Origin of the sequence: Acinetobacter bereziniae LMG 1003 = CIP 70.12 (assembly GCF_000368925.1) — a bacterium.
Taxonomy (GTDB): domain Bacteria; phylum Pseudomonadota; class Gammaproteobacteria; order Pseudomonadales; family Moraxellaceae; genus Acinetobacter; species Acinetobacter bereziniae.
The window spans coordinates 1,339,305-1,396,975 of sequence record NZ_KB849755.1; the positions used below are offsets into that span (position 1 = coordinate 1,339,305).

41 protein-coding genes (1 of these 41 only partly in view) are annotated in these 57,671 nt (G+C 40.1%); 11 read left to right on the plus strand and 30 right to left on the minus strand.

From position 1 onward, the window contains the following. Positions 1–76: 76 nt before the first annotated feature. The 4 genes from F938_RS08210 to F938_RS08225 form a co-directional block, all read right to left on the minus strand. On the minus strand, positions 77–1,534 hold the full coding sequence (locus F938_RS08210) for a capsule assembly Wzi family protein (RefSeq protein WP_005030865.1): 1,458 nt from the start codon (positions 1,532–1,534) through the stop codon (positions 77–79). Positions 1,535–1,729: 195 nt separating this feature from the next. Further along, positions 1,730–3,355 (minus strand): inorganic phosphate transporter, encoded by a 1,626-nt coding sequence (locus tag F938_RS08215; RefSeq protein ID WP_005030866.1) that lies wholly within the window; start codon positions 3,353–3,355, stop codon positions 1,730–1,732. 500 nt (positions 3,356–3,855) lie between these two features. Beyond that, on the minus strand, positions 3,856–9,054 hold the full coding sequence (locus tag F938_RS08220) for a YadA-like family protein (RefSeq protein WP_005030867.1): 5,199 nt from the start codon (positions 9,052–9,054) through the stop codon (positions 3,856–3,858). Next, positions 9,011–12,298 carry an ESPR-type extended signal peptide-containing protein gene (locus F938_RS08225; RefSeq protein ID WP_005030868.1) on the minus strand — a complete coding sequence of 1,096 codons (3,288 nt, stop codon included), beginning with the start codon at positions 12,296–12,298 and terminating at the stop codon, positions 9,011–9,013. Before F938_RS08225 ends, F938_RS08220 begins: the two co-directional genes overlap by 44 nt. 559 nt (positions 12,299–12,857) lie before the next feature. Here F938_RS08225 and metH point away from each other — a divergent pair. The 3 genes from metH to F938_RS08240 all read left to right on the plus strand — a co-directional run bounded on the left by metH (position 12,858) and on the right by F938_RS08240 (position 18,403). After that, positions 12,858–16,547 (plus strand): methionine synthase, encoded by a 3,690-nt coding sequence (gene metH / locus F938_RS08230; RefSeq protein WP_005030869.1) that lies wholly within the window; start codon positions 12,858–12,860, stop codon positions 16,545–16,547. Positions 16,548–16,834: 287 nt separating this feature from the next. Further along, positions 16,835–17,566 (plus strand): Fic family protein, encoded by a 732-nt coding sequence (locus F938_RS08235; RefSeq protein ID WP_005030871.1) that lies wholly within the window; start codon positions 16,835–16,837, stop codon positions 17,564–17,566. A gap of 249 nt (positions 17,567–17,815) precedes the next feature. Beyond that, positions 17,816–18,403 (plus strand): hypothetical protein, encoded by a 588-nt coding sequence (locus tag F938_RS08240; protein WP_005030872.1) that lies wholly within the window; start codon positions 17,816–17,818, stop codon positions 18,401–18,403. A 66-nt stretch (positions 18,404–18,469) separates the two neighbouring features. Here the strand turns inward: F938_RS08240 and F938_RS08245 are convergent, their stop codons facing one another. From F938_RS08245 to F938_RS08260, 4 genes are all read right to left on the minus strand, one after another. Continuing rightward, positions 18,470–18,763 carry a cold-shock protein gene (locus F938_RS08245; protein ID WP_005030874.1) on the minus strand — a complete coding sequence of 98 codons (294 nt, stop codon included), beginning with the start codon at positions 18,761–18,763 and terminating at the stop codon, positions 18,470–18,472. A gap of 144 nt (positions 18,764–18,907) precedes the next feature. Then, positions 18,908–20,434 (minus strand): DHA2 family efflux MFS transporter permease subunit, encoded by a 1,527-nt coding sequence (locus F938_RS08250; protein ID WP_005030875.1) that lies wholly within the window; start codon positions 20,432–20,434, stop codon positions 18,908–18,910. A 6-nt stretch (positions 20,435–20,440) separates the two neighbouring features. After that, positions 20,441–21,598, minus strand: coding sequence for an HlyD family secretion protein (locus F938_RS08255; protein ID WP_004827975.1), 1,158 nt, complete (start codon positions 21,596–21,598; stop codon positions 20,441–20,443). A gap of 594 nt (positions 21,599–22,192) precedes the next feature. Beyond that, positions 22,193–22,726 (minus strand): thioesterase family protein, encoded by a 534-nt coding sequence (locus F938_RS08260; protein WP_004827972.1) that lies wholly within the window; start codon positions 22,724–22,726, stop codon positions 22,193–22,195. A 99-nt stretch (positions 22,727–22,825) separates the two neighbouring features. On the opposite strand from F938_RS08260, the gene hemB reads away from it, so the two are divergent. Then, positions 22,826–23,839: a porphobilinogen synthase gene (gene hemB / locus F938_RS08265; RefSeq protein ID WP_004827970.1), complete on the plus strand. Its 1,014-nt coding sequence runs from the start codon at positions 22,826–22,828 to the stop codon at positions 23,837–23,839. Positions 23,840–24,133: 294 nt separating this feature from the next. After that, the gene (gene thiO / locus F938_RS08270) at positions 24,134–25,261 is read left to right on the plus strand and encodes a glycine oxidase ThiO (RefSeq protein WP_005030876.1); all 1,128 of its coding nucleotides are present in this window, start codon (positions 24,134–24,136) and stop codon (positions 25,259–25,261) included. 71 nt (positions 25,262–25,332) lie between these two features. Here thiO and F938_RS08275 read toward each other — a convergent pair whose 3' ends face one another. Further along, positions 25,333–26,094: a ferredoxin--NADP reductase gene (locus F938_RS08275; RefSeq protein ID WP_005030878.1), complete on the minus strand. Its 762-nt coding sequence runs from the start codon at positions 26,092–26,094 to the stop codon at positions 25,333–25,335. Positions 26,095–26,176: 82 nt separating this feature from the next. Here F938_RS08275 and gigC point away from each other — a divergent pair, with 82 nt between their 5' ends. Then, positions 26,177–27,058 (plus strand): LysR family transcriptional regulator GigC, encoded by an 882-nt coding sequence (gene gigC / locus F938_RS08280; RefSeq protein WP_004827965.1) that lies wholly within the window; start codon positions 26,177–26,179, stop codon positions 27,056–27,058. Between the two features lie 45 nt (positions 27,059–27,103). On the opposite strand, the gene F938_RS08285 is transcribed toward gigC, so the two are convergent. The 16 genes from F938_RS08285 to F938_RS08360 form a co-directional block, all read right to left on the minus strand. Continuing rightward, a complete protein-coding gene (locus tag F938_RS08285; protein WP_005030879.1) occupies positions 27,104–27,841 on the minus strand; it encodes an excalibur calcium-binding domain-containing protein in 738 nt (245 codons plus the stop codon). Between the two features lie 56 nt (positions 27,842–27,897). Beyond that, positions 27,898–29,013 (minus strand): hypothetical protein, encoded by a 1,116-nt coding sequence (locus tag F938_RS08290; protein WP_005030880.1) that lies wholly within the window; start codon positions 29,011–29,013, stop codon positions 27,898–27,900. 64 nt (positions 29,014–29,077) lie between these two features. Beyond that, positions 29,078–29,713: a uracil phosphoribosyltransferase gene (gene upp, locus F938_RS08295; protein ID WP_004827961.1), complete on the minus strand. Its 636-nt coding sequence runs from the start codon at positions 29,711–29,713 to the stop codon at positions 29,078–29,080. A 120-nt stretch (positions 29,714–29,833) separates the two neighbouring features. Then, a complete protein-coding gene (gene nuoN, locus F938_RS08300) occupies positions 29,834–31,390 on the minus strand; it encodes an NADH-quinone oxidoreductase subunit NuoN (RefSeq protein ID WP_005030881.1) in 1,557 nt (518 codons plus the stop codon). Positions 31,391–31,392: 2 nt separating this feature from the next. Next, positions 31,393–33,003: an NADH-quinone oxidoreductase subunit M gene (gene nuoM / locus F938_RS08305; RefSeq protein ID WP_171066810.1), complete on the minus strand. Its 1,611-nt coding sequence runs from the start codon at positions 33,001–33,003 to the stop codon at positions 31,393–31,395. 7 nt (positions 33,004–33,010) lie between these two features. Further along, positions 33,011–34,900: an NADH-quinone oxidoreductase subunit L gene (gene nuoL / locus F938_RS08310; RefSeq protein WP_004827954.1), complete on the minus strand. Its 1,890-nt coding sequence runs from the start codon at positions 34,898–34,900 to the stop codon at positions 33,011–33,013. Next, a complete protein-coding gene (gene nuoK / locus F938_RS08315; RefSeq protein ID WP_004827952.1) occupies positions 34,897–35,205 on the minus strand; it encodes an NADH-quinone oxidoreductase subunit NuoK in 309 nt (102 codons plus the stop codon). The genes nuoL and nuoK overlap by 4 nt, the downstream gene beginning before the upstream one ends. Continuing rightward, positions 35,205–35,723 carry an NADH-quinone oxidoreductase subunit J gene (gene nuoJ / locus F938_RS08320; RefSeq protein WP_171066809.1) on the minus strand — a complete coding sequence of 173 codons (519 nt, stop codon included), beginning with the start codon at positions 35,721–35,723 and terminating at the stop codon, positions 35,205–35,207. Before nuoJ ends, nuoK begins: the two co-directional genes overlap by 1 nt. Continuing rightward, entirely contained in the window at positions 35,723–36,265 is a 543-nt protein-coding gene (gene nuoI / locus F938_RS08325) for an NADH-quinone oxidoreductase subunit NuoI (protein ID WP_005030883.1), read from the minus strand. The genes nuoJ and nuoI overlap by 1 nt, the downstream gene beginning before the upstream one ends. 18 nt (positions 36,266–36,283) lie before the next feature. After that, the gene (gene nuoH, locus F938_RS08330; protein WP_004827946.1) at positions 36,284–37,297 is read right to left on the minus strand and encodes an NADH-quinone oxidoreductase subunit NuoH; all 1,014 of its coding nucleotides are present in this window, start codon (positions 37,295–37,297) and stop codon (positions 36,284–36,286) included. A 2-nt stretch (positions 37,298–37,299) separates the two neighbouring features. Beyond that, positions 37,300–39,984: an NADH-quinone oxidoreductase subunit NuoG gene (gene nuoG, locus F938_RS08335; protein ID WP_005030884.1), complete on the minus strand. Its 2,685-nt coding sequence runs from the start codon at positions 39,982–39,984 to the stop codon at positions 37,300–37,302. A gap of 11 nt (positions 39,985–39,995) precedes the next feature. Continuing rightward, on the minus strand, positions 39,996–41,327 hold the full coding sequence (gene nuoF / locus F938_RS08340) for an NADH-quinone oxidoreductase subunit NuoF (protein ID WP_004827942.1): 1,332 nt from the start codon (positions 41,325–41,327) through the stop codon (positions 39,996–39,998). Next, entirely contained in the window at positions 41,324–41,833 is a 510-nt protein-coding gene (gene nuoE / locus F938_RS08345; protein ID WP_004827939.1) for an NADH-quinone oxidoreductase subunit NuoE, read from the minus strand. The genes nuoF and nuoE overlap by 4 nt, the downstream gene beginning before the upstream one ends. Positions 41,834–41,847: 14 nt before the next feature. After that, positions 41,848–43,635, minus strand: a complete 1,788-nt coding sequence (gene nuoC, locus F938_RS08350) for an NADH-quinone oxidoreductase subunit C/D (protein WP_004827938.1) — start codon at positions 43,633–43,635, stop codon at positions 41,848–41,850. Between the two features lie 86 nt (positions 43,636–43,721). Further along, entirely contained in the window at positions 43,722–44,399 is a 678-nt protein-coding gene (locus F938_RS08355; protein WP_004827935.1) for a NuoB/complex I 20 kDa subunit family protein, read from the minus strand. Between the two features lie 7 nt (positions 44,400–44,406). Further along, a complete protein-coding gene (locus tag F938_RS08360; protein ID WP_004827934.1) occupies positions 44,407–44,955 on the minus strand; it encodes an NADH-quinone oxidoreductase subunit A in 549 nt (182 codons plus the stop codon). Positions 44,956–45,979: 1,024 nt separating this feature from the next. Here F938_RS08360 and F938_RS08365 point away from each other — a divergent pair. Then, on the plus strand, positions 45,980–46,330 hold the full coding sequence (locus F938_RS08365; RefSeq protein ID WP_004827932.1) for a hypothetical protein: 351 nt from the start codon (positions 45,980–45,982) through the stop codon (positions 46,328–46,330). A 116-nt stretch (positions 46,331–46,446) separates the two neighbouring features. Here F938_RS08365 and bfmS read toward each other — a convergent pair whose 3' ends face one another. Both bfmS and bfmR read right to left on the minus strand, forming a co-directional pair. Then, positions 46,447–48,075 carry a sensor histidine kinase BfmS gene (gene bfmS, locus F938_RS08370; protein WP_005030885.1) on the minus strand — a complete coding sequence of 543 codons (1,629 nt, stop codon included), beginning with the start codon at positions 48,073–48,075 and terminating at the stop codon, positions 46,447–46,449. 64 nt (positions 48,076–48,139) lie between these two features. Further along, on the minus strand, positions 48,140–48,853 hold the full coding sequence (bfmR, locus tag F938_RS08375; RefSeq protein WP_004722855.1) for a response regulator transcription factor BfmR: 714 nt from the start codon (positions 48,851–48,853) through the stop codon (positions 48,140–48,142). Positions 48,854–49,407: 554 nt separating this feature from the next. Here bfmR and F938_RS08380 point away from each other — a divergent pair. The 4 genes from F938_RS08380 (at position 49,408) to F938_RS08390 (ending at position 54,185) form a co-directional block, all read left to right on the plus strand. Beyond that, positions 49,408–52,281, plus strand: coding sequence for a ribonucleoside-diphosphate reductase subunit alpha (locus tag F938_RS08380; RefSeq protein WP_080740829.1), 2,874 nt, complete (start codon positions 49,408–49,410; stop codon positions 52,279–52,281). Positions 52,282–52,382: 101 nt separating this feature from the next. After that, positions 52,383–52,583, plus strand: a complete 201-nt coding sequence (locus F938_RS08385; protein ID WP_010590745.1) for a hypothetical protein — start codon at positions 52,383–52,385, stop codon at positions 52,581–52,583. A gap of 46 nt (positions 52,584–52,629) precedes the next feature. Continuing rightward, positions 52,630–52,761 (plus strand): preprotein translocase subunit YajC, encoded by a 132-nt coding sequence (locus F938_RS23735; protein WP_004827925.1) that lies wholly within the window; start codon positions 52,630–52,632, stop codon positions 52,759–52,761. Positions 52,762–52,901: 140 nt separating this feature from the next. Continuing rightward, positions 52,902–54,185 (plus strand): ribonucleotide-diphosphate reductase subunit beta, encoded by a 1,284-nt coding sequence (locus F938_RS08390; protein WP_004827922.1) that lies wholly within the window; start codon positions 52,902–52,904, stop codon positions 54,183–54,185. A gap of 191 nt (positions 54,186–54,376) precedes the next feature. On the opposite strand, the gene hxsA is transcribed toward F938_RS08390, so the two are convergent. The 3 genes in view from hxsA to hxsB are tightly spaced (at most 50 nt apart) and all read right to left on the minus strand, a layout consistent with a single transcriptional unit that may run on beyond the window. Then, positions 54,377–55,015, minus strand: coding sequence for a His-Xaa-Ser repeat protein HxsA (gene hxsA / locus F938_RS08395; protein WP_005030887.1), 639 nt, complete (start codon positions 55,013–55,015; stop codon positions 54,377–54,379). Positions 55,016–55,065: 50 nt separating this feature from the next. Further along, the gene (gene hxsC, locus F938_RS08400) at positions 55,066–56,250 is read right to left on the minus strand and encodes a His-Xaa-Ser system radical SAM maturase HxsC (RefSeq protein WP_005030888.1); all 1,185 of its coding nucleotides are present in this window, start codon (positions 56,248–56,250) and stop codon (positions 55,066–55,068) included. 5 nt (positions 56,251–56,255) lie between these two features. Then, positions 56,256–57,671 carry the 3' portion of a His-Xaa-Ser system radical SAM maturase HxsB gene (gene hxsB, locus F938_RS08405; RefSeq protein ID WP_005030889.1) on the minus strand. 6 nt of this gene lie beyond the right edge of the window, so the window shows 1,416 of its 1,422 coding nt (coding positions 7–1,422); its start codon lies beyond the right edge, outside the window — the gene reads right to left on this strand; its stop codon occupies positions 56,256–56,258.

Here is a 57,671-nt window from a genome sequence, read left to right on the forward strand (position 1 = left end):
TCAGATTATGGGTTTATTCAACTTATTGAACTGTATACCTCAAGAACCAATGGTATACAGTTCAAATCAAGATAAATTAATGCCCCAATATCGATTTGTCTAAAGGAATTTCAATTCCTACAGAAGCACCAGCATCGTTGCCGTGTACATCCGAATCGCTGACCCAACCATTGATTTTTAAAGGTATGGTAGGTTTAATATAATGCGTCCATGTTAAATCTAGAGCTTTGATCTTATCCTGTTCAGGAAAGGCTAAATTAATTTGCTTAGCACCAAAATAATCAGCAGATTGATTTACTTTGGCATAGATCACACGTCCAGATAAACGGTTCATCACATCAAAGCGAATATTACCACCTACGGAAATCATTTCTCCATCACCACCCATCGCATGTCCAAGTGGGAAACCTTGCTGATAATAACCATCTGTATAAATATAATGATTATAAGAAATTGCTTTAACATCACCATTTGTTGTTGTATCTGCCCATTCAGCATAAAACTGAACAGGCATATTTTTAAAGCTTGTAGAGTAGTCCGCACCTGCTAAATACATTTTCTTAGAAGGCAATAATCCTGCTTCATCTTCACCCACATATTGCCCATAAAAACTGACTGGAACATTTAATAAGGATTGAAGATTTAAACGAGCATCAAAGCCCGCGATTTGATTGGATTTATCATCATCACCGTTTTCAAAGTTATCATTCCCTTTGATTGCATTCCAAAGTGAACTCCAACTTTCAGGACGTCCATCACCGCCCCATTGCAAAATACGCGAAGCCCCTAATTCTAAATAAGGTAAAGGCTGAGCTGTCAAACGGAAACCTAAAAGTTTAGCATCAGGCACGGCTTTATAATCTTCTAACTGTCCAGCAAAAGCTTGATATTGCCAAGGTCCAATCCAAGACAACCATTTAGATTCAAAAGCTTTTTGTTCAGCGCGTTGCGCGGTAAAACCGTAGACTGGACGGCTGGCATCACCACGAATCAGGCTTCCATCATGCCCAGGTCCCCAATAAGTTGGAATTTGACCTGCAATCACCCATTGATTCCACAATTTTCCAGCAATGTATGAGCCTTCAACATTGACATCACGGCGATTGTCAATCTGAGGATCTTTTTCGCCATTCACACGCAGCTTGGCATCCCAGTTTTCACCACCACCATTAAACTCAAGTGACCCAACATATTGTGCTTTTTCACGATCGCCAAAAGCTTGCGGAATATTTTTCTGATCTGTTTCTGCAAATAAACCCAGTTTTGCTGTTTGATTATCAGCTTTTAATGCATTTTGAATTGAATCAATAACTTTTTGTTGTGTGTTGTTCGAAATCTTCGCTTGAGATAATGCACGTTGAATTTCATCACCACTCATTGGCCAAGTTGAAGTGCTGATTTGAATCACACCTTGTTGATTTAACCAGTTTAAATCTGTACGGATATCTTGATTATTTAATACAATTCCCTGAGCCAAAACAGGTAAAGACATTCCAAATAACACAGCAGCATACAGTGCTTTTCTTAAATACATGCTCATTTTTCTCAAGTGTGATTTACTGCCACACCATAGTTATTTTAAAAGTTTTTTTCAATGGTGAAATTGTGTTATTCGCATTGCAAAAACGCATACATCATTCGAAAAAAAAGTGTACCGAAGTACACTTTTAAATATTTTAAATGCCATGACAGCCAACATTCTTTTTCAGAAAAATCAATACGACTGCTTTTAATTAAATACTTTTAACAATAACCAGAACAATCCACCTGATAAACAAATGGTTGCAGGTAAAGTAAAGATCCAAGCAGAAAGAATGGTTTTGACAGTCGCAAAATTTAAGCCAGATTTGTTGGCAACCATCGTTCCGGCAACCGCACTATTCAGGACATGGGTTGTTGATACAGGCAAACCAAAACCATCAGCAGCAGCAATCGTTGACATTGCTACCAGTTCAGCAGACATGCCCTGACCATATGTCATATGATGCTTACCGATACGTTCACCCACAGTCACCACAATACGCTTCCAACCCACCATCGTACCTAGACCTAAAGCCAAGGCAACAGCAACTTTTACCCAGTTTGGAATATATTGTAAGAATGAATCGAGATTCTTACGGTAATCTTTTACAACTTTAGCTTGAGCTTCATCCATTTTTGGAAGTTGATCGGCTTTATCTAAACGTTTAAATGCCGTTGTACTTAAGTACATATCATTACGTAAAGATGATACTTCAGCTTCTGGAATATCCTGAAGATTTCCAAACTGACCTACACGCTCACCCAAATGATCGGTCAAACTTGCTAGAGCAGGAACAACCGCAGGGTTTAACTCTTTGGTTTGAATAAACTTCGTGATCGTTGCACGTGCTTGCTCATCTGGAATATCAGCGTGTTCTGCATAAATTGCTGTCGCGGTTTGACTAGACAATTGTGAAAATGACTGCAAATGTTGTTGATCCAAACCACGGTTTAAAGAATAAGCCAAAGGCACAATACCAATCAAAATCAACATGATCAGTCCCATACCTTTTTGACCATCATTTGAACCATGCGCAAAACTTACCCCTGTACAGGTAAAAATAAGAATCGCACGGATCAAAGGTGGTGGCGGTTTATTGCCTTCTGGTGGTTGGAACAATTCAAGTTGCTTTTTAAACAGCTTTTTAACAATCAGGAAGACCACTGCTGCAAAAGCAAAACCAATTAAAGGAGAAAACAACAATGCTTTGCCGACTTTAATGACCTGATCCATGTCTACACCGCTTGCACCACTGGATGCGTGCAAAATGTAGTTCATGATTCCCACACCTAAAATTGAACCAATCAAAGTATGGGAACTCGATGCAGGAATCCCTAAAAACCAAGTTCCTAGATTCCAGAGAATTGCAGCAATCAGCATTGCAAAAACCATTGCAAAGCCAGCACCACTCCCCACATTCATGATTAATTCAACAGGAAGTAATGCAATAATCCCGTATGCAACAGCACCACTTGCAACCATGACCCCAAGAAAATTACAGAAACCTGCCCACATCACTGCAACTGGTGCAGGTAAGGCGTTGGTATAAATCACGGTAGCCACAGCATTGGCAGTATCGTGAAAACCATTTACAAACTCAAAGCCTAAAGCAATGAATAAAGCAGTCGCTAAAAGAATGACTGAATAAAGACTTAAAGGTGGAACATGTGCTAAATCTGCACTAACTTGCACCCCGATATAAATCAAGGTTGCAATAATAATCGTCAGAAACACCGGCATAAAAAACTTCGGTGTAGGTACATGCACATTCGTCGATTTAGCAGCTTGAGACGATGATGCAGAATCTGAGACGGGAGGTAAATTCGAATTCATGCAGAAGGTAAGCGAATATTAGAATGCGCTTATTGTTCAATTAAATTGTGACAATTATATGACAAATAGCTCCCCAATGAAGTGAATTTTTTACTTTTTTCACTTCAGTATTTCGCAATACTTGCGACTCAATCTATATTTTTATTTATTTTATTCAATGATTTAAAATAATTAAATAAAATTAATTTGATTAAATTTTTACATTTCACTCTGAAATAATATTTGTAATATTTCCGTCAAATATGACAGGTGACCAATATTTCCACTCAGTATCTGCGATATTTGTGACAATTTGATGAAAAAACAAACACTATTTTTGAATAAGCTTTGCTTAAATTTCGACAATACAATTTAGCGTTATACAAAATACAAAGGTGCAAATTTAAAGCCAACTTTCGCTTAGACTCGAAAAATATAACTATAAAAAACTCAGTCCCCGAAGGGACTAAGTTTTAAGAGCGTCACATGAAAAATGCTGAAATCAAAACTTCCTGTTTAGATTATTTCCATTGGTAGCCTACCGATACAGCACCGCCGATATTGCTACGACTGTCTGCAGACGCCCCCATTTTCCAAATGATCTTGTTGCTGTCGCTAATCGCACTAATACCCACTGCAACGGCTGTTTCACCGCGATAACCTGAAAGCCCTGCACTCATCATGCTCATACCCGCTTCAGTCGGTTGCGGTAAATTACCCACAGCCATTGCACCTGCAATCCCTGCATAGGTATCGTTGCGTAAATCATCTACATTTTTGTTGGTGTTGTAGAATGCTTGTTCAAGGTTGCTAACACGTGTATCGACTGCACCCAATGCATCCCCTACATTATTATAGCTTCCACCCGCTACATTATAGGTTGGCGCTTTGATTGAGCCATCTTGGTTCAATGTTGAGCCACCGCCGAGGTACTGTGCAACATTGCTATTGGTTTGGTGCAGTTGTGAACCATTAATCGCATCTGTAGAGTCTTTGCTAATCGTACCATTGGCTAAACCACTGACTTTATTACTGGTCCCATCAATAGTCACTTTACCGACATTGACCTGATTTGCCATGACTTGATTGGCAATCACTTGGTCTGCTTTTACCTGATTGGCTGTAACTTGATTTGCAGTCACCGAGTTCAAGTTAATGTCATCTGCCAAAGCCACTTGATAATTATTTGATCCATCTGCATTGGTGCTACTGTTCACCACAGTATTTTTACCCGCAGAGACACTGGTCTTAGAACCTGCTACCTGCCCTTGTAATGAAGCAATGGCATCATGCACATTGTCTTTACCTGTGTTGCCGATATTGCTGGTGCTGACACTACCATCTGCATTAACTTTTGCATTGCCACCCAAAACATTGGCAACACTTTCAGCAGTCCCATGGAGTTGGCTACCATTAACAGCTTCATTGGACGTTGCACTCACTTCACCATCAGCCAAACCAGTGATCTTATTTGTTTGCGCATCTGCTTTGATGTTACCTACGGTGACTGAGTCAAAGCTCACATCATCTTTGGTTGCAACTTGGTAATCAGTTGAACCATCTGCATTGGTGGTTTTAGTGATGGTGGTATTTTTGCCTTCCATTACAGTACTTTTTGCGCCACCCACTTGACCTTGTAATGATGAAATTGCCTGATTGGTCGCATAGAGTTGTGAGCCATTGACTGCATCTGTACTGGTTGCACTGAGTTGCCCTGCTGCAACATTGATGATTTGACGTTCACCACCAACTTTACCGACACTGACCACACCATTACTCGCAGAGCCTACACCCGCAAAGGCATAGTCCTGCCCAAGAATGGTCACTTTAGATTCAGAAGTTGCAGCACGATCTGTGGATTCATTGCCTAATACAACACTGTTGGCTTGAGTGGTGGTGATCGAACTACCTAATGCAACCGTTTTATCTTGTACAACATTGTTGTTATAACCAATAGCTACAGCATTTTCACCTGCTACTTTACTCCCTACACCGACCGCCAGTGCATTTTTACCAGTTGCACCGTCATTGTTGTAGTTATCTGCTTGTACACCATCATCATTGACGCTGACATAATGGGTTTTACTGTCTGCAATGGCTTTATTTGTGGCATAAAGTTGTGAACCATTAATCGCATCTGTACTGGTCGCACTGACTTCACCCGCAGTTAAACCTGTTATTTTACCTGTTGTGCTGTCGGTGATCACCGTACCCACTGTAGTCTTGTCAAAACTCACTTCTTTCGCAGTTGCAATGTTGTAAATACTTTGACCATTTTTACCTTGGGTTTCGGTCACAACAATGTTGTCACCTTCTACAACTTCAGTTTTTGCTGCCGCTGCCGATTTTCCAACTTCGGTAATCGCTTGATTGGTGGCATAAAGTTGTGAACCATTCACTGCATCAGTACTGTCACTGCTGACTTTTCCTGCAGCCACATTGATGATCTGACGTTCAGCGCCTGCTTTACCTACACTCACAACACCATTACTCGCAGAGCCTACACCGACAAAGGCATAGTCCTGACCAAGAATGGTCACTTTTGACTCAGCAGTTGCAGCACGATCTGTAGATTCATTGCCCAATACAACACTGTTGGCTTGGGTCGTAGTGATTGAACTGCCTAATGCAACCGTTTTATCTTGTACAACATTGTTGTTATAACCAATAGCTACAGCATTTTCACCTGCTGCTTTACTCCCTACACCGACCGCCAGTGCATTTTTACCCGTTGCACCGTCATTGTTGTAGTTATCTGCTTGTACACCATCATCATTGACGCTGACATAATGGGTTTTACTGTCTGCAATGGCTTGATTAGTCGCATAAAGTTGTGAACCATTTATCGCATCTGTACTGGTCGCACTGACTTCACCCGCAGTCAAACCTGTGATTTTGCCTGTTGCGCTGTCGGTGATCACCGTACCCACTGTAGTCTTGTTAAAACTCACTTCTTTCGCAGTTGCAACGTTGTAAACACTTTGACCATTTTTACCTTGGGTTTCGGTCACAACAATGTTGTCACCTTCTACAACTTCAGTTTTTGCTGCCGCTGCCGATTTTCCAACTTCGGTAATCGCTTGATTGGTGGCATAAAGTTGTGAACCATTCACTGCATCAGTACTGTCACTGCTCACTTTTCCTGCAGCCACATTGATGATTTGACGTTCAGCGCCTGCTTTACCGACACTGACCACACCATTGGCAGCTGAGCCTACACCCGCAAAGGCATAATCTTGACCATTAATGCTGACTTTTGACTCAGAAGTCGCTGCTCGATCTGTCGATTTATTTCCTAATATAACGCTATTATCTTGAGTAGTAGTAACTTGATTACCTAATACAAAGGTATTGTTGTTTGCAACAATATTACTGATACCCACTATAGCAGAAGAGCTACCACTAACATTATTTGCCTGTCCAAGAACATAGGCTACACTACCTTTATTAACTTGATTATATCTACCTAAAATCCCAGATGAATCACTTTGAACAGTGTTATCTGTTCCCAATGCAATACTGCCATTTCCTGAAATCTGATTTCCGATTCCAACCGCTGTAGTATTCATATTTGTCACATTATTACCAGTACCAAGCGCAAGCGTGCTAGCGCCTGAAACTTGGTTACCAAATCCTAAAGTTGCTGCACCACCACTGGTTAATATATTGTTGTTTCCAATGGCAAGGCTTGTACCACTTGAGGTCAATATCTGATTTTCATTCCCTAAAATGCTACTATTTTGTTGCTCAGAACGGTTATTTGTACCAATAACATGTGCATTATTTGCTAAAGCAACACTATTGCTACCTATAACCGTTGAACCACCATTAGAGGCTTTAACTCCACTCCCGATTGCAATACCACCATAGTTTGAAACAGCGTTAGTCCCAAGGGCAACACTATTTTCGTTCTCTGCTTTTGAGGCTACACCAATTGCAATTGAGTTTTTACCAATCGCCCCATCATTATTGTAGTTTCCGCCTTGTGTTCCATCGTCATTGACGCTGATATAGTGGGTTTTACTGTCTGCGATGGCTTGATTAGTAGCATAAAGTTGTGAACCATTCACTGCATCGGTACTGTCACTGCTGACTTTTCCTGCCGCCACATTGATGATTTGACGTTCAGCGCCTGCTTTACCTACACTCACAACACCATTACTAGCTGAGCCTACACCCGCAAAGGCATAGTCCTGACCATTGATGCTGACTTTTGATTCAGCAGTTGCAGCACGATCTGTTGATGCATTCCCGAGAATCACACTATTGGCTTGGGTCGTTGTAACATTGTTACCAAGAACTTGGGTATTGTCTTGAGCAACGATATTTTTATTTCCAATTGCTGTTGAATTTTTGGCGTTATTGAGCTGATTTTCATTCCCTAAAACATTGTTGTTATCACCACCAGTGATAGTATTACTAAATCCAGCCGCTAAAGATTTGGTGCTATCCGTAATTTTATTAAAAGCACCAATTGCTGAGCTATATTCACTGGCACTTGAGATTTCATTGACAACACCGACACCCAAGGCACGACGACCTAAAATCTTATTATTTGCACCTAAAGCCGTGGCACGCTCCCCTCCAGCTGTATTCCAAAGACCAATTGCTGATGACCACTGACCATCTGTTTGGTTTTCTGCACCAACCGTAATAGAACGATAACCGAATGCACGGTTATAACTACCCACCGCAACACCTGAGAAATCTTTTACAGTGTTGTTTGAACCCAAAGCCACGGCTTCATTGCCCGTTACATTGTTATTGCTACCAATGACTGTACTTGCACCAGCAGTATTACTTAAAACATTATTATTCCCAATGGCAATACTATTTGCTGCATCAGTAGTCACATTACCAATCGCAATTGCATTTTCACCCGTTGCTTTAGCACCCACGCCCAACGCTAAAGAATTTTTCCCTTGCGCCCCATCATTATTGTAGTTTCCACCTTGTATTCCATCGTCATTGACACTGACATAATGGGTTTGACTATCTGCAATGGCTTTATTGGTCGCAAAGAGTTGTGAACCGTTCACCGCATCGGTACTGGTTGCGCTGACTTCACCCGCTGCCACATTGATGATTTGTCGTTCAGCGCCTGCTTTACCAACACTGACGATACCTTTTGCGACAGAGCCAGCTCCTGCAACAGTATAGTCTTCACCATTGATTGTAATTTTATCTACTGTGGTAGCAGCTCGGTCAGTCGATGCATTGCCCAATAAAACACTGTTGGCTTGAGTTGTTGTAATACCGCTACCCAATACATAAGTATCATTTTGAGCTACAGTATTATTATTTCCAAGTATGCCAACACCAGAACCATTAACAATATTAGCGTCACCAACAACATAACTATATCCATTATTGATTTTGTTATAACGCCCTAGCACCATGCTATAACCAGCTTGAACGTTATTTGCATTACCTACTGCGTAGGATTCGTTACCGCTAACCGTATTACTCTGTCCCAAAGTACCTGCAGACCATCCCTGAACATTATTAGCATCCCCAAAAGCTGAAGAGCCATCCCCACTTCCAACATTATTTGCTCGACCAACTGCAATATTACGACTACCCGTTACTTTATTAACACTACCTAGGGCAAAGACTTCACTTCCACTAACTTCATTGTAACGTCCAAAAGCACCGGCACCCCACCCTTGAACATTATTACCATCCCCAAAAACGGAAGAGCCATTCCCCCCCCCCAACATTATTTCCTCGACCAACTACAGTATTAGAATCACCCGTTACTTTATTAACACTACCTGCAGCAAGGGACTCACTACCATTAACTTCATTGTATCGTCCAAAAGCAGCAGAAGCCCATCCATTAATATTATTACCTTCTCCAACAGCCTGTGATCCATTCCCACCCTTAGCAATATTCCCATTACCAAAAGAAATATTACCTTCAGCTTCCATTTGGTTCCCTACACCCATTGCGATACTATTGGTTCCTGATGCACTTGAATTCACACCAATCGCCAGACTATTGGAACCTGTTGCACTTGAATTCACACCAATCGCCAGACTATTAGTCCCTTTTGCCCCATCATTATTGTAGTTACCACTTTGCGTACCACCATCATTAATACTGACATAATGGGTTTGACTATCTGCAATGGCTTTATTGGTCGCAAAGAGTTGTGAACCATTCACCGCATCTGTACTTGTTGCACTAACTTCACCTGCTGCCACATTAATGATTTGTCGTTCAGCGCCTGCTTTACCAACACTGACGATACCTTTTGCGATAGAGCCAGCTCCTGCAACAGTATAGTCTTCACCATTGATTGTAACTTTATCTACTGTGGTTGCTGCTCGGTCAGTCGATGCATTTCCGAGAATCACGCTATTATCTTGAGTAGTAGTAAGATTATTCCCGAAAGCAAAAGTATTACTTGTTGGAATTCTATTATTTCCTCCAAGCGTATACGAATTATTACCTTGAACGATACTTGAAATTCCAATCGCTGTAGATCCTGCACCAGTAATACTATTATAAGAACCTAAAGCAGCAGAATGAGACCCACTGACATTATTTCCATTACCAATCGCAGAGCTACTCAGTCCAATAATATTATTATCTGATCCAAAGGCACTACTAAAATTACCTGAAACAGAATTTTGATTTCCTACAGCTACAGAAATAGCACCAGAAACATTACTACCGAATCCTGCTGCCAAACCTCTCTCACCAGACGCAACTGCACCAACTCCTAAGGTTATAGCATTATCACCAATTGATTGAGTGCCCGTACCTATTGCTATTGAACTAGGTCCAGCCGCTTTAGCGCCTACACCAACTGCTAATGCATTTTTTCCAGAAGCCCCATCATTATTATAGTTACCACTTTGCACACCACCGTCATTGATACTGACATAATGGGTTTGACTATCTGCAATGGCTTTATTGGTCGCAAAGAGTTGTGAACCGTTGATAGCATCGGTACTGGTTGCACTGACTTCACCTGTTGCTACATTAATGATTTGTCGTTCAGCGCCTGCTTTACCAACACTGACGATACCTTTTGCCACAGAGCCAGCTCCTGCAACTGTGTAATCTTCACCATTAATCGTAACTTTATCTACTGTTGTTGCTGCACGGTCAGTCGATGCATTTCCGAGAATCACGCTATTATCTTGAGTAGTCGTGACATCATTACCCAACACATGGGTATTGTTATTTGAAACAATATTATCATTGCCAATCACACTACTTTCGCTGCCACTGACTTTGTTGGCTACGCCAAGCGCATTGGAAATTCCACCATTTATTAGATTATCAATACCAATCGCTGTGGCGTGATTAGCTTCAACAATATTATTTCTCCCTAATAAAACAGAATAACCCCATGTACTTTTATTCGCCAATCCTGTAACAACATTAGAAGGTCCATAAACCTCATTCGTTTGTCCTGAGACAGCACTGTGCTCTGCATTTACAGAGTTTCCCCCCCCAGCAACAAAGTTAGTCAATCCAGAAACGTTATTACTTGAACCAAAAACATTGGTATACGGACCTGAAACAGTATTTCCTTGCCCCATTACATTAGTGGCATAATCACCCTGAATGTTATTACCATTTCCTACTGCAACATTTTGGCTGCCCTGTATATTGTTTTGATTACCAATTGCTGTGTTATGTATACCATCAGCCGTATTATTCAGCCCCATCGCAACAGAAACGTCATTTGTAGCGTTATTACCCACTCCAATCGCCACAGAATTATTTCCAGCAGTACTGCTGTTTAGTCCCATGACAACATTACCAACCCCATTAGTTCGAACACTGGTACCGATTGCTACGGTGTTGTAAGTATATTGATTAACTACATTATGATCAGCGACAGCATTTAAACCAATTGCAACCGCACCTGATTTTAGCGCTTGAGAGCCCGTCCCGACAGCAATCGCATCATTTCCAGTGGCTTTCGTTCCTACACCAATCGCCAGACTATTAGTCCCTTTTGCCCCATCATTATTATAGTTACCACTTTGCGTACCACCGTCATTAATACTGACATAATGGGTTTCAACGGCTTTCAGTTGTGCAAGATTGACTACGTCTGTGTCTGCGGTACCTGCGGCAACATTGGTAATTTGACGTGTATTGCCTGCACTTCCCACACTGACTGCACCCAATGTCGATTGAGTTGCATTAATCGCTGATGACTGTGCTTGATTTGCACCAGTAGGAATATAACCTGCAACACCAGCGGCTGTATTGGCAACGGAACTGCTGCCTAGTGCCACACCACTCTCGACCTCAGCGACACTCCCTGCACCGATCGCAGTTGAACCTTGAGCAGAGGCTTTCGCTCTAGAACCCATTGCAGTGGCATAAGCTTTCCCAATCGTATCTGGGTCTGTACCTGCTGATGGTTGACTAAACGAATCTGTACCAGCAAGCGCACTATAGCCATAAGCTGTACTTTCCAACCCAACCGCTAAAGAGCCATTGCCCATTGCTGTGGCTAACTTATTAGCATAAGTTCCCTGTCCTAAAGCAGTACCATCTGTATAAGCAATCGAATTCCCACCCAATGCCATACTGTTAAATGCAGTTGCTATAGCGTCATGACCCAAAGCCATACTTTGATAACCTGCTTGCGCATTATTGCCAATTGCGACACCTTGATAACCATGAACATCGGCATTATTACCAATCGCAACACCTGAAGCACCTGAGCTACTCGAATCTGGACCAATCGCAACAGAGCCATCAACACCAGCACCATCATTATTGTAGTTTCCGCTCTGTACACCACCATCATTAACACTGACATAATTATCAGCAGCGAATGTCACACCTGACATGGTGGAAGCGACGATCACCGCACTTGCAACAATTGCTTTCCCAGAAGAGCGTTTGCCACGAACCTTTGAAGTTTCAGAAATTGCACACCATGTACCTAAAGATTCGTTCCAAACAACTTTATATGTCTTATTCATTGACAATTACCGTAAGTTTTTAGAATAGTTCTGAGTAATAGTTAACATTATTTATTGGCATTGCAATGCTTTTACTAACGTATGCGAAAAAATCAGCAATACCTGAAAATGATTGATTTTTTGGAATGAATATTTGACTTTTTGGTATACTTTTTAACGTAAAAAAACCGACTTTTGTTTGATCAGTAATGATTTTCCATTTTTCAAAGCTTCTTTGAGAATCATCAACTTTTTAATATTTTGATTTGATAATTATCGTCATTTATCATCGATTATATTTTAGATGTAATACATTTATTATTTTGTGATTCATTGAGCAAGTTTATAATTTTTGCCACAAAAATAAATTTAAAAAAATCACACTTTCATTAAAATAATGTGATTAAAATCATTATTTTGTTTTATACTTACTTTCTAAATTTATCTTTATTTTTAGTTGAAAATTAATCAAATTCATTCATTTTTCAAATCATCCATATCGACAAAGATGAATACCTTGCCGCGCTACATTCTGATAACATAGCGCTATTTTTAAAATCCGATTTTATTGAGAGTTTGAATGTCTACGCTTACCACGTTAAAAGAGCTTCTTGCCCAACGTATTCTCATAATTGATGGTGCGATGGGAACCATGATCCAACGCCATAAACTGGAAGAAGCAGATTATCGAGGTGAGCGTTTTGCAGATTGGGCATCTGATCTCAAAGGCAATAACGATCTTTTGGTGCTGACACAGCCTGACATTATCCAAGGGATTCATGAAGCATACTTGGACGCTGGTGCAGACATTATTGAAACTAACAGCTTTAATGGTACACGTGTTTCCATGTCTGACTATCATATGGAAGACTTGGTTCCAGAGATCAACCGTGAAGCTGCGCGTATTGCCAAACAAGCATGTTTAAAATACTCAACACCTGATAAACCACGTTTTGTCGCAGGTGTATTGGGTCCTACATCACGTACCTGCTCTATCTCGCCCAATGTGAATGATCCTGCTTTTCGTAACATTACCTTTGATGAGCTTAAAGACAATTATATCGAAGCTACACATGCGCTTATTGAGGGCGGTGCAGATATTATTCTGATCGAAACTGTATTTGATACCTTGAACTGTAAGGCTGCAATTTTTGCAGTAAAAGAGGTATTTAAACAACTTGGTCATGAACTGCCATTGATGATTTCAGGAACCATCACAGATGCTTCAGGTCGTACACTGACAGGACAAACAGCAGAAGCTTTTTGGAACTCTGTGCGCCACGGCGACTTATTGTCAATTGGCTTTAACTGTGCTTTGGGTGCAGATGCCATGCGTCCACATGTCAAAACTGTTTCAGATGTTGCAGATGTTTTTGTCTCAGCGCATCCCAATGCAGGTTTACCCAATGCTTTCGGTGGTTATGATGAAACGCCAGAACAAACTGCTGCATTTTTAAAAGAGTTTGCTGAAAGTGGTTTGATTAATATTACTGGCGGCTGTTGTGGTACCACACCAGATCATATTCGTGCGATTTATCATGCCGTAAAAGACATCAAACCTCGTCAAGTTCCTGAAACCAAACCTGCTTGTCGTTTAAGTGGTTTAGAGCCATTCAACATTTACGATGACTCCTTATTTGTCAATGTCGGTGAACGTACCAACGTCACAGGTTCTAAAAAATTCTTACGTTTAATTCGTGAAGAAAACTTTGCAGAGGCACTCGACGTTGCTTTACAGCAAGTGGTTGCAGGTGCTCAAATCATTGACATTAATATGGATGAAGGAATGTTGGATTCGGAAAATGCAATGGTGCATTTTTTAAATCTGGTTGCATCCGAGCCTGAAATATCCAAAGTTCCAATCATGATTGACTCATCAAAATGGGAAATCATTGAAGCAGGATTAAAATGTGTTCAAGGTAAGCCTGTTGTAAACTCGATTTCTTTAAAAGAAGGTTATGACGAGTTTGTGCATAAAGCACGCCTATGTCGTCAATATGGTGCTGCGATTATTGTCATGGCATTTGACGAAACAGGTCAGGCGGATACAGCTGCACGTAAGCGTGAAATCTGTAAACGTTCTTATGATGTATTGGTCAATGAAGTCGGCTTTCCTGCTGAAGACATTATTTTTGACCCGAACGTATTTGCTGTAGCAACAGGGATTGAAGAACACAATAACTACGCTGTGGACTTTATTGAAGCCACTGGTTGGATTAAACAAAACTTGCCTCATGCCATGATTTCTGGCGGTGTTTCAAACGTTTCATTCTCGTTCCGTGGCAATGAACCTGTGCGAGAAGCCATTCACTCTGTATTCTTATATCATGCTATTCAACAAGGCATGACCATGGGAATTGTAAATGCCGGTCAAATGGCAATTTATGATGATATTCCAAAAGAATTAAAAGATGCGGTTGAAGATGTGATTCTCAACCAAAATCAGGGAGCAAGTGGTCAAGATGCAACTGAGAAACTGCTCGAAGTTGCAGAACAATACCGTGGTCAAAGTGCTGCTCAAAAACAAGTTGAAAATCTTGAGTGGCGTAATGAAACTGTTGAAAAACGCCTTGAATATGCCCTTGTTAAAGGCATCACCACTTTTATTGATGAAGATACCGAAGAAGCTCGTTTAAAATCCAAACGCCCATTGGACGTGATCGAAGGTCCATTGATGGACGGTATGAACGTTGTTGGAGATTTATTTGGTTCAGGTAAGATGTTCTTACCGCAAGTTGTAAAATCTGCACGTGTCATGAAACAAGCTGTTGCATGGCTAAACCCGTACATTGAAGCTGAAAAAACGGGAAGCCAATCTAAAGGTAAAGTGTTGATGGCAACAGTAAAAGGTGATGTTCATGATATTGGTAAAAATATTGTGGGCGTGGTGCTTGGCTGTAATGGTTATGACATTGTTGACCTTGGTGTCATGGTTCCTTGTGAAAAAATTCTACAAACCGCGATTGATGAAAAAGTTGATATTATCGGCTTATCTGGCTTAATTACCCCTTCTTTAGATGAAATGGTATTTGTCGCTAAAGAAATGCAACGTAAGGGATTTAAGATTCCATTGCTGATTGGTGGTGCAACAACATCGAAAGCACATACTGCGGTAAAAATTGATCCACAATATTCAAATGATGCAGTGATTTATGTTGCCGACGCCTCTCGTGCAGTTGGTGTTGCGACAACATTATTATCTAAAGAAATGAAGCCGGCATTTGTCGCAGAACATCGTGCTGAATATGAAAAAGTACGCGAGCGTATTGCCAACAAACAGCCCAAAGCTGCCAAGTTGTCTTATGCTGAATCGATTGAGAATGGGTTAAAAATTGATTTTGCGGCTCATCCACCAGTAAAACCAAACTTTATCGGTCTACAAACCATCACTAACTACCCGCTTGAAAAATTAGTCGATTACTTTGACTGGACGCCTTTCTTTATTTCATGGAGCTTGGCAGGCAAATTCCCGAAAATTTTACAAGATGAAGTGGTCGGTGAAGCTGCGACTGATTTGTATAATCAAGCTCAAGCGATGCTCAAAGACATTATTGAAAATAAACGCTTTGATGCGCGTGCTGTATTTGGAATTTATCCTGCCAATCGTTCAGCGGCGGACTCAGTTGAAGTCTATGATGAGTCTGGTGCAAATACCACCCATACTTTCCATCATATCCGTCAACAGTCTGACAAAGTGACCGGGAAACCTAATTTATCGTTGGCGGATTTTGTGGCAACCAAAGCACAAGCTGAAGACTACTTGGGTGGTTTCACCGTTTCAATTTTTGGCGCAGAAGAAATGGCACATGAGTACAAAGCCAAAGGGGATGATTACTCTGCCATTCTTGCTCAGTCCTTAGGTGACCGTTTTGCTGAAGCATTTGCTGAACATTTGCATGAACGTATTCGTAAAGAGTTCTGGGGCTATCAAGCTGATGAACAACTCTCAAATGAAGAATTGATTAAAGAAAAGTATGTCGGTATTCGTCCTGCACCAGGCTACCCTGCTTGTCCTGAGCATTCTGAAAAAGCATCTTTGTTTGATTGGTTAGGTACCACAAATAAGATTGGTACCCAATTGACCAGCAGTTTTGCGATGTGGCCACCTTCAAGTGTGAGTGGTTTCTATTATGCAAACCCACAGTCTGAATACTTTAATGTCGGTAAAATTGCATTAGATCAGCTTGAGGATTATGCAAAGCGTAAGAACTGGACTTTGGATGAAGCGAAACGTTGGTTAGCTCCGAATTTGGATGATTCAGTTTCTTAGGTTTATTTAAATCTCCCCTAACCCCTCTTTGAAAAAGAGGGGGATTGTATATAAATTAGGCGAATTAATATTCTTCTCTCTTTTAAAAAATAGATTTATAATCCTTGATATAATATTATAATTAAGTTTTAAGTATTTGAATTTTATAATGATAAAAAAATTTAGAAATAATTTAAATAACTAGATTCATTTCTACGATAAATTTACTCCTAATACCGTAACTGTTAGATTTTATAGCCATCATTTTTTCATGTATGATCATTTTATTGCGCCTGTAGAGATAAAACATGTTTGAGATCATTGATGATTTAAAAGCTAAATTGGATCAACATCGACCTCTTTCTCCTACGATTGTTAAAAATCTACACGAAGACCTCGTTTTACGTTGGACTTATCACTCCAATGCCATTGAGGGTAATACCTTAACTTTGTTAGAAACAAAGGTTGTACTTGAGGGAATTACGATCGGTGGTAAAGCATTAAGGGAGCATTTTGAAGCAATCAATCATCGTAATGCGATTTTGTATGTTGAAGATATTATCAAAAGCCAAGAACCCTTTTTAGAATGGCAAATTCGTAATATTCATCAACTCATTTTGAAAAATATTGATGATGAAAATGCTGGGCAATATCGCCAACAAAATGTATTAATCTCAGGGGCTACGGCGCTTCCACCAGACCATACATTGCTCAATGATAAAATGACTCAGCTTATTGATTGGTATAATCGTGATAGTCAAAAATTGCATCCTATTGAACGAGCAGCCAAAGTCCATGCAGATTTTGTAGCGATCCATCCTTTTGTTGATGGAAATGGACGTACATCTCGATTATTGATGAATCTTGAATTGCTTAAATCTGGTTATCCACCAAGTGTAATTACTGTAGAAAATCGATTAGCTTATTATGAAGCTTTAGACCAATGGATGGCGAATGATCACACTGAACCATTTATTCATTTGGTTGCTAATGCCGTATTGGATGGATTTAAACCTTATCAGATGATCTTAGGAATTTAAACAATAAATCCTATTTTCAATAATACGTAGGATAGATTACTGAAAGGAAATTGTAGATCCAGCATTATCTTGAAATTCGCAATATTATTCTATTTAAATAAGCAATTACGCTACTTTTCTAGCAACATAGTACAATAAAAATTTAATAGAAAAAACAATAACGTGATTTTTATTCTATGCTTTTAATTACCAAATAGTTAAATTAAAATTAATATAAAATTTAAATCAGATAAATAAAATGGAAAGGTCATGGCAGGTGGTTCACAGATAATTATCAATAAAGAGCTGAAAATCTGCATTTTTATAATATTAATTGCGATTATTATCATCATCTTTCTAGAAACTAAGGCAAGAATAACCATGCAAAAAGAACCGACTTTAAGTTTTTCGACTCTAGCTCATCAAGACATAGACCCTGAAATTCAAATCAATATAAGACTCATCAATAACATCAAAGAAAAGGGATCAAGTAAAAATAAATTGATTACACTGTTAAAAGATGGTGTTTTTTATCCCTTAAACAACACAAAAGACTTTCCAATGTATGAATTATTTATTAAACGAAATCATCAATTTGCCTATATTGCTAGTGAAAATATCTATTTCAGCGAGGATAATTCATCGATCAGAGCCAATAGTGACCGAAAAGGAATTATTTTTATCAATCCTACTATAGCTGATGACTCGATTACTCTTGAATATCATCAATATTATGAAGAAAAGCAGACTCAATATTCAAAACGTTTGAAACTATCTGATTCATATAAATATAACAGTCGAATGTTCAATCAACAAACGACACTAGATGATTTTGATCAGGTCAATATCTTAAAATAACTCAAGTCAATATCTTAAAAAAACCAAAGGCATTTAAATCAAATGCCCCCCAATTTTCCACAGCGATTACTTTCTAAAATTAGACAACAAAGTATTGGTAATCGACTTATTGTTCTCAACAACTCTCGTCTTTTTGGCCTTGGCGGAGTGGTCTTCTACCCGTTCGATTTTAGCGGCTTTCAACTTACCGTTATTTTCAACCACAATAAATTTAACTCGCTCGTTACGCTTTGGTTCTCCCTCAGCAAGCGGAAAATCAGAAATATGGAAGAAAATGTCCTGCTCAAGCCCACCAATAAATCCAAAGCCTCTTTCAGCATCGTATTGTTTAATTTTTCCTTGTTGGAATTCAGGCTTCATACATATTCCTCATCGCAGTACACAATCTGTGTATTATACCCTGATCTTGATCAATAGATAAAATACAGGCTATCTATCGACTAAACATAAAGAATATCCATAAAAAAGCCCGCTTTTCAGCAGGCTTTCAATAACACTTAAAATTTAATGGACATGCCCTGCGCCCACATTACCTTTCGGTTTAGGGCATAACCAAATAATTAACCCTGCAAAGATAAATACCATCGCAAAAATCAAAAACACATGATTGACTGAAAGTGTTAAAGCTTCCTTATCCACCAAGTTAGAAATCGTCCCCAAAGCCATTTCTGGGCTAAAACCACTATTGACCAAATTACGCTGGGTTTCTTCGACATGCATGGTTGAAACGATTTCGCTCCGTGCCAACTTGGTATGATCATCCCAAATCGTCACAGCCAGAGATGCACCTATCGCCCCTGCCATTGTTCGCATAAAGTTCATTAAACCCGCAGCAGAAGCTACTTCATCTGGGCGAACCACGCCCAAAGCAATACTGGACAAAGGAATAAAGAAGAATGGCACCGCAAAACCTTGAATAATCTGTGGCCAAGCCAATACCATAAAATCTGCATCAGTGGTCCAAAATGAACGCATCAAGGTCACGCCACCCAAAATCATCAAACCAAAACTCGACAATGCTCTTGGATCATATTTGGTTGCCATTTTCGCCACAATCGGTGACATCATCAAACTACCAAAGCCCATCGTTGCAGTGAGATAACCTGCCCAAGAAGCGGTATAGCCCAAGTTGATCTGTAACCATTGTGGAATCAATACAATACTGCCAAAGAATGCTGCAAAGGCGAAAGCCAGCGATATTGTAGCAATGGTAAAACCACGGTATCGGAAAATCTGTATGTTGACGATGGGATGTTTTTCATAATATTCCCAAATGAAAAAGGCAATAAATCCAACCACCAAAATCACAGCCAAAATACAAATAAAGGTATTATTGAACCAGTCCCGTTCATGCCCTAAATCTAGCATGAGCTGCAATGCACCAATCCAGATAATCAGCAAAGTTAAGCCAATGGTATCAATAGGTAATTTTGCAATCGGGGTTTCTGCTGTTTTCATCAAACGCATGACACCCAAAGCACAGATTACACCTACAGGAATATTGATAAAGAAAATCCAATGCCAAGACCAATTATCACTGATCGTTCCACCCAGAATTGGACCTAAAATTGGACCAACCACTGTGGTCATTGCCCACATACCCATTGCTTGCGAATGCTTTTCAGGCGGAAAAATACGCATGAGCAGCGTTTGGCTCAATGGCATGATTGGACCACCAAATAAGCCTTGCCCAATACGACAGATCACCAGCATTGCCAAACTATTGGATAAACCACACAGAATGGAAAATGTGGTGAAACCGATCAAACTGATGGTAAATACCCGAACAGCACCAAAGCGCCCAGCCAACCAGCCTGTTAAAGGTACACAGATGGCTTCAGCAACAGCATAAGAAGTGATGACCCAAGTTCCCTGTGAACTTGAAACCGCTAAACTTCCCGTAATATGTGGTACAGAAACATTGGCAATGGTCATGTCCAACACGACCATAAAATTGGCAAGTGCTAAAAAGAATGCAGCGAGGAGTAAACGTCCGCCTTTCAGCTCATTTTGAAATGTTGCTGTATTCATAAGCGATTACTTCGCTGATGAGGTATCGACCTCAGCATTCATGGACAACCCCACACGTAATGGGTGTTCAGCCAATTCTTTAGGATCAAGTTTGATACGTACTGGTAAACGCTGCACCACCTTAATCCAGTTACCTGTCGCATTTTGTGCAGGAATCAAAGCAAATGCAGAACCTGTGCCTCCAGAAAAGCCAATCACTGTGCCATGATATTCAACATCCTTACCATATAGATCAGAGGTTAAAGTTGCCTTTTGACCGACTTTGACATTCTTTAACTGGCTTTCTTTAAAGTTTGCATCGACATACAGATCAGCTATTGGCACGATTTTCATTAAACTTGCACCAGGCGCCACACGTTGCCCAATTTGAATGCTACGACGGGCAACAATTCCGTCTAGCGGTGCTTTAATTTCAGTCCGTTGTAAATCTAAAAGCGCTTGATCAAGTTTTGCTTGAGCTACCAATACATCAGGTGTTGAACTTTGTGAGGTACCACGAATTAATGCTTCATTGGCATCTAAGTTACTTTGCGCTGCTTTTCGTTTTGATTCAGTTTGGGCAAGCGCCGCTTTTGCGACATCAACACTAGCTTTAGCATTATTTAAAGCACTTTGTGCTTTGCTAAATTCTTCCTTCGATATTGCACCTGTTGCACTTAATTGCTGACGGCGAGCAAATTCTTGTTGCGCTTGCTGATATGCGACTTCGGCTTGTGCTACTTGTGCTTTAGCACTATTAATATCGTCTGTACTTACCAAAATTTGCGAGGACAATGAACTGCTATTTGCAGAACTTTGTGTATATTGGCGCTTTGCCTTAGTTAAGGCTGCTTCGGCTTCGGCAACCGCAATTTTAGCATCACGATTATCAATAATTGCCAATACATCGCCTTTTTTCACTTGCTGCGTATCACTCACTAAAACTTCAGCCACCTGACCACTGACCATTGAAGTAATTTCAGCAGTTTCAGCACCAACATAGGCATTGTCTGTTTCCACAGTATTGCTAAACACTAAAGCCCAAATTGCATATAGAATTGCTGCTGCGACAACAATAATGGCAAAAATCTTCAGCATTTTTTTACGTTTTTGTTTGGCTTCCAAATCCGCTTGCGCTTCATTTTCATCGTTTGGAGAGGCATTCGTCGTTTGCGCTTCAGTCATCGCATATTCCTAGCTTACTTGGACTTGTCAAAACATCAGTGCATTTTAAGGATATAAACTGAACATCAGCTTAATCACTTTTTTGGGAGTTCTGCGTGATGGTTGAATAAGTCAACTTCTTAAAATTGTGGTGCTCAATTTTACAGGCAAAAATCATATTATGAGAATAAAAATATTACTCTAAAGTTTATCTTTATAAAATAGATCAATCTTAGGGTCTATTGATATTTCATAAATGGCTTGCGTTGTAGGTTAAAATTGAGCAGGCAAGGCATGAAATAAAGAGAATAGCGATACTATTTTCGAATTTCATAACGCAGGCTGAGATAATTTTAGCCACAACCCTTCGGGACTATTGTGTTTTTTGCCGCTACGTCGTTACGAACTACTTATTTAGAATGACTAAATTTCGTACTCCGCGCCTAGTATCGACTAAAAAACGCACACAGTCGCAAGCATAGACGAACTGTCAATAGACCCTGTGCTATTCATATTTTTTTAAAACCAAATAAGCCATCAAAATATGCTTTCCGATGGCTTATATTGACATAAACAATACAAAAGTGTACTGCCTAGTACACTTTGTCAGCGTGATCAATAGGCATACGATGCGATTGCAGTTGCGATCGCCTTACCTTCATTGTTGACCATGGTCATACGCATCGTACAACCCTTACGTCCCATTCTTAAGGTTTCAGCTTTTGCGATAAAATATTCACCACGACCAGGCGCGAGATAATCGACACGCATATCCACAGTTGCAAGTCGAGAAACTTTTTTGAGCGTATCTGGAAGCTGGTCTGGTTCGGCTCGTTTATACAACTCACCCATTGCAACAATCCCGCCAATACTGTCTAACAGTGTCGCAGCAACACCGCCATGCAGGATTTGAAATGCAACATTGCCAATCAGATAAGGCTTCATTTCGATATACCCTTCAATTTCATCATTTACCACACGCATTTGCATGTTGTTATGCGAAAAATAAGGTGAACCATTAAACGCTTTGGTCAACTGGTTAAGGACGACATTTAGATCTGCTTTTGCACCTAAATGTAAGTTACCAGTCCACTTCTTTTGTGATTCGCTCTGCGCAGAATCAGTTTTAGGAGAATCACTCATCATCATTTCGAAACCAATAATGAGAAAAAACTTCAGCTTTTTCCCAAAAAAAATATGAAAGGGCTACAATATGTGCCTAGTTTAATACTGAACATCGAGATTGTTATGACTTATACGTTCAATCGTCCTGCTTTCCCAGCCACTCGTATGCGCCGTATCCGTAAAAACGACAAACTTCGAGCGATGGTGAGAGAAACACAACTTACGGCAGACCATCTCATTTACCCAGTATTTGTACTTCCAGGGCAAAACCAGTCCCAAGATGTACCCAGTATGCCAAATGTTCAGCGCTTATCGGCAGATTTATTGCTAAAAAAAGCTGAAACACTATTAGAACTTGGCGTATCAAAACTTGCCCTATTTCCAGTTACACCACAAGAAGACAAAAGTTTAACAGCTGAAGCGGCATGGCATGAAGACGGATTAGTTCAAAATACTTTACGTCTTTTGAAAAAAGAACTTCCGGAAATGGTACTGATTACTGATGGTGCATTAGATCCATATACCACGCATGGTCAGGATGGCATTATTGATGATACTGGTTATGTGTTGAATGATGAAACTGTGCAATGTCTCATTAAACAAGCTTTAAGTCATGCTGAGGCAGGTGCTGATGTCATTGCACCAAGCGACATGATGGATGGACGGATTGGAGCTATCCGCCAAGCTTTAGAAAGTAATAATTTTATCTATACCAATATCATGGCGTATTCTGCAAAGTATGCTTCAAGTTTCTATGGTCCATTTCGTGATGCAGTAGGTTCATCATCCAACCTCAAAGGTGGTAATAAATACAATTACCAAATGGATGTCGGCAATCGTGCAGAAGCATTGCATGAAATTGCGCTCGATATTCAAGAAGGTGCTGATATGGTGATCGTTAAACCTGGTATGCCATATTTGGATGTAGTCCGTGAAGTCAAAGATACGTTCGGTGTGCCAACCTTCGTTTATCAAGTCAGTGGTGAATATGCCATGCTTGCTGCTGCGATTCAAAATGGTTGGTTATCTGAGAGTGTGATTATGGAGTCGTTGATGTGCTTCCGTCGTGCTGGTGCAGATGGTATCTGGACCTATTATGCGGAAGATGCAGCACGTCAATTAAAACAGATGAAGTAAATTCTCACGCTGCTATAGATGATACCTATGGATGTCATCCCCTATTGTCTTCAATAGGACTACATTTTAAATGTAAATTTTTTTGCGATGGATGGACTCACGTATGGGTCGCAAAAAAATGTTTAACAATGAAGCGCAATGCGCTTTGAATTGGTTTGATCTACTGTTGTTAACACAGTAGATCAAACCAAAAGTTAATCGAGTGATCAAAATCATTTTACGATGATGCCATCGTACAGAAATATAGGTTGAACTCTCGTTCATTCAAATTTATTTACTTTTACAGAATACACCATGCATATTGCCATTATCGGTGCTGGAGTAAGTGGCTTACTCAGTGCACTTGAACTTATTGAACAAGGCTGTAAAGTCACCCTATTCGATCAACAACATGCTGGACAAGCCGCTTCTTGGGCAGGCGGTGGTATTCTGTCTCCGATGTACCCTTGGCGCTATCCACAAGAAGTCAACCATTTGGCTCAATATGGCAAGCAACTTTACCAAGATTGGAATCGAAAACTATTCCCTAAAACAGGTATAGACTTTGAAATTCATGAAACTGGCATGTTGATCTTCGACGAAGCAGATTTTGAGATTGGACTCAATTATAAAGACCAATACCAAGAACCCATGCAACATTGTGAATATTTATCCAGAGAAAAACTTAAACAAGTTAATCCACAAATTTCTGAACAATTTCAACATGCGATCTACTTTCCACAGTTAGCCAATGTACGCAACCCTCGACTACTCAAATCACTGATCAGCTATCTAAAACAACATCCTTTGGTTGATATCCGTGAAAACACATGGATTGAGAAATTTAATATTCAAAATCAACAGATTCAATCTGTTCAAACTGCAAATGGGCAAAACTTTTCAGCTGATCATTTTGTGATTGCAACAGGTGCTTGGTCTAATTGTTGGAGTGAACAGTTGCAGTTAACGATTCCTGTTAATCCTGTTCAAGGTCAGATGATGTTGTTTAAAACTCCTGAAAACTGGCTTCCAACCATGTGCATGAACAATGTCATGTATCTGATTCCACGTACAGATGGACATATCGTATGCGGTTCGAGTATGAATCATATTGGCTTTGATCATCGCCCTAGTATCTCTGTACAACAAAGCATTTATAAAGCGTGTATTGAAATGGTGCCTGAATTGGTCAATTTTCCAATTGTGAAGCAATGGGCTGGCTTGCGCCCAAGCTCGCCAACAGGCATTCCTTATATTGGAAAAATGCCAGAGCTCAATAATTTATGGGCGAACTTTGGACATTATCGTAATGGCTTATGTATGGGACCAGCCTCAGCTCAACTGCTTAGACAATTGATTTTAAAACAGGAAACGTTTGTAGATGCCAACGCCTATTCAACCGAACGGTTGAAGCAAAATATTGTATCAAGAGTCGTCTCTTAATTTTGCAGAAAATATTTTCTGATTGTGAAGAGAAAGATCCGTGATATCTTTCTCTCATCTGAAGAGATCATTTACCAATAATTTTCAACAGCAATATTGCCTTCACCACGGCGGTTCATGGTTAAACCACGGGCTTTAAGCGCCGCTTTGGTATCATCGACCATCTGTGGATTACCGCACAACATGACATGTGTGGTTTCGACATTAAAGTGTAAATCAGCAGCTTTTTCCAACTCACCATTTTCAATCAATATCGGTAAGCGATCATGCAAGGCTGCGTGTGGGTCTCGTGTAATAATAGGAATAAATTTAAACCCTGTATGCCCTTCACCAAATTGCTCTGCGATCTCTTGGATACGATCCACATAGGCCAATTCAGATGCGGTTCTTACGCTATATACCAAATTGATTTTTTTGTATTTTGACCATGTTTCAAAGTCTTGTAACATCGAAATAAATGGCGCCAATCCCGTACCTGTTGCCAGTAACCACAAGTCTTGCGGAAGTGGTAATTGATAACGTGCCAAAGTTAAGAATCCGTATGGAATCTTTTCCAAATACAGTTCATCACCCACTTTAAGATGTTGTAAATTTGATGTGAATGCACCATCGGGGACAACAATTGAAAAAAATTCCAGTGTTTCATCAAAAGGCGAGGAAACCACGGAATATGCCCTTACCACCAAATCATCACCGACTTTTAAACCGATTCGAGCGAATTGCCCTGCGGTGAATTTAAAATGAGCAGGTCGAGTCATGGTGAAACTAAAAAGCGTATTCGTCCAACGATGAACAGATAAGACCTTTTCTATGCTAAATTTTTCAATTGACATAATTTCTTCGTGGCATGAAACATAGTGCTCATGGTAGCATGCCTATATAATGTATGAATATTAAAATGTTAAGGCTCTACTTATGCGAATGACTTTACGCCAACTGGCTGTGTTTGTTGCTGTCGCTCAGGAAGGTACCGTAACCAAAGCAAGTGATGCAGTTCGGTTAACTCAAAGTGCAGCAAGTATGGCTTTGGCAGACTTAGAGGATGGTTTGGGTGCTCCTCTGTTTGACCGTTTAGGGAAACGACTACAATTAAATGATTTAGGACGATTTCTATTGCCACAAGCTTTAGAAATCTTAGGTCGCTGTGAAGCTTTTGAACAAGCCGCCAAAGGTGAATTGCAAAGTATTGACTTACGTATTGGTGCCACACTGACCATTAGTGATTACTTAATGCCTGATTTAATGGCGGATTTCCTACAAATTCAACCCCAAGCTCATTTACAGCTTCAAGTCGGTAATACACGCCAGATGATCGAAGCAGTTAATCAGTTTCAACTTGATTTGGCTTTAATCGAAGGCTCTTGTTTCTTACCTCAATTGCAATGTATACATTGGCGTGATGATGAGCTTGCCGTGTGCTGTTCACCTAGTCACCCTCTTGCCAACTTACATCGTGAACTCAGACAATCTGATTTCCAACATGTAGAATGGATTTTACGTGAGGAAGGCTCTGGAACACGTGAAGTATTTGATAATGCGATTCTTAAAGACCTTCAAGATGCCAATATCCGCTTAACATTGGGTCATAACGAAGCCATCTTAAAAATAGTCGCTGGTGGCTTAGGTATGTCGTGTATCTCTAAATTGGCTATTCAACCCTTACTGGATAAGGGACAATTGGTGATTCTAAATACTCCTTTCTGGCAACTGGCTCGTCCATTGTTTATGTTAGTACACCGTCAGAAATACCAAGGTCCTGGCTTAAGAGCCTTCATGAAGTTTTGTGAAAGTAAATAAATTTAAAGCTCCACTTGGAGCTTTTCTTTTTGCTTTTTGAATGGGTTAATGCCTAAATTGGCGTTCACATGGTTGACCATCATGATCACCGTCCATTTGAGTATTTGGACAATTCCGAATAAAAAACAATGCTTCTTCGTAGGAATTCATCTGACTGCAATGGGTTCTTCCATCACAACGATATGGTGATGTATTTGTGGAAGCCACTGCAGGAGTATTTGCAGTCATGGCTACAGCAGGCGCATTTTGTACACGCAATACCTCATTTTTTCCATTTAAAGCATTTTCAGATTTTTCACTAAATTTTACAGGTTTTACATAACCTACTTCTTTTCGCTGTTGCGCTACAATTTGTTTCTGTTGTTGTTCAAACAATTCAAATTTTGCCAGTTGATCTTTTTGATAACTTTGATATTGGGTCCAAGCCGCAAAACTAAAATAAACCAATCCAAAAACCATCACCAAAATTACAAAAGAAATAAAACCGAATTTACGACTATCCGTTTGACTTGCCCTTAAAATATTTCTTTGTTTATCGATATCCACCTTTTTACTTTTAAGATCATTGCTCATCGCCACATCTAAACGGATCATTTGATGTGCTTTAAACGTACCTTTATCATTGATCACAACGTATTTGATGGTTTCACCCTTTTTAGGCTGTCCCCCTTCTTTTGGAAAATCGGCAATATAAAACGCCACGGTTTGTGCAGAGTGGTGATCTAATAAAAGCCCATATCCTTTATCATCGTGATACTCAATGATTTGCCCCAAATAAAACATAGCATTTCTCTTATAAATACTTATGAATCACAATATATTTTACTCATTTCAGAGACTTAGCGCGAGTATGCCTCGCGTTTCTGCTGTTTGATTGCATCTTTTTGTTGCTGTTGATATTGTTGTAACTTCATTACACTTTCAATTTTGTACTGCTTATAACGATCCATGGCATACATAACACAATTTACACCGATAAATAAAATAATGCCAATAATGACTATCCAAGGATTCAACCGTATAGCTGGTTCAGAAGCTGTTTTCTTCTTCGGCTGCTTACGTTTAGAATAAAAGAATTGAATTTTAATATTTTGAAAAAATTGCTGTAACACATTCAAATGCATATTTTTTTCAAGAATTCTATGTTCAACTGGATGCGTTAAAACTACAGTTTGCGTCTGAAGATCAACAACAGCTTCATGCTTGCTATCTCCCAAGTGCTGTTGCTTTTCATGGACAATCGCTCTTTCCTCACTCTCACTTTCGCATTGCAGGCTTATATTTTTTTGAGCAGCACGATTGTCCATTTGAATTCGGGCTAAAGATGGTTCAGTTTTCGAGATTTGAACAGTATCGAATAGTGCTATTGCAGAAATTGCTTCTGCTGTATCTTTGCCTGCATTAGCAAGGTTTGGATCTGTCAATAATGATTTGTCTTCGACTTGATACGATAGTGTTGGCGCGTAATCTTGTAGTTGTTTGTCTTGACTGGGCTGTTCTTGAGTCTTATTTTCTGGACTACATATGTCTTGTACAACAACATCCAGTTTTATGTCTTCACTCATTTGCATCGTTTGGGCTTGCAACGCAGGTCTTGTCAATGATTGAACATTGTCTGGTAATTGCTCATCCTCAATCACTCTTCTTTTCTTATGTGCCTTTCGTGCTTTTCTTACATTCTCATAGACATTTTCTTCATATAAATGCTGAATGGGTAAAGATCGGTTTGGGTCAGTGACATAGTTTTTATGATCTAGACGTACGATAAATTTAGCTAAAACTTCTCCATTTTGTTCCAGCACAACACACTTAATCCGCTCTCCAAGTTGTGGGAGAACAGTTTGGTTTGAAAAATCTTCTAATTTAAAAACAACTTGTTGATGATCGTTTTTTAATTCTATTAAGCCCTTAGCAGATTTTTCATCATAAAAAATGACTATCCCCTTACGAAACATTTTTTTCTCATTTATTAGAATAAAAAAAGGAGGCCCCTATCGCCTCCTTTGATCATACTAAATTTTAATCTTTTTGCACACTACCAAAAATTTTATCACCTGCATCACCTAAGCCCGGTACGATGTAGCCATTTTCGTTTAAGCCTTGATCAATAGAGGCAGTAAAAATCGTTACATCAGGATGTGCAGCTTCAACACGTTTAATCCCTTCTGGTGCAGCAACAAGCACCATTACACGGATATCTTTACAACCACTGGCTTTTAATACATCAATTGCAGCAACTAAAGACGAACCTGTTGCCAGCATTGGATCAATAATCATGGCTAAACGATTCTGAACATCTGGAACTAATTTTTTATAATAGGTACGTGCTTCCAAAGTTTCTTCATCACGCTCTAGCCCTAATACTGAAACTTTAGCACTTGGAATGAGGTTCAAGAAGCCATCGAGCATGCCAATACCCGCACGTAAAATCGGCACAACCGTAATTTTTTTACCTGCAATACGATCTACACTTACCTTCCCATTCCAGCCATCAATCTCGTGATCACATACTGGTAAATCTTTAGTCGCTTCATAAGTCAAAAGCATAGTCACTTCTTGAGCAAGCTCACGAAAGTTCTTGGTACTTATATCAGCACGGCGTAATAGACCAAGTTTATGACGGATAAGCGGATGACGGATTTCTTGAATTGACACAGGAGATTACCTAAAAGGATAAAAGTAAATTTCCGCTATTATAATTGTTTTTTATATAAGAGATAAGAAAAGCCCTCAACAAATGAGGGCTTTTTTTGTTAATAACTTACTTTCATCAGATTATTGCAAAATGATATGCAAAGGCGCAACGATTTGAGCACCATGTGCCAAAGCGATAATCGGATCTGGGTAAACACCAAATACCAGTACCAATAAGGCAGCAAGAAGAACCATGATACCGCCTGCTTTTTGCCCCCAATGCTTATCAGCATCAATACGTGGTGTATCCGGTGGTGTCATATACAAAACGATCATGACACGTAAGTAATAGTACAAACCAATACCACTACCAATGATGATCATTGCCGCATAGAACCAGTGTTGTTGAGACACAGTGGTCATCACTAACATGAACTTACCAATGAAACCAGCAGTCAATGGAATCCCTGCTAGAGATAACATCATGACTGTTAAAGTTGCAGTAAGCACAGGGCGACGCCAGAACAAACCACGATAATCCGCAAGTGACTCAGCTTCATCAACATTATTGTATGGACTAGACATCAAGGCAACCACACCGAAAGCACCGATGGTTGTGATGACATAAGTAAATACATATACACCAACAGATGTCAGGCTAAGGAATGAAGCACTCACTAAACCAAGAAGCAGATAACCAAAATGAGCGATTGATGAATACGCTAAAATACGCTTCAAGTTGACTTGACGCACTGCAAGTAAGTTACCTGCAAGGATTGAAAGAACTGCAATAACGACGATAACCGTCTGAATTGATTCAATGCCAATCACGCCTGAAGATAATAAATAACGGACCAACAATCCGATCATTGCAATTTTTGAAACTGTTGCAAGGAACGTCGCAATCGGTGCAGGTGCACCTTGATAAACATCTGGTGTCCATTTATGGAATGGCGCAAGAGAAAGTTTAAATGCCACAGCTGCAATAATCAGCCCCAAACCAATAATGACCATTGGTGTTTCGATCAGTTGGTGATATTGCCCAAGTGCCGATTGGATTGCCATGATCAGTTCTGGATTTTGAGTTTTACTCAATTTCCAGAACAAATCATCAATTTGACCTGCAAAAGACAGAGAACCGACTGCTGAATAGACATAAGCCATTCCCATCAACAACATGGCAGAAGCTGTCGCAGAAAGTACAAGATACTTCACACCTGCTTCGAGCGATTTTCCACGTTGATAGGTATATGCCAATAAGCCATATATAGGAATAGACATCAATTCAAGGCTGATAAAGAACGATGCAAAATGAGAACTTGCAACCATCAACATTGCACCTGAAACTGAAATCAGCATAAGCAGGTACAATTCTTCACGGTTGTCTTTATAAGTTTCAATATATGCATGTGACAATGTGCAGCAAGCCAATGCGGCAATTAAAATCATCACTTGGTAGAACAATGTAAATGGATCAACCATAAACATGTTCATGACCGGTCCTGGGACAAATGCCTTACCAAACAAAGTAAGTAATATATTTGCCAAAGCAAGGTTTAAACCAATCACCGAAACAGTTGCAATCAGATTGTGATTACGTTTAATCGCAATCAGAATCATCACCACTATCGCTGTCAATGCAACAATAAAAACTGGTGCTAAAGGCATGAGATCCGAAAATGACATAGTGAAGTTCATGACTATTGGATCTCCACATTTTGTTGAGATACAACTTGTTGAGCTGTATCGACAATTTCTTGAACTGGAATATAGCTATTTGCTAACCACGCCATACTTGAGTTTGAAATATCAAGGAATGTTTGTGGATGTACACCTAACCAAAGTAAGCCAAGTGCGCAGACCAATAAAATCACAGTTTCACGTGTATTTAAGTCTTTTAACGGGCTTTCATAATGTGGCTTCTGTGCTTCATTCGGTGTACCAAATAATGCTTTATGAATCAGAATTAGACCATAAAGACCAGCAAAGACTAAGCTAATCGCAGCAATAATTGTAAATGTTGGGAACTTGGCAAATGAACCCATAAGGATCAGGAATTCACCGATAAAGTTACCTAGACCTGGGATACCCACAAGTGCTGATACAAAGAACATTAAGAAGAATGGTAGATACTGGAATTGACCACGAATACCACCCATCAAACGTAAATCACGTGTATGTAAGCGCTCATAGACCTGACCACACATAATGAATAATGCAGCAGATGACAAGCCATGTGCCAACATCATGATCATTAAGCCTTGGAATGTCAGGATATTACCTGCATAAAGTGCAAGTAATACGAAGCCCATGTGTGAAATAGAAGTATACGCCAACAAACGTTTCATATCCGTTTGCTGGAAAGCACACCAAGCACCGTAGAAAATACCAATCAAACCGAAAATAATTGCAATATCAGCAAACTGTGCAGATGCTGCTGGGAAGAAAGGCATTACAAAACGAAGTAAACCGTATGCAGCAGTTTTAATCAAAATACCAGCTAAGTCTACAGAACCTGCGGTTGGCGCTTGCGCATGGGCATCCGGTAACCAGCCATGCAATGGGAAGACTGGAAGTTTTACGGCAAAACCAATAAACAAACAGATCATCAATGCATAAGCATAACCAGCTGTACTAGGATTAGCGTCTAATGCATTTGCAACACTCATCAAGTGCGTATAGCCAAACCCGATTCGACCATCCGTGTTATAACCAATGATCACTAGCCCCAATATACCAACAAGCATGATGAGACCCGCGACTTGGGTATAAATAAAGAACTTGGTTGCTGCGTAAACACGTGATTTACCATCTGCACCTTTATGACCCCAAAGTGCGATCAAGAAGTAGATAGGAACCAGCATCATCTCCCAGAAGAAGAAGAATAAGAACATATCAATTGCAAGGAAAACCCCGATTACCCCACCCAATGACCATAAAAGGTTTAAGTGGAAGAAACCAACATTCTTTTGAATTTCGCCCCATGAACAGCCAACAGCAAGTACACCTAGTAATGCTGTTAAACCGACCATAAGAAGCGAAAGACCATCGACCGCTAAGTGAATGTTAATACCCAGTGTTTTAATCCAAGGGACATAGAACTCAGCTGCCCAAGTCGGCGCTTGACCGCCTAAAGCATAATCAAATCCACCTTGTTTCCACAAAATAACGGTTAAGCCCAAAGTAATGAGCATTCCCACTAATGCGATATAACGAGGCAAATGTTTATCAAGTTTATCGACTAACCAACACGCGAAACCTGCAATAAAAGGTACAAGAATCAGTGCGGGTAAAATCCAATTGTTTGTGATTTCCATCTTATTTCCCCACTACCTGAATCACGATCAAGATCATCAGCAATACCACTACACCGAGTGACATACTTGATGCATATTCACGTAATGAACCTGTTTGACGGGTACTTGTAAATTTATTACCACCTTTTACGATTGCAGGTAAGACAAGCCATAAGCCATCAATTGGATCACGACCTAAGATTTTCGCAATAAGCAAATAAGGTTGAACGAATACAAGGTTATATAAAGAATCGAAACCAAATGCATTACGGCAAATATTCGCAAGCCCAGCACCAAATGAAGTTGCTGCAAAGCCTTTAACCGCTTTATAAGCAAATGCAAATAATACAACACCTACTGCTAAACCAGCCAATGCGATACCTACAGCAAGGTGTTCTGCACCATGCATACCTTCTTCAACTGCTTTTGATACTTCAAATGCAGGAATATGAGCAGCATTTAAAACATTCATCACTGGCGCTTTTAAGAAATAAGCCAAACCAGTTGAAAGAACAGCCAAGATACCTAAAGGCGCCCAATATGTCGCACCTTTGATTTCGTGATAATGTGTTTTTTCTTCACCGAAGAATACCACCCAGATTAAACGGAAAGTATAAATCGAAGTCAGGAATGCACCAGCAACACCAACCCAATATAATGAGCCATACAGTGCTACAGATTGACCTTGCGCCCAAACAGCACCCAAGATTGCATCCTTAGAGAAGAAGCCGATCGTAATAAATGGAATTGCAGCAAGTGCACCACCACCTATTGCAAAACAAGCGAATAAGAATTTGTTTTTGTAGAACAAGCCACCCATCTTGAAGATGTTTTGCTCGTGATGGTAAGCCAGAATCACTGCACCTGAAGACAAGAATAATAATGCCTTAAAGAATGCGTGTGAAAGCATATGGAACAGACCAGCTTGGTATGCTTCAGCACCTACAGCCATAAACATATAACCTAACTGACTCATTGTAGAGTAAGCCAAAATACGTTTGATGTCCGTTTGCACCAAGGCAGCAAAACCTGCAACGAGCAATGTCACTGCACCAGTAATCGAAATGAACTGCATTACTTCTGGTGTCATTTCAAACACAGAGAACATACGGCAGCACAAGTAAACACCTGCTGTAACCATTGTTGCAGCATGGATCAATGCAGATACTGGTGTAGGACCAGCCATTGCATCTGCCAACCACGTTTGTAATGGGATTTGTGCAGATTTACCCGCAGCACCCAAGAACAACATCAACGATGTCCAAAGTGCAAGGTTGTGATCAAGGGCTAAAACTTGTGAAGCATTGGCAACGATCGTTCCAATATGCAAAGTACCAAATTGTTGGTAAAGCAAGAACAATGCGATCAGTAAGAATACATCACCCACACGAGTCACTGTAAATGCTTTGATTGCAGCAAAACCGTTTGCAGGATTTTGATAGTAATAACCAATCAACAGGTAAGAACACAGACCTACGCCTTCCCAACCTAAGAATAACAACGCTAAGTTGTCACCCAAAACCAACACCAACATGCTGGCAACGAATAAGTTGAAATATGAGAAGAAACGAGCAAAGTCTTCTTCACCACGCATATACCAAGTTGCAAAGATATGGATCAAGAAACCCACACCAGTGATCATGCCCATCATCAATAATGATAAGCCATCAAGATGCAAACTTACGCCTGGCGCAAAACCACCCACATTAAACCAAGTCCACAAATGCTGTGCTTGAGCAACTGAACCCTGTTTTACAAAGTCCATGCCTGCAAGCAATGCAAATAATGCTGAAAGACCAACAGAACCTGCACCAATAATGGCTGCTACATTTTCAGGAAGTTTATTACGCCCTGCCGCTAAAAGGACAAAACCAATGAGCGGAAATAAAATTGTTAAATATAAATAGCTCATCCGCGCATCTCACTAGCAGCATCTACATCCAGATGATGGAAGCGATGGTAGAACTGAAGGACGATCGCAAGACCGATACACGCCTCTGCCGCAGCAAGAGTAAGGATCAAAATAAACATAATTTGACCATCAGGTTGTGCCCATGCACTTCCTGCCACAACGAATGCCAATGCGGCTGCATTCATCATGATCTCAAGGCTCATCAACATAAATAATAAATTGCGTCGCACCATTACACCGTAAAAACCCAGTGCAAAAAGAATAGATGCAACGATCAAACCATGTTCTAAAGGAATGTTGCCCATTACTGTTTATCCTCTTCTGCACTTGGTTCACGTTTGCCTAAGTGGAATGCTGCAACCAAGGCTGCAAGCAATAACATCGCGGCAACTTCAACCAATAATAAATAGTGGGTAAAGAGTGCTTGACCAACAACTTTAGGACCAATGACTTGAGTTCCAAGTACAGCACCCTGCTGTACATGATCTGAACCCAATACCCAAACTAAACATAAGCCCATTAAAAAGCTCATGAGTGCTGGATAAGCCCAAGCATCTGAAGTCAACCATTTACGTTCTTGGTCAACTGTATGCTGACCAAGATTGAGCATCATCACAACGAATACGAACAACACCATGATCGCACCGGCATAAACAATCACTTCAAGTGCAGCTGCAAATGGTGCACCAATCGTCAAGAACATACCTGCAACTGCAAGTAATGAAACGATCAAACTTAATAAAGCATGTACAGGATTCGCGTTAGTCACAACACGAACCGTAGAAACAATGGCCACAAGAGCCATTAAATAAAATGGCCACATCATGGTAATAAGCTCCGTACATCTACAGGCGCGCTTTCACGCTGCGCTTGACCTTTTTCTTTACCATCAATCGTCATACCAGTCACACGGTAGAAATTGTAGTCAGGATATTTTCCTGGACCTGAAATGAGTAAGTTTTCTTTCTCATACACAAGATCTTGACGTACATATTCACCAAGCTCAAAGTCTGGTGTTAACTGAATTGCAGTTGTTGGACATGCTTCTTCACACATACCGCAGAAAATGCAGCGTGAGAAGTTAATACGGAAGAATTCTGGATACCAACGTCCATCTTCTTTTTCAGCTTTCTGTAATGAAATACAGCCAACAGGACATGCAACCGCACATAAGTTACACGCAACACAACGTTCTTCACCGTCTGGGTCACGTGTTAGTACGATACGACCACGGTAACGTGGAGGTACGATTTGCTCGGCTGGAACTTCTGGATATAAAATCGTATCGCGTTTGCGTGTGACATGGCTAAACACCATCCACAACGAACGAACAATTGATCCTACGCCAGCTAGAATTTTATACATTTTGTACTCCCTGCTGTCCTAGGCTTGATTCATCAGAATCACAGCACCAGTCACCAAAAGGTTGACCAATGCAAGTGGTAAACACACTTTCCAACCAAAATTCATCACTTGGTCATAACGTGGACGCATTAAAGAACCACGAGCCAAGACAAACATCATTACAAAGAATGCTGTTTTCGCAATGAACCAGAACGCATCTGGAATGAATGGAATATTTAAATTAAATGGTGCTAACCAACCGCCGAAGAATAAAGTCACGATCAGTGCTGAAATCAGGATGATGTTGACGTATTCAGCAACGAAGAACATCCCCCATTTCATACCACCATACTCAACGTGGTAACCCTCTGCCAACTCTTGCTCAGCTTCTGGTTGGTCAAATGGGTGACGATGTGTTACTGCAACACCAGCAACCACAAAGATCATGAAACCAATGAATTGTGGAACCACAAACCATACATCACGTTGTGCTTCTACGATTTCACGCAAATTGAATGAACCAGCAATCGCAACCACACCCATCAATGAAATCCCTAAGAAGACTTCATAAGAAATGGTTTGTGCTGCTGAACGTAGACCACCAAGCAATGCATATTTGTTGTTTGAAGCCCAACCACCAAATAACACAGCATAAACAGCGATACCTGCCATTGCCATAAAGAACAATAAGCCAATGCTCATATCTGCAACACCTAAATAAGGTGAAACAGGAATGACCATAAATGACAGTACCGCAGTTGCCATCGCAACTGCTGGTGCTAAACGGAAAGTCAGTTTATCAACGAACTTAGGCGTCCAGTCTTCTTTAAACATGATTTTAAGCATGTCAGCAACGATCTGGAACATCCCGCCCGGACCTACACGGTTCGGACCATAACGGTCTTGCCATAAACCAAGCAAACGACGCTCAATAAAAGACATCAATGCTGCAAGCAAAACCACAACCAACAAAATCACAATCGCTTGAATGACCGAATAAGCAATCGGCCAGTCTTGTGCCCAAGTCGGTAGGGCGCGTAAAGATTCATTCATGATTACACTCCCACCGTTACAGATACAGGTTCAGCAAGTGAAACGGTTGGAGCTTGTCCAACTGGATAACCGATATAACCTGTTGGTAAATACTCAATCACATGCACAGGAAGGCTGATTGTCGTTTCACCAGCTTGGACGATCAGTTGTTGACCATCTTGAACATTCAAACGTGCTGCATCTTGTTCACCTACAGCAAAAGCAGCTTCTGGAATACGTGACTCCATCGCTGGTGTTTTTACTGTAAATTCACCAGAAGCAAAAATATGATGCATTGGAACAAGACGGAAACTGTCTGGATTGTTTACAACTGCACTTGGCGCAACATAGCTACGAGCAGGACGTTTCACTAAACGATCAAATAAACGAACACCAGAATCACCACCTTTCAGGTGCCCCCCTACTTCGTCTTGGTATTTATTCCAAGCTTGTGGAGAGTTCCAACCCGGTGCCCATGCAAATGGTACCAATGACGATGCATTTTGTGGTCCAACATAACCTTCCATTGAGAATGTTAATGCGGTATCGACATCGACAGGTTGTTTCGGCTCATGTACGTTCAACGGTGCACGGATTGCAGTACGACCTGAGTAACGACGTGGTTCACGGGCAATTTTCAAACCATGAACACGATAGCCTGCATCAGGCGCAACATCTTGAATCGCTTCCAATGCTGGAACATTTTTCACAACAGATTCAATCACATCATCCAACAAGGTCCATGAAATCGCTTTACCTTGCACACCTGTTTCAATGGCATGCAACCAGCGCCATGATTCTTTAATGGCATACTCTGGTTTGTAGTAACTTGGATCATAAACTTGGTAGAAACGTTGTGCACGTCCCTCTTGACTGACCACCGTACCATCGCCTTCAGCGAAGCTTGCAGCAGAAAGAACCACATCTGCAGCATTTACAGTTTCAGTTTCAGAGTGATCAAGCACAATCACACTTTGCGCTTTGGCTAATGCAGCTTCTACTTGAGTTGCTGGTAAGCGACGGAATAGATCATTTTCAACAATAATGATTGAATCATAATCTTGTGCAAATGCTTGCTCTAAGCTTAAACCACCGAACAGTGCCAAGCCCATTGAGTTCACTTCAGGAACCGTCAATGTTAAACCTGCATTTTCACCTAGATTCTGCGCAACCTGTGCAGCAGCTTCCATGATGGCAGCATCTTGTAAGCTTGTTCCAGAGATGATTAATGGCTTTTTCGCAGCTTTTAATGTATCCGCAACAGTTTGAGCAAATGCTTTCGCATCGTCATCTAAACCAAGAATTGCCTCACCTTTTACAGCAGCAGCAACAGCAAAACCTAAACGTGCAATGTCGTTTGGAGAAGCAACAACTTCACCCGCAGCCACATCAGCTAAACGTGTTTGTGTCGCAGCCAAGATATAAATCGGAGAATTTTCATCCTGACCAATACGTTTTACTGGTTCAGCCAACCAATCTTGAGTACGGCGGTCTGCTGCCATTTGTTTGGCTTTGTTTTTCGCAGCTTGGCGAACTGACAATGCCATACGCGGTGCTGTTTGAGTAAGATCTTCACCGAGAATCAAGACAGCATCATAGCTTTCAATCTCACGCATACCTGGGTTATAAACACCCTCAGCCTGCATAATCGATGCAGCCAACTCAACCAAGTTTTGCTCTTTTTGAGACATCCCTGTTGAGTAGTTTTGCTGACCCACCAACTCACGCAATGCGTAGTTTGATTCTAATGATGCACGTGGTGAACCAATACCCAAGACTTTTTTGCTCTGAACATTTGCGATCACTGTATCAAGTGCTGTATCTACAGAAACGATTTCAACATCTGCACCATTACGGAACTGTGGCTGACGTGGACGATCTTCACGGTTCACATAACCTGTACCGAAACGACCTTTATCGCACAAGAAGTATTGGTTAACTTCACCGTTGAAACGGTTTTCTACACGACGTAATTCACCATAACGTTCACCCGGTGAAATGTTACAACCTGAAGAACAGCCTTGGCATACGCTTGGCGCATACTGCATGTCCCATTTACGGTTATAGCGTGCCGAATGTGTTTTATCGGTAAACACACCTGTTGGACAAACTTCAGTCAAGTTACCAGAGAATTCAGACTCTAAAGTTCCTGATTCTGGACGACCAAAGTAAACACGTGATGCATTGGCATAAACACCAAAATCTGTACCACCTGCATAATCGTTATAGTAACGAACACAACGATAACATGCGATACAACGGTTCATTTCATGTGCAATGAAAGAACCTAACTCTTGGTTATGGTGTGTACGTTTAGTAAAGCGATAGCGACGACGGTCGTGTTGTGTCATCACAGTCATATCTTGAAGATGACAATGACCACCTTCTTCACAGACTGGACAGTCGTGTGGATGGTTGGTCATTAAGAATTCCACGATAGACTCACGGAAATCTTTTGCTTCTTTGTCTTCAATCGAAATATAGGTATTGTCAGATGCAGGAGTCATACATGACATTACTAAGCGACCACGAGTATCTTCTGGATTCGCATATTGAGTAACAGCACATTGACGGCAAGAACCGACAGAACCTAAAGCTGGATGCCAACAAAAATATGGGATGTCGATGCCAAGACTCAAACATGCTTGTAGCAGGTTTTCCGAGCCATTGACTTCGTACGATTTTCCATCGACATGAATTGTAGCCATAGTCGAATTCCTTAAACTTGTTCTACGTGGCTGGCTTGGGCTACAGGACGATCTGTCACTTTAGCTTCAAACTCGCTACGGAAATATTTGAGTGCACCCATCAATGGTTCCATCGCACCTGGTGCGTGAGCACAGAATGTTTTACCAATCCATAACTTACGAGTCAGTTCTTGAAGATGTTGAATGTCTTCCATCTTCCCTTCGCCCTTCTCAATAGCGACAAGTGCTTTCACTGCCCAAGGTAAACCATCACGGCATGGTGTACAGAAACCACATGATTCACGTGCAAAGAATTCTTCTAAGTTACGGGTCGCAGAAACCATACATTGGGTTTCATCAACCACCATTAACAAACATGTCCCTAGACGAGAACCTGCTTTCATAATGCTTTCTGAATCCATTGGAAGATCAATGTGCTCAGCAGCCAAGAAATCCGTTGATGCACCACCCGGCAACCATGCTTTAAGCTTAAGACCATCACGCATACCGCCAGCATAGTCTTCAATCACTTCACGTGCAGTTGTACCGAATGGTAATTCCCATAACCCAGGGAAAGTAACTTTTCCTGATGCACCATAGATTTTAGTGCCTGGATCTTTAGATTTACCCGCAGACAAACCGATATACCACTCAGGACCACGCAACATAATTGCAGGCAAGTTGTTATAGGTTTCAACGTTATTCACAATCGTAGGACGACCCCATGCGCCTGCAACTTGCGGGAATGGAGGTTTAGTACGTGGATTGGCACGGCGACCTTCGAGTGAGTTAATCAACGCAGTTTCTTCACCGCAGATATAACGACCCGCACCTGTATGTACATGGAGATCAAAGTTCCAACCTGTACCTAAGATGTTGTCACCCAAATAACCTTTAGCACGAACTTGCTCTAAAGCTTCATTTAAGTATTGAGCAGCTTCAATGTACTCACCACGAATGAAGATATAGCCTTGCGTAGCTTCAAGGGTATAACCTGCAATCAACATTCCTTCGATCAATTGATGTGGAAGTTTTTCCATCAACAAACGGTCTTTGAATGTACCCGGTTCCATCTCATCGGCATTACAGATCAGGTAACGAGGACCACCATCATTCGGTGCCATCAATGACCATTTAATCCCTGCTGGGAAACCTGCACCACCACGACCTTTTACAGTCGCTGCTTTGATGACTTCAAGAACATCTTTAGGTGGCATAGACAGCGCTTTTTTAAAGCCCGCATAGCCTTCTAAAGCTTCATAGTCATCAGCACTACGAACAAATTCCTGTTTACTCAAACGCCATGTTAATGGGTGAGTTTCAGGGTTTCCGTCGCCATATATTGGTCTTGGTTCGGTATTCATACATACTTCTCCAATAACTGTTTCACAGAAGTCACTTCAACCAAACCGTGAGTATCTTCATCAATCATTAAGGTTGGACCTTTGTCACAGTTCCCTAAACAACAGATCGGCAATAAAGTAAAACGACCATCAGCTGTCGTTTGACCAAATTGGATACCCAGTTCGCGTTGGAAAGCTTCTGCTAAAGTTTCCGCACCCATCAAGAAACATGCAATCGAATCACATAATAAAATTACGTGGCGACCCACAGGTTGACGGTAAATACGGTTATAGAATGTTGCAACACCTTCCAAATCCGCAGTTGTAATTGTCAATAATTGAGCAATTGCATGTAACTGCGCATCGTCTACCCAACCGTTACGGCGTTGTACACACTTTAAGGCATCCAAAGACGCTGCGCGTGGGTATGGGTAATGACCTATGTGATGTTCAATTTCATGGATTTCTTCACTGGTCAGAATCCCTTCAACATTCACACGTGGCTTTTTATCAGTCAAAATCATCATAATGCGTTTACCCCTTAGCGATCCACGTCAGCCATAACGACGTCAATTGTCGCTAAATAAATGATCAAGTCAGATACAAGACTGCCGTTAATCACGGAAGGAATTTGCTGCAAGTGGGTGAAAGTTGGTGTACGAATACGGGTACGATAGCTCATCGTTGACTTATCAGAAGTCAAGTAATAGTTAGACGCACCTTTTACCACTTCTGCCATTACAGACGCTTCACCAGCTGGCATTACAGGACCCCATGACACGCTCAAGAAGTGCGTAATCAAAGTTTCAATATCTTGTAAAGTCTTATCTTTTGGTGGTGGAACTGCCAATGGATGATCCGCTTTATAAGGACCCGAAGGCATATTATCCAAACACTGTTTGATGATTTTCAATGACTCTTCAATTTCACGATAGTGAACCATCACACGTGCATAAGCATCGCCTTCGTACTCCAATGGCACTTCAAAATCGTAATTTTCATAGCCACTATAAGGACGATATTTACGCACATCAAAGTCAATACCTGTTGCACGTAAACCAGTACCTGTTACACCCCATGCCAATGCCGATTTTGCATCGTATTGCGCAACATTGCGGGTACGACCAACAAAGACAGAGTTTTTAAGCGCCGCAGTATGATATTCCTTCAAACGTTTTGGCATCCATTCGAGAATTTCGCGAATCAGTTTCTGCCAGTTGTTTGGAAGATCATGTGCTGTACCACCAATACGGAACCAAGCTGGATGCATACGGAAACCTGTGATCGCTTCAATTGCGTCATAGATTTTTTGACGGTCCGCGAACATATAGAATACAGGTGTCATACCACCCGCATCCTGAATCGCAGTACCGATATACAACAAGTGGTTATTGATACGGAATAATTCAGACATCATGACACGAATACATTGCGCACGGTCAGGAACAGTGATCCCTGCCATTTGCTCCACACCCATCACATAAGGCATGTTTTGCGCACAACCACCCAGGTAATCTACACGGTCAGTATAAGGAATGAATGAATGCCAAGTTTGACGTTCAGCCATCTTTTCCACACCACGGTGGTGATAACCGATATCAGGCACACAGTCTTTTACTTCTTCACCGTCTAACTGCAAAATAACACGGAATGCACCATGAGCAGATGGATGGTTTGGACCCAAGTTCAAGAACATGAAGTCTTCATCTGCGTTACCGCGTTTTAGCCCCCAATCTTCTGGAACAAAACGAAGATGTTCTTGCTCGAAATCTTGTTTGGCTTTGTCTTGCATATACGGCGTATATTCCGTCGCACGTGCAGAATATTCTTTACGTAACGGATGACCTTCCCAATACGTTGGCAACAAAATACGACGGAGCATCGGATGCCCTTCGAAATTGATCCCAAACATATCGTATGCTTCACGCTCGTACCAGTTAGCATTCGGCCAAATGTTGGTTGCTGTTGGAATGTTAATATCATTCTCATTCAACGCCACTTTAATACGAATATCACTATTGCGTTCCAATGAAAGCAAGTGATAGAACACAGTGAAGTCTGATGCAGGTAAACCATCACGGTGAGTACGCAAACGCTCATCTACCGCAGATAAGTCAAACAGCATCACATAAGGACGTGGCACTGTACGCAGGTACATTAAAACTTCTTGTACACGTGCGCGCTCAACCCAGACCGTTGGAAAATCTTCAAACGTCGGTTGCACGTAAAAGTTCTCACCAAATTTGGCTTTGAGATCTTCTACAATCGCAAATGCTGGGCGGGAATCAACTGGAGTTGATTCTGGCATAGCAATTTCAGTTTCAGCCATTGGCTTGGCTTCCTATTTAATACAAATTCTGTGAAATTTTCTGATGATCATACCCTTCAGGTATGTCAAACATTCATCAGAAAAAATTACTCAATCTCATCCATAGAGCGTAAGTTTTTCACTGCAATACGTTCAGCGTTCTTACGGTCGCGTTCTGGCATCATCTTTGGCTTATATACTGGCTGAAGATCATCACCAATTACCGCAGACAGCGGACGACGTTCTAATTGAATTTGGTCTTGCAATAACATTAATGCTTGGATTAATGCTTCTGGACGTGGCGGACAACCTGGAACGTACACGTCAACAGGAATAATTTTATCTACGCCTTGCACAACAGAATAAATGTCGTACATACCACCAGAGTTTGCACAAGCGCCCATTGAAATCACCCATTTAGGCTCAAGCATTTGTTCGTACAAACGTTGAATAACAGGTGCCATTTTGACAAAGCAAGTCCCTGCTACAATCATTAAGTCAGCCTGACGCGGTGAAGCACGAATAACCTCAGCACCAAAACGTGATAAATCATGCACACCTGTTAAGGTTGTTGCATACTCTACGTAACAGCACGAAGTACCAAAGTTAAAAGGCCATAATGAGTTTTTACGGCCCCAGTTCACAGCTGTATGCAACACGTCCTCTAAACGAGTCATGAATACATTTTTATTCACTTCTTCTTCAAGTGGATCTGTCACAATCTGACGATCTTGAAGCGGATATTGTTCAGCTTCTGGATTCGCACGGGTTAAGGTATATTTCATTCCCGAGTTACTCCTTGTTCAGAGACATGGTCGATGTCTTATCTTTCACACGACCAGAAGATTGAGCTGGAATCGTTCCTGTAGGATCTGTCACCAACTCTTCAATTGAATTGAAGCGAGTAATTTCTGCAAGGTCCATATTCGGTGAACCAATTTTAGGTTTAATCCCTGCTATTTTACGTTTATCCGAAGGCGACCAGTTTAAGGCACCTGTTGATAATTCATAAATTAAACCAACGAGTAAAACTAAAATAAATACAGCCGCAGCTGAAAACCCGAACCAACCTACTTCACGTACAGATGTCGCCCACGCGTATAAATAGAGGGCTTCCAAATCAAATACAACAAAGAAGATTGCGACGAGGTAGAACTTTGCAGACAAGCGGATACGTGCTCCACCAGCACTAACCACACCTGATTCAAATTGCTCTTGCTTCGCACGTCCCCATGATTTACCCCCAAGGAGCAAAGGAACGGTGAGCATAAAGACACATAAAAATGTCACGCCGATCACGAAGGCAATGATTGCCCAATCGTATGGAGTAATGGCACTCATGCGGGGATAACTCCTGGCAGGCCTATTATTTAACAAAGAATGTATGTATTGGCCTTGCAAATACACCAAACACAAAATAAATCTGGTCAATTGTACCCGATTGATGTCATCTGTTGCTAGTTAATAGCTCTAAGTCTTTCGGATGATTTTTTAGACAAAACACATAATTTTTCATGATTCGACGCAATACTACGTTCAATTATCGCTTTATCAAATTCCATTCCTATTTTTTATTAATTTTTCCGAAGTATATTTTAAAGAGATGAATTAAAAATGACAAATCAGTAGCTTAATTATCATTAAAATTTTTCAGACATCACTTTTGTGCAACTATTTGTGTTTATTCAACAACAAATCTGCTTTCTTTTAGCGAAATTAGACACAAAATATTTTGTTACATTCTATGTAAAAAAGTCATATCCAATCAGTCCACATTTTTTATAAAAATTATCTCAATATGATAAATAATGTCATTTAATCAAATCAACATTCTCATCTTGATAAACCCATTATCAAAAAAGCACACTTAGCTTAAAATAGATTTTTTATTTAGCTTCTCTAAAATCCAATACGCCTACTTTTGACCTACCTTACAATATCAATATTTCATTTTATCAGAACTGATCCAACCTCATTTTTTAAACAAATATGAAGTTACAGCCTTTAGTCATGTTTTATCCTATGTATAAACTCTCGTATATCAAGATCTGTATTTGCTATACCCCTCCCCTCCACCGCTTATTTTATTTTGCGCTTCCCATTTCATTAACGCTTTACATTTCATTGATGCTTTACATCATCTTGTTGTACTGCTTTAAACATTGACTCAATGACAAAGCACTATAGATCTGCCAATGCTTGCTCCCCCACAAAAAACAATTGATCTTTCGATTTACATTGAATCAATCCTGGTAACTTGTCGCAAACATAGACGAATTATCTACACAGCCTATACACATTTAACAATTTTTCCTGTGTATGCTAAATATCATTCACTTTAAATCAATAATTTAGGGGCTAAAACATGGAATTTAGTAGCAAACCAAACTATTTTTTATTTGCACAATTACTGATTCGTCATATTGAAAACTATGTCAAAAAGCATCCTGATGCACAAAATGCGATTTTTGATCTTCGTGATGTTTACGAAATTTTCCGTCAAGATCTTGCTGCAACCACAACAAATCTGGAAGGGATCTTAAACATTGCAGATGAATATCGAATTGACACCATTCAAGGTGATCAAAAAATTATCAGTGGCTATAAAATTGATGCAGAACAAAATAGCTTATTGATTGACTTTAATGCAGACGCTTTACAAGCATTAAGAGAAAGTAAACCGATTATTGCACCTGATGCGACGCTTCAAGAATAAGTTCCAAGGCTTAAAAATAAGCCTGTTGAGTGCTTAAATAAAAAAACACCGAAATATTTCGGTGTTTTTTTATGCTTAGCTTTTTAACCACAACACTAAGCTTTCACTTTACTTGCTTACACTTTCTTTTTCTTAAACCGCTCAACAGGCCAAGACATGGTGAATCTTGCCCCACCAAGTTCTGGGCTTTGATCAACCTCAATCGTGCCACCAAACCAATAAGCAATACGACTCACGATCGACAATCCCAAACCATAACCACCAGAAGCGCGGGTTCGGCTGTCGTCCAAACGGGCAAATGCTTCAAATACACGTTTACGGACTTCTTCGGGAATCCCCGGACCATCATCTTCGACACACACATATGCCATCTTGGTTTGATGATTGACACCACCACTTAGGCTAACTTGATGATCACAATAACGTACCGCATTACCAACAAGGTTTTGCACCACACGATGTAAATAACGACGTTCCGCATCAACCACCACGTCAGACGAAAGTGGATTGAGATGAATTATTTTCTGAGTTTTTAAAGCCTCAGTTTCTGTCGCAACCTGTTGTAAAACATCAATCAATGCAATTTTTTCAAAGTCTAAAGAAGGCGTACCCTGCTCCAACTTGGCATAGGTCATAATCTCATCGATCAAAGTATTCAACGCCTCGATATCTTTGTCGATCATTTCAACCTGTTGCAAACGATAGTCATGATCTTCTTCATCAGCCAACATTTCCATACCAAAACGGATCCGTGCCACAGGCGTCCGCAACTCATGCGACACTGCACGCATCAATTCTCGTTGAGCTTCAATCAAACGCTGAATATGATCGGACATGCTGTTATAACTACTGGCAAGACTCGCCATCTCATCATAACCCTCAACCGGTACACGTTGTGACATATCACCTGTTTTCATCACATCCAAAGCTTGATTGACCTGTTTCAGCTTACGTTGCATTGGCACGATCAAACCGTATACACCCAAGCAAAGCAAGAACATACTCAACAAGGTAATTCCCGCAGCAAGTTTGACTGGCATCCAATTAAACATTGGAACAGGTCCGAGTACGAGTACATCGGTTGGTGAGTTTGGCAACGGAGAAACGATGGAAATAGTTGTGCCACGGACTGTTGCGCTGACCCGCCACAAAATAACACTTTGATCTGACCTTAAACGACCAATTTGCTCAGAATCAAGATTGAGCTGAGATATTTTTTCTACACCAACATGGTAAGAAAAGTGCTGTTGAATTTTTTTAAGATATTCTTGTTCTTGACCCGGATAATAAACCAGATAATCCAAAATAAAGACAGGCAATGCCTTCATTTGGCGTTCGCCAATTTGATCTACTTTGATATAAAGATAGTGTTTAGGATCATTGCGGATACCCAACACCAAATAAGCAATCCCCTGTTCAGCATCATAACGCACAACTGCTTTTTGACTTTCAATACGTTTTTCTTCCGTACGTGATAAATCAACTTTTTGTGCATCCAGATAATAAATAGGCAATTCCAATAAATCAGAAGCGTCCGAAATCCAATCAAGACGTTGTTGCTCGGTTTGTTGACGTGCCACACCTTCGCTAATCACAAATGAAATACCATCTGTTAAAGATTCGCGATATTCCTGCGCACGTTGGTAGTTAATTATTTGAACAAGCAAGTATCCAAACAATGCCACCAACACCACAAGAATAACCAGTCCAGCATAAATACGCAGGAATATACTGTGTTTAGACACGCAAACTCACCTTCGTTATGCTTGCCGTTGTATAGGCAAGCATTTTAGATGATTGACCCATCGTTTATAGACCAGTCTCTTTAACAAATAGATAACCTTTACTACGTACAGTTTTAATACGTTTTGGATTTTCTGGATCATCACCGATTTTTGGACGAATACGAGAAATACGAACGTCGATTGAACGGTCTTGACCATCGTACTCGATACCACGTAAACGCTCGAAGATGTCTTCACGGGAGAGAATACGCCCTGCATTGGACGCCAACAACCAAAGCAAATCATATTCAGCGCTAGTGAAATCAACTAACTCACCATTTAAGGTCACTGAACGACCACCATTGTCAATCACCAGATCATCAAACTCAATTCGTTGAGCCACTTCATCTTCAGGCGCTTTGTCTGTACGACGTAACAATGCACGGATACGTGCGAGCAGTACACGCGGTTGAACAGGTTTAGCAACATAGTCATCAGCACCCATTTCCAAACCAAGCACTTGGTCCATATCTTCAGTACGTGCAGTCAACATCAAAATCGGTTGATGATAATGTGGACGAACTTCACGACAAACGGTTAAACCGTCTGCACCTGGCAACATGACATCTAAGACCACAAGATCTGGTTGCTCAGCAATAATTCGGCGAATTGCACGATTACCATCTGGTTCTACCCCAACCTCAAGACCATTACGAATTAAATATTCTTGAGTTAAGCGAGCAAGACGCTCGTCATCTTCAACAATCAAAATCTTTGGTAACTTTTCTTCTTGGCTCATCTATTTGCCCCTATATTTGGTTTGGTCCCTGCTACAAATCTCGCAGATTCAAGACACTATGTTCTGCAATATACACACGTTTACAATGTAAACAAGACCTCATTCACCAAACTGATACATGAGCGTATCAATTTGTTATATTTTTATTAACTATTGAATTGTAGACAGTTTTCCAAGAACACTTGTCAGTATTTAGCAATATTCCTAACACAATCAATACGCAGACTATTTTTTATACAAAATATTTCATTGTTCATATTCTGTTTAAACAGTTCGTCGTTTTTTAAGTTATCCACATAGTTATCTATAAGCACTCTTGGCAGTGTTTGTTATGCTATGTCCTTGCCAAATAAGGCATATAACAAAAATGGTTCTTTAATGGAAAAAGACACAAATAAAAATTTACTGATTAGAGATAAAACATTCTTAAAATGTCAATATTGATCTGACCTTAAAATTACCGTATCTTGTGTTCTAAATTAAATTAAACCACTAAGTATTGTGTTTAGTCCTCAAACATCGTGACGAACAAAATTGCAACTCGTCCGGTTCAAATGGTCCATAAACATAACAATGATGATGACAATGGAGCTACGCTGACAATGAACGCCATTACAACCCCTGGTCAACTACAAGTGATTAAACGCACTGGTGATGTTGCCGCTTTTGATGCAGATAAAATCGCTGTAGCAATTGGTAAAGCTTTTTTGGCTGTTGAGGGCCAGCAAAGCGCAGACTCAAGCCGAATTCATGACCGTATTACACAATTAACAGAAATGGTTATGAACACTTTTAATCGTCGTTTACCGTCTGGCGGAACAATTCACATTGAAGAAATTCAAGACCAAGTTGAATTGGCACTTATGCGTACCGGTGAACAAAAAGTTGCACGTGCTTATGTGATCTATCGTGAACAACGTTCTGAAGCACGTAAACAAACAGGTGCTCATCATCACCCAACTTTACAAATCACAGATGCGAATGGTCAGCTTCAGCCTCTAGATTTGGGCAAACTTCAAGCCACAATTGAAAAAGCGAGTGAAGGCTTAGAAGGTATTGATGTTCAAGCCATTGTCGATGAAACAGTTAAAAACTTATATAACGGTGTAAAACAGTCAGACATCTCAACGACGATGATGATGGCGACCCGTACCCGTATTGAACAAGAACCAAACTACACTTATGTAACTGCACGTTTACTTCGTGATGATTTAGTTGCAACAGGTTTAAAATTCTTAGGTTTAGCGACAGATACCGAAGAAGGTGATGCGCTTGAAACTTACCTGAAAAAAGGGATCGAGTTAGAACTTCTTTCACCAGAACTTTTAAACTTCGACCTTGCTAAATTGGCAGCAGCGATCAAACCAGAACGTTCAAACCAATTTACCTATTTAGGTCTACAAACTTTGTTTGACCGCTACTTCATCCATTCAAATGATGTACGTTTTGAACTTCCGCAATTGTTCTTTATGCGTGTCTCTATGGGGCTTGCACTAAATGAAGAACAGCGTGAAGACCGTGCAATCGAATTCTATGACTTATTGTCTAGCTTCGATTATATGGCGTCTACACCAACACTGTTTAACTCAGGTACTTTACGTCCACAATTATCAAGCTGTTACTTAACCACCATTCAAGATGATCTTTACGACATCTATGGCGCAATGCGTGACAATGCCCTCCTGTCTAAATGGGCGGGTGGTTTAGGAAATGACTGGACACCTGTTCGTGCTTTGAACTCATATATCAAAGGTACAAACGGTAAATCTCAAGGTGTGGTTCCTTTCCTTAAAGTTGCTAACGATACCGCTGTTGCCGTTAACCAAGGTGGTAAACGTAAAGGTGCAGTCTGTGCATACCTTGAAACTTGGCACTTGGATATTGAAGAATTCCTAGAGCTACGTAAAAATACAGGTGATGACCGTCGTCGTACGCACGACATGAACACAGCGAACTGGGTTCCAGATTTGTTTATGCAACGTGTGATTGAAGATGCTGAGTGGACATTGTTCACGCCATCTGAAACACCTGATTTACATGACTTAACTGGCGCTGCATTTGCTGAACGCTATGCTTACTATGAAGGCATCGCTAAAGAAAGCAACATGCTTCATAAGAAAATCCGTGCCAAAGACTTATGGCGTAAAATGTTATCAATGTTGTTTGAAACTGGTCACCCGTGGATCACATTCAAAGACGTATGTAACTTACGTTCACCACAACAACATGTTGGCGTAGTTCACTCATCTAACTTATGTACAGAAATCACTTTAAATACCAATAAAGATGAAATCGCAGTATGTAACTTAGGTTCAATCAACCTTGTTCAGCACGTTCAAGGCGGTAAACTTGACCGTGAAAAATTGGCGCGTACTGTAAAAACAGCAGTTCGTATGCTCGATAACGTGATTGACATCAACTACTACGCAGTTGAACAAGCACGTAATTCAAACCTTAAACACCGTCCAGTGGGTATGGGTATCATGGGCTTCCAAGATGCTTTATATGAATTGGGTATGGGTTATGGTTCAGATGAAGCAGTCGACTTTGCTGATGAGTCTATGGAAGTGATCAGCTACTATGCGATCCAAACTTCTAGCGACCTTGCGATTGAACGTGGTGTTTATTCAACATTCAAAGGTTCATTGTGGGATCAAGGTATCTTGCCAATCGACTCTTTAGAGATCGTTGCAAAATCTCGTCCAGAACGTATGTTCGAAGTTGACCGTACTCAACGTTTAGACTGGGACACTTTACGTGCCAAAGTTCAAAAAGACGGTATGCGTAACTCAAATGTGATGGCGATTGCGCCTACAGCAACGATTTCTAACATTTGTGGTGTTTCTCAATCAATCGAACCTACTTTCCAAAACCTTTATGTAAAATCAAACCTTTCAGGTGAATTTACAGTGATCAACCCGTACTTAGTACGTGCGTTAAAAGATCGTGGTCTTTGGGACTCTGTGATGGTCAATGACCTTAAACATTTCGAAGGTTCTGTACAAAAAATTGCTCGTATTCCTGATGAATTAAAAGCAATTTTTGCAACAGCGTTTGAAGTGGATACACGTTGGATCGTTGATGCTGCATCACGTCGTCAAAAATGGATTGATCAAGCACAATCATTGAACCTCTATATCTCGGGTGCAAATGGTAAAAAACTTGACATCACGTATAAGATGGCTTGGTTACGTGGTCTTAAAACAACCTATTACCTCCGTGCATTGGGTGCAACATCTGCTGAAAAATCAACCATTAACACAGGTGCTTTAAACGCAGTTAAACCGACAACTGTGGCTGCTCCAGTGGCAGCGGTTGCACCAGAAGCTAAACCTGAAGCACCTGCTGAAGAAGAAGGTTTCTCTCAAGCAGCACCAGTGCCACAAGCATGCTCAATTGACAATCCTGATTGTGAGGCTTGTCAGTAATTAACTAAAGGTATCTAACTCAGAATATAGGCTACGCTAAGTAGCCTCTCTGAAAATTTCAAACGTGGCTACGTTGGCATAGTTATTTAGAATGAATAATTATGAAAAAAGAAATAGATATCTTTGGTTGGAAATACAAACCTTCCAATCGAGAAATGAGTGTAATTCAAGCTATTATGGTATTTACTGTAATGTGCTTAATACTCACAAAAGGGCTTAGATCTCCACTTGCTTACAAAATATATGGCAGTGTTAGTTTCATTGGAGTATTAACTCTTTTGGCACAAAACTTCATAAACTAAAATTCATTAATGAGTTTTAGTTTCTACTACTAAACAGGGCTAAGAAATGTTCCATTTAAGTCATAACTATGAGTTAGGCATAATTGTGCTGATCTTAGCCTTTTTGGTTTTTTATATCCCTGCGGTCTATGCATTTATTGCGATCCGCAAACAGCAAAAGCGTAATCAAAATAAGTAGTGTGGGTATCTGTTCTTTCGAACAAGAACGAAACAACTATCGGCAAAACTTAATTTTGCTTGCACAGAATAAGCGTATAGTAGTGACATCTTTTTTGTGAGATGTCGAACATAGATATTAACAACGAAGAGAGAACAACGATGTCTATCCTAAGTTGGGACGATTTTGAAGATGATGAACCGAAACAAGCTGCACAAGCTCACCAGCCTGCGCCCGTCGAACCGAAAAAAACGACTGATTCGCAGGTGGTATCTGATGCAAAGCAATCATCGCAGAATTTGGCAGCTGCACAATCCGCTGGAACCTATACAGCAAGATCAACAAATCCAACCGATTCATTGGCAAGAGCATCTCACGCCTTAGAAAAGCTGGATGTTGCACCGGGCTTGGAAGAGCTTGAAATGGGTGCACAACGTGTACAAGTTGATGATAAAGCCATGATCAACTGTCGCGCAGACTTAAACCAACTTGTTCCATTCAAATATGAGTGGGCTTGGCAAAAATACCTAGACGGATGTGCAAACCACTGGATGCCACAAGAAGTCAACATGAACCATGACATCGCACTGTGGAAGTCTGAAAATGGTTTGACTGAAGATGAGCGTACCATTGTAATGCGTTCTTTAGGTTTCTTCTCAACCGCAGATTCATTGGTTGCAAACAACTTGGTTTTGGCGATCTACCGTCATATTACTAACCCTGAATGCCGTCAATATATTTTGCGTCAAGCATTTGAAGAAGCGATTCACACCCATGCTTACCAATACTGTATCGAATCTTTAGGTATGGATGAAGGCGAAGTCTTTAACATGTACCGCGAAGTTCCATCTGTTGCTCGTAAAGCAGCGTGGGGCTTGAAGTATACACAGTCTTTGAGTGATCCTACTTTCCATACGGGTACACCTGAAAACGATCAGATCTTACTGCGTAATTTGATTGCATTCTATTGTGTACTTGAAGGAATCTTCTTTTACTGTGGTTTCAGCCAAATCTTGTCTATGGGTCGTCGTAACAAGATGAATGGTGTTGCTGAGCAATTCCAATACATCTTGCGTGATGAGTCTATGCACTTGAACTTTGGTATCGACATGATTAACCAAATCAAGATCGAAAACCCACACTTATGGACTGCTGAGTTCCAAGAAGAAATCATTCAAATGATTCTTGAAGGTACCATGCTTGAAATCGAATATGCCCGTGACACGATGCCACGTGGTGTATTGGGTATGAATGCAGCGATGATGGAAGAATATTTGAAATTCATCTGTAACCGTCGTTTAGCACAGCTTGGTCTTCCTGAGCAGTTTGCTGGTGTCAATAACCCGTTCCAGTGGATGTCTGAAATGATGGACTTGCGTAAAGAGAAGAACTTCTTTGAAACGCGTGTGACTGATTATCAAACTGGTGGTGCGTTGAGCTGGTAAGGTAGACGTCACGCCACACATATGTTGTCACTAATAAAAAAATAGAGCTATTCGGCTCTATTTTTTTAAATATTAAGTTTGTTATAAATCGATGGTAAAAAATTAAATTTAAAAATAACTCAATAGAATTTTAGAGTTCAATTACATAAATAAAAGTAGAAACTTTATAGTCATAGGAAATGAGTGTAAGCCTATTCATAATAATTAACTGCAGAAATCCCTAAACTATTTAAAAGTTCAGTCGTCATTCGACCATTAATTGTTAAATTCTTATCAACTTGATAATTAGCAATAGCCTTACGTGTATTCTTACCTAAATCACCATCAATTTTACCAGTGTAATACCCTAATTGAAAAAGAGCCATTTGTACTCTCTTTATCTGCATTACCTGCATTAAAACGGGATCCGCATCTGTTGAAATATTACTTATATTAGAGTTGTTACCATAATAGGTATTAACATGAGTATTAGATCTAGTCGGAACATTCGGATATGTTTTAACAGTTATATTTGAATTATTTCTTGTTGGTGTTGAAGATATGCTTGAACTAGAGTTTGAGTAATTTGGCACAGAGTATACAGGAGTTCTTGAACTTGAGTAACCAGAATATCCTGATCCTGAGTAATGACTAGAATGACTTCTATGGCTTGAATGACTTCTATGGCCAGCAAACATATTCTCATATTCGTAATTTAGTGGTCGTATAGATACAGGTTCTAAGTTTTCATATGAGTTTATACTCGTATTAATTGCAGCACCTACTTTGTTATTAATAACAGGAGCTGATGCAGCAAAAACTGCCAATGACTTTATAAATTTACTCAACATTTACCCCTGATAAATTTATTTATTATTGAATATTCACATTATGCAAGTGATTAACAAGGATTATCAACTAGTTTTATAGGATTTAGAATAGATGGCGTCCAGCCATTTTGATACCATGTAAATAAGCCGCAGCATTTTTTTTTCAAATCACAACTTTCACATACTTTATCATATGTATTTTTCCAATCAGAGATGCTTTTTTCTGCATATTGCCATAAGCTTTGAGGTAAACAGCATAGTGGAATATTCATCAAAATTAATCGAGTTTTAGTACTTAGCAATAAATCTACCGCTGCATTTAATTGATCCCACCAATCCTTAATATCAACTTGGCTAAGTTCCTTATTGGCAAGTGCAAAACCGATAGGTTCACATCCAATCAGAGCGACCTCTTTTACAAATGGAAGGTTGGTTCGTATATAGTCACAAAGATCAATTAAGTTCTCTAATACAGGCTTAACCAAAACAATTCTTAATTGTATCGGCTGTACGTAATGCTGGAGGATATATAGACCTTCTAATGTTTCTTCAAAAGCCGAATGTTGCTGCACCACAAAATCATGTAAGAGATCTGCATGACCATATAATGGGACAAGCCAATTAACTTTCGTTTCAAGATTAGATAACACTGATTCCGCTATCTTAGGATTACTAAACAAGCGACCGTTCGTTAATACATCAATCTCAGTTGAAGGAAATTTATTATGAATGGTATCAATGATTAGTCTTAATTGTTCATCAAGTAGTAATGGCTCACCACCCGTTAAGCCAATATTCATTGGTTCATAGCTGAGATGATCAATGATTTCTAGTGCTTGTTGTACTAACCATGAATCATCATGCTTAGTTGGTGGCTGAGAACACATGATGCAGTAATTATTGCATCTGTTAGTTAAGAATAAAGTGTGATGTGTATCACTTGCTCTCAAAAGTACATTTAGATTCTTTTTATATGGATCAACATTAACCACATCATTTGATTTTAATACTTGTTGTTGTGGCATAAAGAGATTATTTGCACCAACCCTTTCAAGCAAGTCTGAGCTATAAATTGAATATAGATTATCTAACCCTGCCTGAATATATCGACCAAATATTTCAATTTCCTGAACATTAGTAATTGGCACTAGAATGGATTGATTAGGCAACCACTCTATATCCAAGTTATCAAGACTAAGCACCCTAAAGATTTGTGGGGTATGTTCTGTGACTGAGTTTAGCTTTATTTTTCTCATTTTATCTACTTACTAAAGGCCCATTGATTTGCTAACTTTCTAAACTTTTCAGAATTTTGGTATTTGTTAAATATCACATCAAACAAACCCATGTAACGCTTACAGTGACTAGTTAAGTGGGTTGGTGGGGTCATAGTACCAAATTCGTTATAAGCACTGATTGGATCAGGCCCGCAATATGGTAGATAAGCACATTGACTGCAACTCGGATCATTAAAATTCAAACTCGAAGTAATGATATTTCTTTGTAGGTCAGAGCTTAACAATTGAAATAAAGGTTCACCAATTTTACCTAAGCGTAAAGAAGTATCCCCTGATTCTTTTAACATACGAGACTCGTCACTAGGGTATATATAACCATCATAGTTATAAACAATACAGCCAAGTCCCGCACCTGATGGGCTTTGGAGGTCAATATAGCCTTGATCAAATGGAGAAAGAATTTTATTTAATAAGATTGCTGAATGAACTTCTATTAGTTCATATCCTTGATCATTCCAATGGATAACACGTTCCAATGCTTTCTCATAAAAATTTAAGAACTCAGTATGAGTTGGTGCAAGTCGCTTTGAGTTTTTCTTCGCAAATCCATAATCACTCAAACCACGGATAAAAATATCCTTAAATCCTAATTGAACATATGCATCTACAATCTCATTAGGATAATCCAAGCTTTTGCGTGTAGTCGTCATTAATGCAGAAACCGAGTCTTGACCTAATTCTTTACGTGCTAGCTCTAAGCCTTCCATAGTTCTTTCATAAGCATCTCGATTAGCAATCGGTCTATTTTTATTATGTAAGTCTGCAAGACCATCAATACTTGTCGACAATACCACTTGATGTTCTTTAAAAAATAAACACATTTCAGTGGTTAATTGATGCAATGTTGTAGTCACTACAAAACGAATAGATCTATTGTGCTCTTTGTTTTTTTCAGTAATGTACTCAATCGCAAGTTTGACTAAATCATATTTGATTAAAGGATCTCCCCCTTGAAACTCAACTGTTAAAGTATCTGATGTACTTTCAAAGATAGTGTCACAGGCTAAAAGTAAATTTTTTCTGGAAATAGTGAACTCATCTCCTGTTTGTTGGCGACTGACTTGGCAGTAAGAACATGAGTGCATACATTGAATCGTCACAACAATAATATGTAACGTAGTTCCTTCTAAAATTGTTGATTTCTTTGCATGTAATCTTGAGGCTAGAGCTCTCTTTGAACCAATAGCATTTTGGCTCATCAGAAAAAATTTGGATTTCAATTTGAGATAGAAATCCATATCTAATGATTCGTCTTTAGCAATGATTTGTTTTAAATTATCCTGAGAAATAAACTCAAAATCGCCTGTAACGCTTGTTATGAGATAGTTATCATCTGCCATTCGTTTAAAGTTAAATGGCATTAGTTCCACATTTTTAAA

What these genes read in the sequence shown, in the direction of transcription:
- F938_RS08210 (WP_005030865.1), bottom strand. Translation starts at nt 1,534, where the DNA reads ATGTATTTAAGAAAAGCACTGTATGCTGCTGTGTTATTTGGAATGTCT.
- bfmR (WP_004722855.1), bottom strand. Translation starts at nt 48,853, where the DNA reads ATGAGCCAAGAAGAAAAGTTACCAAAGATTTTGATTGTTGAAGATGAC.
- hxsA (WP_005030887.1), bottom strand. Translation starts at nt 55,015, where the DNA reads ATGTTGAGTAAATTTATAAAGTCATTGGCAGTTTTTGCTGCATCAGCT.
- F938_RS23735 (WP_004827925.1), top strand. Translation starts at nt 52,630, where the DNA reads ATGTTCCATTTAAGTCATAACTATGAGTTAGGCATAATTGTGCTGATC.
- F938_RS08290 (WP_005030880.1), bottom strand. Translation starts at nt 29,013, where the DNA reads ATGTTTCGTAAGGGGATAGTCATTTTTTATGATGAAAAATCTGCTAAG.
- nuoJ (WP_171066809.1), bottom strand. Translation starts at nt 35,723, where the DNA reads ATGTGGCCATTTTATTTAATGGCTCTTGTGGCCATTGTTTCTACGGTT.
- F938_RS08235 (WP_005030871.1), top strand. Translation starts at nt 16,835, where the DNA reads ATGTTTGAGATCATTGATGATTTAAAAGCTAAATTGGATCAACATCGA.
- F938_RS08220 (WP_005030867.1), bottom strand. Translation starts at nt 9,054, where the DNA reads ATGTTGGGGGGGGGGAATGGCTCTTCCGTTTTTGGGGATGGTAATAAT.
- F938_RS08260 (WP_004827972.1), bottom strand. Translation starts at nt 22,726, where the DNA reads ATGATGATGAGTGATTCTCCTAAAACTGATTCTGCGCAGAGCGAATCA.
- F938_RS08240 (WP_005030872.1), top strand. Translation starts at nt 17,816, where the DNA reads ATGGCAGGTGGTTCACAGATAATTATCAATAAAGAGCTGAAAATCTGC.
- F938_RS08225 (WP_005030868.1), bottom strand. Translation starts at nt 12,298, where the DNA reads ATGAATAAGACATATAAAGTTGTTTGGAACGAATCTTTAGGTACATGG.
- hxsC (WP_005030888.1), bottom strand. Translation starts at nt 56,250, where the DNA reads ATGAGAAAAATAAAGCTAAACTCAGTCACAGAACATACCCCACAAATC.
- hemB (WP_004827970.1), top strand. Translation starts at nt 22,826, where the DNA reads ATGACTTATACGTTCAATCGTCCTGCTTTCCCAGCCACTCGTATGCGC.
- nuoI (WP_005030883.1), bottom strand. Translation starts at nt 36,265, where the DNA reads ATGTATAAAATTCTAGCTGGCGTAGGATCAATTGTTCGTTCGTTGTGG.
- F938_RS08380 (WP_080740829.1), top strand. Translation starts at nt 49,408, where the DNA reads ATGGTCCATAAACATAACAATGATGATGACAATGGAGCTACGCTGACA.
- metH (WP_005030869.1), top strand. Translation starts at nt 12,858, where the DNA reads ATGTCTACGCTTACCACGTTAAAAGAGCTTCTTGCCCAACGTATTCTC.
- nuoN (WP_005030881.1), bottom strand. Translation starts at nt 31,390, where the DNA reads ATGAACTTCACTATGTCATTTTCGGATCTCATGCCTTTAGCACCAGTT.
- F938_RS08255 (WP_004827975.1), bottom strand. Translation starts at nt 21,598, where the DNA reads ATGACTGAAGCGCAAACGACGAATGCCTCTCCAAACGATGAAAATGAA.
- nuoL (WP_004827954.1), bottom strand. Translation starts at nt 34,900, where the DNA reads ATGAGCTATTTATATTTAACAATTTTATTTCCGCTCATTGGTTTTGTC.
- nuoK (WP_004827952.1), bottom strand. Translation starts at nt 35,205, where the DNA reads ATGGGCAACATTCCTTTAGAACATGGTTTGATCGTTGCATCTATTCTT.
- F938_RS08250 (WP_005030875.1), bottom strand. Translation starts at nt 20,434, where the DNA reads ATGAATACAGCAACATTTCAAAATGAGCTGAAAGGCGGACGTTTACTC.
- F938_RS08275 (WP_005030878.1), bottom strand. Translation starts at nt 26,094, where the DNA reads ATGTCAATTGAAAAATTTAGCATAGAAAAGGTCTTATCTGTTCATCGT.
- F938_RS08355 (WP_004827935.1), bottom strand. Translation starts at nt 44,399, where the DNA reads ATGAAATATACCTTAACCCGTGCGAATCCAGAAGCTGAACAATATCCG.
- nuoE (WP_004827939.1), bottom strand. Translation starts at nt 41,833, where the DNA reads ATGATGATTTTGACTGATAAAAAGCCACGTGTGAATGTTGAAGGGATT.
- gigC (WP_004827965.1), top strand. Translation starts at nt 26,177, where the DNA reads ATGCGAATGACTTTACGCCAACTGGCTGTGTTTGTTGCTGTCGCTCAG.
- nuoG (WP_005030884.1), bottom strand. Translation starts at nt 39,984, where the DNA reads ATGGCTACAATTCATGTCGATGGAAAATCGTACGAAGTCAATGGCTCG.
- F938_RS08385 (WP_010590745.1), top strand. Translation starts at nt 52,383, where the DNA reads ATGAAAAAAGAAATAGATATCTTTGGTTGGAAATACAAACCTTCCAAT.
- F938_RS08360 (WP_004827934.1), bottom strand. Translation starts at nt 44,955, where the DNA reads ATGAGTGCCATTACTCCATACGATTGGGCAATCATTGCCTTCGTGATC.
- F938_RS08215 (WP_005030866.1), bottom strand. Translation starts at nt 3,355, where the DNA reads ATGAATTCGAATTTACCTCCCGTCTCAGATTCTGCATCATCGTCTCAA.
- nuoH (WP_004827946.1), bottom strand. Translation starts at nt 37,297, where the DNA reads ATGAATGAATCTTTACGCGCCCTACCGACTTGGGCACAAGACTGGCCG.
- nuoF (WP_004827942.1), bottom strand. Translation starts at nt 41,327, where the DNA reads ATGAATACCGAACCAAGACCAATATATGGCGACGGAAACCCTGAAACT.
- F938_RS08285 (WP_005030879.1), bottom strand. Translation starts at nt 27,841, where the DNA reads ATGTTTTATTTGGGGCAAATCATTGAGTATCACGATGATAAAGGATAT.
- nuoC (WP_004827938.1), bottom strand. Translation starts at nt 43,635, where the DNA reads ATGGCTGAAACTGAAATTGCTATGCCAGAATCAACTCCAGTTGATTCC.
- thiO (WP_005030876.1), top strand. Translation starts at nt 24,134, where the DNA reads ATGCATATTGCCATTATCGGTGCTGGAGTAAGTGGCTTACTCAGTGCA.
- F938_RS08390 (WP_004827922.1), top strand. Translation starts at nt 52,902, where the DNA reads ATGTCTATCCTAAGTTGGGACGATTTTGAAGATGATGAACCGAAACAA.
- F938_RS08365 (WP_004827932.1), top strand. Translation starts at nt 45,980, where the DNA reads ATGGAATTTAGTAGCAAACCAAACTATTTTTTATTTGCACAATTACTG.
- F938_RS08245 (WP_005030874.1), bottom strand. Translation starts at nt 18,763, where the DNA reads ATGAAGCCTGAATTCCAACAAGGAAAAATTAAACAATACGATGCTGAA.